This is a genomic window from Anaerotaenia torta, from assembly GCF_050433395.1.
Classification (GTDB): Bacteria; Bacillota; Clostridia; order Lachnospirales; family Lachnospiraceae; genus Mobilitalea; species Mobilitalea torta.
Genome location: NZ_JBNPXH010000007.1, coordinates 1 through 57,671, shown reverse-complemented (window position 1 = coordinate 57,671; position 57,671 = coordinate 1). Strand labels below are relative to the sequence as shown.

Annotated in this window: 49 protein-coding genes and 1 pseudogene (1 of these 50 running past the window's edge); 2 read left to right on the top strand and 48 right to left on the bottom strand. The window is 42.5% G+C overall.

All coding sequences use genetic code 11. The features are described from left to right. Nucleotides 1-866, top strand: partial view of a heavy metal translocating P-type ATPase gene (locus HNQ56_RS12650; protein WP_429147060.1) — the end only. Its footprint begins 1,258 nt before the window's first position; the window shows 866 of its 2,124 coding nt (coding positions 1,259-2,124); its start codon lies off the left edge, out of view; it ends in the stop codon at nucleotides 864-866. 275 nt (nucleotides 867-1,141) lie between these two features. On the opposite strand, the gene HNQ56_RS12645 is transcribed toward HNQ56_RS12650, so the two are convergent. The 22 genes from HNQ56_RS12645 to HNQ56_RS12540 all read right to left on the bottom strand — a co-directional run bounded on the left by HNQ56_RS12645 (nucleotide 1,142) and on the right by HNQ56_RS12540 (nucleotide 30,962). After that, the gene (locus tag HNQ56_RS12645) at nucleotides 1,142-3,976 is read right to left on the bottom strand and encodes a glycoside hydrolase family 2 TIM barrel-domain containing protein (RefSeq protein ID WP_429146583.1); all 2,835 of its coding nucleotides are present in this window, start codon (nucleotides 3,974-3,976) and stop codon (nucleotides 1,142-1,144) included. Between the two features lie 67 nt (nucleotides 3,977-4,043). After that, complete coding sequence (locus tag HNQ56_RS12640) at nucleotides 4,044-4,313, bottom strand: DUF6033 family protein (RefSeq protein ID WP_429146581.1); 270 nt, start codon at nucleotides 4,311-4,313, stop codon at nucleotides 4,044-4,046. Between the two features lie 73 nt (nucleotides 4,314-4,386). Then, complete coding sequence (locus HNQ56_RS12635) at nucleotides 4,387-9,408, bottom strand: diguanylate cyclase domain-containing protein (RefSeq protein WP_429146578.1); 5,022 nt, start codon at nucleotides 9,406-9,408, stop codon at nucleotides 4,387-4,389. A 100-nt stretch (nucleotides 9,409-9,508) separates the two neighbouring features. After that, entirely contained in the window at nucleotides 9,509-10,699 is a 1,191-nt protein-coding gene (locus tag HNQ56_RS12630) for a phosphopentomutase (protein WP_429146575.1), read from the bottom strand. A gap of 21 nt (nucleotides 10,700-10,720) precedes the next feature. Then, nucleotides 10,721-11,503 (bottom strand): uridine phosphorylase, encoded by a 783-nt coding sequence (gene udp, locus HNQ56_RS12625; RefSeq protein WP_429146572.1) that lies wholly within the window; start codon nucleotides 11,501-11,503, stop codon nucleotides 10,721-10,723. A 347-nt stretch (nucleotides 11,504-11,850) separates the two neighbouring features. After that, complete coding sequence (locus HNQ56_RS12620) at nucleotides 11,851-12,882, bottom strand: LacI family DNA-binding transcriptional regulator (protein WP_429146569.1); 1,032 nt, start codon at nucleotides 12,880-12,882, stop codon at nucleotides 11,851-11,853. 29 nt (nucleotides 12,883-12,911) lie between these two features. After that, complete coding sequence (locus tag HNQ56_RS12615; RefSeq protein ID WP_429146566.1) at nucleotides 12,912-13,991, bottom strand: glycoside hydrolase family 130 protein; 1,080 nt, start codon at nucleotides 13,989-13,991, stop codon at nucleotides 12,912-12,914. Continuing rightward, a complete protein-coding gene (locus HNQ56_RS12610) occupies nucleotides 13,988-14,935 on the bottom strand; it encodes a DUF1861 family protein (RefSeq protein WP_429146564.1) in 948 nt (315 codons plus the stop codon). Before HNQ56_RS12610 ends, HNQ56_RS12615 begins: the two co-directional genes overlap by 4 nt. A 99-nt stretch (nucleotides 14,936-15,034) precedes the next feature. Beyond that, nucleotides 15,035-17,005, bottom strand: coding sequence for a hypothetical protein (locus HNQ56_RS12605; RefSeq protein ID WP_429146561.1), 1,971 nt, complete (start codon nucleotides 17,003-17,005; stop codon nucleotides 15,035-15,037). A 23-nt stretch (nucleotides 17,006-17,028) separates the two neighbouring features. Continuing rightward, nucleotides 17,029-17,592, bottom strand: a complete 564-nt coding sequence (locus HNQ56_RS12600) for a hypothetical protein (RefSeq protein ID WP_429146558.1) — start codon at nucleotides 17,590-17,592, stop codon at nucleotides 17,029-17,031. A 39-nt stretch (nucleotides 17,593-17,631) separates the two neighbouring features. Continuing rightward, nucleotides 17,632-18,471 (bottom strand): carbohydrate ABC transporter permease, encoded by an 840-nt coding sequence (locus tag HNQ56_RS12595; RefSeq protein WP_429146555.1) that lies wholly within the window; start codon nucleotides 18,469-18,471, stop codon nucleotides 17,632-17,634. 2 nt (nucleotides 18,472-18,473) lie between these two features. Further along, nucleotides 18,474-19,352, bottom strand: coding sequence for a carbohydrate ABC transporter permease (locus tag HNQ56_RS12590; RefSeq protein ID WP_429146553.1), 879 nt, complete (start codon nucleotides 19,350-19,352; stop codon nucleotides 18,474-18,476). Between the two features lie 18 nt (nucleotides 19,353-19,370). Further along, the gene (locus HNQ56_RS12585; protein WP_429146550.1) at nucleotides 19,371-20,690 is read right to left on the bottom strand and encodes an ABC transporter substrate-binding protein; all 1,320 of its coding nucleotides are present in this window, start codon (nucleotides 20,688-20,690) and stop codon (nucleotides 19,371-19,373) included. Nucleotides 20,691-20,917: 227 nt separating this feature from the next. Beyond that, nucleotides 20,918-22,111 (bottom strand): UDP-N-acetyl glucosamine 2-epimerase, encoded by a 1,194-nt coding sequence (locus HNQ56_RS12580; protein ID WP_429146547.1) that lies wholly within the window; start codon nucleotides 22,109-22,111, stop codon nucleotides 20,918-20,920. Then, a complete protein-coding gene (locus HNQ56_RS12575; protein WP_429146544.1) occupies nucleotides 22,111-23,349 on the bottom strand; it encodes a polysaccharide biosynthesis C-terminal domain-containing protein in 1,239 nt (412 codons plus the stop codon). Before HNQ56_RS12575 ends, HNQ56_RS12580 begins: the two co-directional genes overlap by 1 nt. Before the next feature lie 11 nt (nucleotides 23,350-23,360). Next, nucleotides 23,361-24,419, bottom strand: coding sequence for a polysaccharide biosynthesis protein (locus HNQ56_RS12570; protein WP_429146541.1), 1,059 nt, complete (start codon nucleotides 24,417-24,419; stop codon nucleotides 23,361-23,363). 316 nt (nucleotides 24,420-24,735) lie between these two features. Then, a complete protein-coding gene (locus tag HNQ56_RS12565) occupies nucleotides 24,736-25,374 on the bottom strand; it encodes an RloB family protein (RefSeq protein WP_429146538.1) in 639 nt (212 codons plus the stop codon). Continuing rightward, on the bottom strand, nucleotides 25,367-26,641 hold the full coding sequence (locus tag HNQ56_RS12560) for an AAA family ATPase (protein WP_429146536.1): 1,275 nt from the start codon (nucleotides 26,639-26,641) through the stop codon (nucleotides 25,367-25,369). The genes HNQ56_RS12565 and HNQ56_RS12560 overlap by 8 nt, the downstream gene beginning before the upstream one ends. A gap of 368 nt (nucleotides 26,642-27,009) precedes the next feature. Further along, nucleotides 27,010-27,558 (bottom strand): hypothetical protein, encoded by a 549-nt coding sequence (locus tag HNQ56_RS12555; protein ID WP_429146533.1) that lies wholly within the window; start codon nucleotides 27,556-27,558, stop codon nucleotides 27,010-27,012. A gap of 74 nt (nucleotides 27,559-27,632) precedes the next feature. Then, nucleotides 27,633-28,586, bottom strand: coding sequence for a hypothetical protein (locus HNQ56_RS12550; protein ID WP_429146531.1), 954 nt, complete (start codon nucleotides 28,584-28,586; stop codon nucleotides 27,633-27,635). A gap of 11 nt (nucleotides 28,587-28,597) precedes the next feature. Further along, nucleotides 28,598-29,689: an AAA family ATPase gene (locus HNQ56_RS12545; RefSeq protein WP_429146528.1), complete on the bottom strand. Its 1,092-nt coding sequence runs from the start codon at nucleotides 29,687-29,689 to the stop codon at nucleotides 28,598-28,600. After that, a complete protein-coding gene (locus HNQ56_RS12540; RefSeq protein ID WP_429146525.1) occupies nucleotides 29,682-30,962 on the bottom strand; it encodes a DUF262 domain-containing protein in 1,281 nt (426 codons plus the stop codon). Before HNQ56_RS12540 ends, HNQ56_RS12545 begins: the two co-directional genes overlap by 8 nt. A gap of 78 nt (nucleotides 30,963-31,040) precedes the next feature. Between HNQ56_RS12540 and HNQ56_RS12535 the strand changes: the two genes are divergently transcribed. Then, the gene (locus tag HNQ56_RS12535; protein ID WP_429146522.1) at nucleotides 31,041-31,262 is read left to right on the top strand and encodes a hypothetical protein; all 222 of its coding nucleotides are present in this window, start codon (nucleotides 31,041-31,043) and stop codon (nucleotides 31,260-31,262) included. A 77-nt stretch (nucleotides 31,263-31,339) separates the two neighbouring features. Here HNQ56_RS12535 and HNQ56_RS12530 read toward each other — a convergent pair. From HNQ56_RS12530 to HNQ56_RS23835, 26 genes and pseudogenes are all read right to left on the bottom strand, one after another. Continuing rightward, nucleotides 31,340-31,711: pseudogene (locus HNQ56_RS12530) on the bottom strand (Fur family transcriptional regulator); the annotation flags it as partial. A gap of 41 nt (nucleotides 31,712-31,752) precedes the next feature. Beyond that, nucleotides 31,753-32,958, bottom strand: coding sequence for a hypothetical protein (locus HNQ56_RS12525; protein ID WP_429146519.1), 1,206 nt, complete (start codon nucleotides 32,956-32,958; stop codon nucleotides 31,753-31,755). A gap of 98 nt (nucleotides 32,959-33,056) precedes the next feature. Then, complete coding sequence (gene yfcE / locus HNQ56_RS12520) at nucleotides 33,057-33,656, bottom strand: phosphodiesterase (protein WP_429146516.1); 600 nt, start codon at nucleotides 33,654-33,656, stop codon at nucleotides 33,057-33,059. An 11-nt stretch (nucleotides 33,657-33,667) separates the two neighbouring features. Further along, complete coding sequence (locus HNQ56_RS12515) at nucleotides 33,668-34,642, bottom strand: glycoside hydrolase family 88 protein (RefSeq protein ID WP_429146513.1); 975 nt, start codon at nucleotides 34,640-34,642, stop codon at nucleotides 33,668-33,670. A 683-nt stretch (nucleotides 34,643-35,325) separates the two neighbouring features. After that, nucleotides 35,326-35,577, bottom strand: a complete 252-nt coding sequence (tnpA, locus tag HNQ56_RS12510) for an IS66 family insertion sequence element accessory protein TnpA (protein ID WP_429146511.1) — start codon at nucleotides 35,575-35,577, stop codon at nucleotides 35,326-35,328. Between the two features lie 297 nt (nucleotides 35,578-35,874). After that, nucleotides 35,875-36,897 carry a Wzz/FepE/Etk N-terminal domain-containing protein gene (locus HNQ56_RS12505; RefSeq protein WP_429146508.1) on the bottom strand — a complete coding sequence of 341 codons (1,023 nt, stop codon included), beginning with the start codon at nucleotides 36,895-36,897 and terminating at the stop codon, nucleotides 35,875-35,877. Nucleotides 36,898-37,073: 176 nt separating this feature from the next. Beyond that, nucleotides 37,074-38,018: an ornithine cyclodeaminase gene (locus HNQ56_RS12500; protein WP_429146505.1), complete on the bottom strand. Its 945-nt coding sequence runs from the start codon at nucleotides 38,016-38,018 to the stop codon at nucleotides 37,074-37,076. Nucleotides 38,019-38,044: 26 nt separating this feature from the next. Then, nucleotides 38,045-39,859, bottom strand: a complete 1,815-nt coding sequence (locus HNQ56_RS12495; RefSeq protein WP_429146502.1) for an aminotransferase class I/II-fold pyridoxal phosphate-dependent enzyme — start codon at nucleotides 39,857-39,859, stop codon at nucleotides 38,045-38,047. A gap of 68 nt (nucleotides 39,860-39,927) precedes the next feature. After that, a complete protein-coding gene (locus HNQ56_RS12490) occupies nucleotides 39,928-41,166 on the bottom strand; it encodes a nucleotide sugar dehydrogenase (protein ID WP_429146499.1) in 1,239 nt (412 codons plus the stop codon). A 140-nt stretch (nucleotides 41,167-41,306) separates the two neighbouring features. Then, a complete protein-coding gene (rfbC, locus tag HNQ56_RS12485; RefSeq protein WP_429146497.1) occupies nucleotides 41,307-41,870 on the bottom strand; it encodes a dTDP-4-dehydrorhamnose 3,5-epimerase in 564 nt (187 codons plus the stop codon). Between the two features lie 2 nt (nucleotides 41,871-41,872). Next, on the bottom strand, nucleotides 41,873-42,757 hold the full coding sequence (gene rfbA / locus HNQ56_RS12480; RefSeq protein WP_429146494.1) for a glucose-1-phosphate thymidylyltransferase RfbA: 885 nt from the start codon (nucleotides 42,755-42,757) through the stop codon (nucleotides 41,873-41,875). Beyond that, the gene (locus HNQ56_RS12475; RefSeq protein ID WP_429146491.1) at nucleotides 42,754-43,596 is read right to left on the bottom strand and encodes a LicD family protein; all 843 of its coding nucleotides are present in this window, start codon (nucleotides 43,594-43,596) and stop codon (nucleotides 42,754-42,756) included. The genes rfbA and HNQ56_RS12475 overlap by 4 nt, the downstream gene beginning before the upstream one ends. Continuing rightward, the gene (locus HNQ56_RS12470) at nucleotides 43,596-45,032 is read right to left on the bottom strand and encodes a lipopolysaccharide biosynthesis protein (RefSeq protein WP_429146488.1); all 1,437 of its coding nucleotides are present in this window, start codon (nucleotides 45,030-45,032) and stop codon (nucleotides 43,596-43,598) included. Before HNQ56_RS12470 ends, HNQ56_RS12475 begins: the two co-directional genes overlap by 1 nt. Further along, entirely contained in the window at nucleotides 45,022-46,242 is a 1,221-nt protein-coding gene (locus HNQ56_RS12465; RefSeq protein WP_429146485.1) for a hypothetical protein, read from the bottom strand. The genes HNQ56_RS12470 and HNQ56_RS12465 overlap by 11 nt, the downstream gene beginning before the upstream one ends. Before the next feature lie 22 nt (nucleotides 46,243-46,264). Next, entirely contained in the window at nucleotides 46,265-47,236 is a 972-nt protein-coding gene (locus HNQ56_RS12460) for a glycosyltransferase (protein WP_429146482.1), read from the bottom strand. A gap of 8 nt (nucleotides 47,237-47,244) precedes the next feature. Next, nucleotides 47,245-48,075: a hypothetical protein gene (locus HNQ56_RS12455; RefSeq protein ID WP_429146480.1), complete on the bottom strand. Its 831-nt coding sequence runs from the start codon at nucleotides 48,073-48,075 to the stop codon at nucleotides 47,245-47,247. Nucleotides 48,076-48,084: 9 nt separating this feature from the next. Further along, nucleotides 48,085-48,849 carry a glycosyltransferase family 2 protein gene (locus tag HNQ56_RS12450; protein WP_429146477.1) on the bottom strand — a complete coding sequence of 255 codons (765 nt, stop codon included), beginning with the start codon at nucleotides 48,847-48,849 and terminating at the stop codon, nucleotides 48,085-48,087. A 23-nt stretch (nucleotides 48,850-48,872) separates the two neighbouring features. Further along, complete coding sequence (locus tag HNQ56_RS12445) at nucleotides 48,873-49,703, bottom strand: hypothetical protein (RefSeq protein ID WP_429146475.1); 831 nt, start codon at nucleotides 49,701-49,703, stop codon at nucleotides 48,873-48,875. Then, a complete protein-coding gene (locus HNQ56_RS12440; RefSeq protein ID WP_429146472.1) occupies nucleotides 49,700-50,422 on the bottom strand; it encodes a sugar transferase in 723 nt (240 codons plus the stop codon). Before HNQ56_RS12440 ends, HNQ56_RS12445 begins: the two co-directional genes overlap by 4 nt. Beyond that, nucleotides 50,423-51,553 (bottom strand): DegT/DnrJ/EryC1/StrS family aminotransferase, encoded by a 1,131-nt coding sequence (locus HNQ56_RS12435; RefSeq protein ID WP_429146469.1) that lies wholly within the window; start codon nucleotides 51,551-51,553, stop codon nucleotides 50,423-50,425. Between the two features lie 5 nt (nucleotides 51,554-51,558). Next, nucleotides 51,559-53,433, bottom strand: a complete 1,875-nt coding sequence (locus tag HNQ56_RS12430; protein ID WP_429146468.1) for a polysaccharide biosynthesis protein — start codon at nucleotides 53,431-53,433, stop codon at nucleotides 51,559-51,561. Between the two features lie 89 nt (nucleotides 53,434-53,522). Next, nucleotides 53,523-53,840, bottom strand: a complete 318-nt coding sequence (locus HNQ56_RS12425) for a hypothetical protein (protein ID WP_429146466.1) — start codon at nucleotides 53,838-53,840, stop codon at nucleotides 53,523-53,525. 114 nt (nucleotides 53,841-53,954) lie between these two features. Next, nucleotides 53,955-54,797: an ATP-dependent sacrificial sulfur transferase LarE gene (gene larE, locus HNQ56_RS12420; RefSeq protein WP_429146463.1), complete on the bottom strand. Its 843-nt coding sequence runs from the start codon at nucleotides 54,795-54,797 to the stop codon at nucleotides 53,955-53,957. Between the two features lie 28 nt (nucleotides 54,798-54,825). Next, a complete protein-coding gene (gene larC / locus HNQ56_RS12415; RefSeq protein ID WP_429147057.1) occupies nucleotides 54,826-56,328 on the bottom strand; it encodes a nickel pincer cofactor biosynthesis protein LarC in 1,503 nt (500 codons plus the stop codon). A gap of 160 nt (nucleotides 56,329-56,488) precedes the next feature. After that, nucleotides 56,489-57,244 (bottom strand): nickel pincer cofactor biosynthesis protein LarB, encoded by a 756-nt coding sequence (gene larB, locus HNQ56_RS12410; protein WP_429146460.1) that lies wholly within the window; start codon nucleotides 57,242-57,244, stop codon nucleotides 56,489-56,491. Between the two features lie 257 nt (nucleotides 57,245-57,501). Continuing rightward, nucleotides 57,502-57,582 carry an SHOCT domain-containing protein gene (locus HNQ56_RS23835; RefSeq protein WP_488167875.1) on the bottom strand — a complete coding sequence of 27 codons (81 nt, stop codon included), beginning with the start codon at nucleotides 57,580-57,582 and terminating at the stop codon, nucleotides 57,502-57,504. Between the last annotated feature and the right edge of the window lie 89 nt (nucleotides 57,583-57,671).

Here is a 57,671-nt window from a genome sequence, read left to right as displayed (position 1 = left end):
AGGTAACCTCCGTTGCCGGTGCAAACGGCTGGACACAGGAAGAATTGCTGGCTGTGGCCGCCCATGCGGAAAGCTTCTCCAATCATCCCATTGCCCTGTCCATCCAAAAGGAATACGGTCGGGAAATCAATTCCGGAAGGCTTACTCACCAGGAGGAGTTGCCGGGACTGGGACTGCGGGTCTCTCTGGATGGAAGAACCGTACTGGCCGGAAACGGAAAGCTCCTGGATTCGGAGCATATTGCCTGGACTCCTGCCAATGCCCTGGGCAGCATAGTGTATCTGGCCGTGGACGGGACCTACGCCGGCTGCATTGTAATCTCCGATGAATTGAAACCGGACTCAAAAAAGGCTGCGCAGGAACTGAAGAGACTGGGTGTCAGGCGGCTGGCGATGCTTACCGGTGACAGCAAGGCCGTGGGTGAGGCAATTGCACGCGAGATCGGCCTGGATGCAGCGTATACGGAACTGCTCCCCCACCAGAAGGTAGAACAGCTGGAAGCGCTGGAGAAGAGTAAAACAGGGAAGGGTAAGCTGGTATTTGTAGGTGACGGAATTAATGATGCACCGGTGCTGGCAAGAGCCGATATCGGAATTGCCATGGGTGCCCTGGGTTCCGACGCAGCCATTGAAGCCGCCGATGTAGTCCTGATGACCGACGAGCCCTCCAAAATTGTATCCGCCATTGAAACAGCCCGTAAGACAAAAGCCATCGTCTGGCAGAATATCCTCTTTGCCATTGGAGTAAAGGTTGTCATCCTTCTTCTGGCAGCGGCAGGATATGCAACAATGTGGGAAGCAGTGTTCGGTGATGTGGGCGTTACAGTAATTGCGATTTTAAATTCTATGCGAGCCATGAGAAAATAGGGAGAGATCATAACCAGTATCCGGCTTAGAAATTAATATTATGTTTGATTGCAATATTTTGGAACATATGATAATATTTTGGCATAAGGGATATAAGCAAAGACGGACGAGCAACGGCAGCTTAAGAAGGAAGCACGGGAACAAAAGCTTCGGCAGGATGATCAGGAAGCCAATCCGCTGCTGTCAGAATACGCATCGCAATCAACAACGGATTCCGGTATCATTCCTGCCGGAGACAGTGCCGGCAGTTCCATGGAATAACAGCTCCCGCCGGTTCATCTGTTTAGAATATCCAGCAATTCTTCCTCCCCCAGCTCCGCCTCCGGATTAAAGTCCGCGGAGCTCATATAACGAAGGATGCTGTATTCCAGCCATCTGGCAGGGAGGCTGCCGGGAAGCCCCCGCAAATCCCTGGTACAGATCAACAGCCTGCCGCTGCCCACCCTCAGTTCCAGCAGATTTCCCAACCGATGGTTGCGTTCAAAATTATCAATGGACCAAACCAGCGGCTTAATATTATATTCATCCAGAATCAGAGCTCTGGAACCGGTAACGATGTCATACCACTGCGGGGTAGTATATTCCCGCACGGGAAAATATTCGAATACCGGTTTTTCTTTATGGATGAAAAGACCATGGGTTCCCACCGGAACCGGTTTTTTCATGCCTTCGGAGATGGAGCGAAACATCGGGTAGCACCAGAAATCTGTACAATAGGTTCCCGGAAGGGAGTTTCCATCCCTGAGCTTTTCCGGGTACAGCAGCACTTTCCTGCCCTGCCGGAGCCCCTGACATGCCGCCCCTGTGTTCCCGGTGATCAGAACCTCTTCCTGTTCCCCCGTCCCTACTGCCGGATCAGATGGGCTTTTTGGCAAATCCTTGGGGTAAGTCCATAGTGTATAGCAGTTACAAATCTCTGTACCCTCCAGAGAAAGCTTCAGCTCCAGCCTTTCGGGACGCTTCCTTACAGGTAATTCCAGAAGGAAGTCACTCAACTGAAATACTCCTCCAAAATATTCTCCCTGTTCCTGATTCACCTGGGTCAGAAGCTCTCCCTCCTCATCAGAAAGGGACAGCACCACCTTCGGATTCCTGATTTTCTCCCGCCGAAAAACAGTCAGCTTCATACCGACCCGTATCTTCTCTCCGGCGGCATGCACCATTCCCGGCAATTCCGCCAGGAGAACTCCATCGGAGCAGAACTGCCTCCATTCACGGTCCGGCAGGATTCCCTTGCTCTCCATAAAGGAATTCAAGATGCCGACCAGCGCTGTCCCCTGGCCGGTAAAGTCCTGAAGATCCAGTATCTGAAAACCCGCCAGCTCTTTACTTCTCAAGGCGGTTTCCAGCTCTGCCTTATAGCATTCTGCGGCAAATCTTCCTGATGCCCGGAAGAAATCATCTGCCATAAAGAGCAGCTTCTTCTCCTCCAGTCTCCTTTGGAATACTTCCAGATTCCGTGCCTTCAATACTCCGGTATACTTAGCAATTTCTGAAAAATCAGGATACATGGCATACTGTCCTATTTCATGGGACACCACCGGTATCTCAGGAAGCAGTTCCTCAACCGCCTCTGCCTTTACGGTTTTAATTCCTGTGCCATACTGGATCTCCACCTCTCCTCCTGCCATAGAAGCCTTTACCGGCATATCCGCCGCAGGATTTTCTCCCCGGATGCCCGGCCGGATCATCTGGTCATAATTATAGACCGTATCCGGCGCCTTCGTCTGAATATGTCCCTGGGGAGCATCGCACATCGCATAGGAACCCCGGAACAGCCTGTCTCTGGAAAAACGCACACCGCAGTAAAAATCCTCATTTTCAAGAATACAGGGCATAAATTGAAAATTGTTGGAGCCCTGGGTATACAGATGTCTCGAATCATGGCGGCGGTATCCCAGAAGGATTTCATCCAGCCGTTCCCTGCTTCCCCAAAGTTCATTTCCCAAGGACATCATAACAAAGGAAGGGTGATTTCCAAACTCATCCAGAATACGGAAGCCCTCATCGATGAGATATTGCTGGGCCTGTGCATCATGCCCCTCCTCTCCCTCCCGGGTTACGGTTCCCCAGAAGGGCAGCTCCGGCTCCATATAGATGCCCAGCTGATCTGCCGCGGCAAAGGCCGCTTCCGGCGGGCAGCAGGTATGAAAGCGATAATGATTGATGCCATACTGCTTTGCCATCGTCATAACCTTCAGCCAGCTCTCCGTGTCGGCAGGCGCATATCCGGTCAGCGGGAAGATCATTCCATCGTGCTTGCCCCTCAGGAAGGTACGAACTCCATTGATCTCAAAATATCTGCCGGCCGCTTTAAAATCCCGCAGGCCAAAGGAATGGCTGCTGTTCTCCTCCAGCCCCCTGTCGCTATGCAGGGATAACTGCAGTTGATATAAATGGGGTGTATGTTCGCTCCAGGCTATGGCCGTTTCATCCATATCATAGAAAAAATTGTTCTCTCCCTCCTCCAGAGTATATTCCCTCTGGGGAAAGATCCGCTCCCCATCCGTAACCCAGGCTGTCAGAATGCCATGGGCCGTGCCGCACAGCTTAACCCTCGTATTAATCCGCTTTCCGGCAGCGTCAGGATAGATCTGCACTCCTGTCAGACGAATTCGGCTGCATTCCTCAAGATAGAATTCCCCTGTGATCCCGTTCCAGTTCGTCTGGGTATCAGGAGAGGTCATATGCCCTCCCTTGACCGGATAGGAAGTGTTATCAATCATGATGGTAAGCTTCTTCTTTCCCGCCGCATAGGGAGTGAGACGATAACGGTGAGCCGTACACAAGCTGTTATTGCTTCCCATATACTGATTTCCCAGCCAGACATGTGAGATTCTGGTTCTTTCCAGGACCAGATACACTTCTTCCGCCTGTTCTCCTTCAAACTCGATCTCCCTGGAATACCAGGCATATCCTTCAAACAAATACGGATCGGTCAGACAGCCGATCTGTTCCTCCTGGGAAGGTATCCCCTTCCCCGCCTCAGAAACGGTCCCCGGCAGAAGAATATTATCCGCCAGGCGGATTCCATAATATCCCTTCTCAATCCCTTTCTTCTCCCCATCCAGGCAGAACTCCCATCTGCCGCTTAAATCTGTCTTCTTCATAAAATCTCCCCTCATTTAAAGATAGACTATCCACTTTTCATCAAATGGATAGTCTTCTAAGCTTTCCCTATATCTTATAATCCACCGTCCGCCCTATTGCTTTCTCATCCTCCGTCCGCACCTGGTCAGCCCAAGCCTCCATCTCATAATCCTGTATCTTCTTCAGCAGCTCATCAATGGAACTGGCGATGATTGTGATTTGCCTCTTCTCTTCCAGCCGCTCCTGCGCTTCCTTGCGGGCGGCAGCCTTCGCTTCCGGCCCCGGGACACTATCCGCGGCCCCGGCATTTGGATAGCCAGCTGTCGAAGAATAATCCCAGTAATTGATCTCATTCATATTGTTTTCCTCCTTGAAAAAATATTAGAAAATCCGTTCTCTGGTGATTATTTCGGCATATTGCATTCATAAATTAATAGTAAAAACTATATTGATTCTTACCCCTTTCTTTTGCGACATACATAGCCCGGTCGGAATTGCTGATCAACTCTTCCACCTTACTTCCGTTCTGCTTCGACAGGCAGATGCCTATGCTGGAAGTGACCACTACCTTCGTTCCATCCTCATCAATTTGAATGGGTTCGCCAATGGTATCAATAATTCGCTGGCACAGCTTTTCAATTGCGTTTTTGCTTTTCACATTCTCGATTACCAGAATGAACTCATCTCCCCCCAGCCTGGAGACCATATCACAGCCTCTGATGGTATCCAGCAGCCTTTCGGCAATCGTAACCAGAACAAGATCACCCTTCTCATGCCCATAATAGTCATTCACCGACTTGAAGCCGTCCAGATCGACGAACAAAACCGCAATAATACTTTTATCATAAGACGCCGCCTCCAGGGAGTGCTCCAGAAAATTCTGGAACATCCGCCGGTTAGGCAGATTCGTCAGACTGTCATGGTTTGCCATGTGCTGAAGGCGCTTCTCGGCAAGCTTACGAATTCCGATCTCTTCCCTCAACTCCTTCGTCTTATTGTCTACCAGAAACTTGAGATTGCTGTAGAGATAAGCATTTTCTAGAGAAATTGCCAGCTGGGAGGCAATGGTGGTCAGAGCCTCCAGGCGCTTCTTGTCAAAAGCTCCTTCAATCAGCTTATTTTCCAGATACAGCAAGCCTTTCAAATCTCCCTTATTAATCACCGGCATGCACAGAATCGACTTGGAGCCGCAGGCCAGGACATAATCATTCAGCTTAAACATATTGGAAACCGACGCATCATCCAGTACAACCGTTTCCCTGGTCCTATCCGCGTAATTCAAGATCCGCAGAGAGATACAGTCCGTTTCCACCGCACGTTCCTCTATACTGCATTTCTTCCCGCCTTCCGAATGCCCTTCCGCACGGATGATAAATCTGCCCTCTTCATTTTTCGTTATATAATAAATATCCTGCGCCCCGGAAACCTCCAGCAGAATCTGGATGAGCTTCTCCAGGATAGATTCCTGGTTGATTTCTTCCGAAATCGCCTGGGAGGCAGTGATCAGAGCATTGAAGTCAATATTGGATCTGGTCACGGAAGTGCCGCTCAGGGACATGATGCCGTGATTTCTTTTACTAATGGCACTTACATGAAACAGCCCCTCATTGTTCTCCTTAAGCTGCCGGGCTTTTCCGTCCGCATCCCAGGCAAGGTATGTTGCATATGCCTCTCTTAAAAAATTAGCTGCGGTTTTCGGACTGTTGAGCTTTAGAAAACGCTGGGCGGCCAGCTCACAGATGATCGCATAATGGTAGGGTCTGCTGCTCATTTCCGCTTCCCGAATCGCTTTCTCATAGAGCATGACCGATTCAATTGCGCTGCCGCCAAAGCCCGCTAATTCCGCTTTGACAGCGCTGTATAAGTGCATAAAATTACCGGGAGCATCCGCCGCTCTTTCCTGCAGCCATTTCTGGTTTTGATCCAGCACCTCATGAAGCCTCTTCCTCTCTTCACTGCCGCAATCCTCCTTTTCCATCCGTTTGCAGATGGAGAGGGAATGGAGAAAATTGTGAAGGGCCAAGGGATAAAAGCCGGTAATTGCCGGAAGCACCGGCACCGCCGCTTCCGTCAGTTCATATACCTTGTCGTAATCCAGGTAAATGGCGGCGGACAGGGCCCGCAGAATATAAAAGTAGCACCGGGCCATGAGATTGGTGTGTATATTCTCAAGGTGCTCCTCCTCACGGAAACCATCGTCCTCAAAGCTTCCCCAGGAATTTGTCGTCCCCTTCAGCGCTTTATACAGCTGCGCATAGCTGAGATAGCTTTGGAGCCCATGGAGATTCCCTGTTTTCTTAGCAAAAGCCAGGGCCGCCTCATTCTCTGAGAAAAGCTCTCCGATGCTCTGCCCCGTCTCCAGTACGGCCTGCTGGGTCGTAAAATAACTGTAGCAGGCAAATTCGAAATCACCTGCGGTCACATTCCCCTTAAAGGATTCGCGCGCATAAGGGATGCTGTTCTTCAGATCCTCGAACCAATGACAGGTAAACAAGGAAAATACATGGTATACCCTATACAGCTCATTCTTGTATCCCCCCCGCTCCGCCACTCTCTTAGCCGCACAGGCAGCCTCATAGGCTCTCTTATAATCGTTCCGAAATGGTACCAGAACATGCATCAGACTGGCATACAGCTGCAGCCCGTCCGGAGTATAACCATATACCAGGCTCCTTCTGGCGCTGGTAATAATCGTCCACGAGGAATAAAGGGGATCGCAGAAAAAGCTGGCCGCCACGATCCGGTTAAGAATTCTGGCGATTGCAAACTCCTTTTTATCTTCCGCTAGGGTTCCCTCGTAATTTCTTCCTCTGAATTCCGCGTAGTATTCTTCAATTTCAGCCAGGGTGGTGGGATACAGATCCTCTTCGGGGAAATGTACCCCCAGTGTTTCCAGCAGCCCGATGCCAAGGAAGAAAGCATCCCGGTATCTCCCACGATTTGACAGGCTTACCGCCTGCAGGCAGCAGCTTTCGGTAAGATCAACAGGGGCAGCGGTAAGCCTTTGAAGCTGCCGGTAAATCTCATCCGCCTCTTCATAGCGGGACAGACCGCAAAGCACCAGATGGTATGCCGCATAAACCGAAAAAATAAATTCCTCTTCTGCCTGCAAAGCATCCTCATTATCTGCCGCTTGCTCCAGGAAGCCAATAATCTGCTCCAGATACCGGGCCGCCATATCATAAGAAGCCAGGAGGGTTGCGGCACGGGCAGCCTTCAGGAGAATCCCGGCAACACGTTTCTTTTCCTTTGCCGGAGAGATGCGTTCAAAGGCTTTGGCGTAATTGTCAGCCATGTAGAACTGTATGTCCTCGTTCCCTCCGGTACAGTCCCGGGCCTCCTCATAGCATTTTGCCAGGGCGTAATGAATATCAGATCTTCTGTCCTCCGGCAGTATCGTATAGAACAGCTGCTGGAATCTATCGTGAGCAAATTGAAACCGAATCCATGCGCTATCCCCATCATCATTCTGTATCGGATAAATCACCTCGATAGTCACAGCCGGCTTCAGCAGGCGGGATATCTCCTCCTGCTCCATGCCCGATATACCGGCCAGAAAACCGGTGGAAAAGCTCTGACCGCCGCACGCCCCAATCGAAAGAAGGCTTACCGTTTCCTTGGAAAGCTGATCCGTATTCCTGGTGAGAAAATCAATCACATTCTCTTTGGCGGGACAGACCTTTATAGCATCCAAATCCCAGCTCCAATCCCTGCCCGGTCCTCCAAGACGAATCATCCCGTCCCGGTGACAAAGCATCAAAAACTGTTTTATGTAAAATGGATTTCCATGTGTCTTGCTGTAAACAATTCCGGCCAGCTCCATAACCTTATCCGTACTGCTGTTTAACGTATCGGAGAGCATCCGGGTAACCGCGGAAAGAGTGAGCCCTGACAGGGAAAGATGGCGCACATTGATTTCCCGCTGTTTCATCCGCTTCAGACTGAGATTCACCGGATGACCGCTGTCAACCTCATTATCCCGGTAACAGGCCACCAGCATCAGACCGCTGATGTCTTCATTGCTCATGATTTCTCCCAGAATATCCATGGACTCGGAATTGGCGAGATGAATATCGTCAATAAAGATAACCACCGGCTGCAGAGGGGACGCAACCGCTGCCAGCATTCTTTGCACCGCTGCCTTGAATCTTATGCCCGCCTCAACAGGCGACAGCTCCGGCAAGGGCTGGGGCTGTCCGATAATCAGCGCTAACCGGGGAACCTTATCAACCAGCAGGACAGCGTCCTGACCAAGCGCCTCAGAGATACATTTTCTCCAGATGGCAATGGTATTCTCATTTTCCGAAAGAATGGCATCGCAATAGTTTCCAACCAACTGAAAAAGAGCATAATACGGGATATCCCTATGATATTGGTCAAACTTACCGCTAATCATAATTCCGTTTGATTCCAGAACATGCTTATAAACCTCTCCTACCAGGGAGGTCTTCCCGACTCCGGACTGCCCGCTGATGAAGACAGCACATCTTCCGCCTTTCAAAATACTATGATAGGCTTCCTCCAGAACTACGGTCTCCTCTTCCCGGCCGTAGAGCTTATGGGGTATCTCAATCCGGTCATAATAATCGCCAAGTCCCATCTGAAACTCCGGTATTTCATAAATTTCGTCATAATAAGCCAGGCATTTCTTTAAATCAAAAAGAATGCCTTCCGTACTAAGGTATCGGTTCTCCGGCATCTTAGTCATAAGCTTGAAAATCATCCGGGACAGCATCTCCGGAACCTCGGGGTTGACCATTCTGGCTGCCAGAGGAACTCTTGCCACATGATCGTAAATCAGCTCTGCCGGGCTTGCGGAATCAAACGGACGGCGTCCGCAAAGCATTTCGAAAAGGGTAATACCCAGGGAATAAAAATCCGTGCGAAAATCAACAGGACAATTCATTCTTCCTGTCTGTTCCGGTGAAATATAGAATAAAGTCCCCTCCGAAGCTGACGGATCAACCATCAAAGGCTTCTCGAAGGAAAATTCCGCCGATATGCCAAAATCAACAATTGTAATCTTCCTCGTCCGGGGATTATAAATTATATTGGAGGGGGTCAGATCCTTGTGTATAATGCCCGCCTTATGAATCTCGGAAAGGCCGCCCACAATCTCGATTGCAAGATGCAGAAACTCCTTGACGGACATTCTGCGCTCTTTGATATATTGGGATAGAGAAACCCCTCCACAGTATTCCATCACCAGAAAAAATGTCTGATCCAGCTTCACAAAATCAATCGCCCTGGGAACATAGCCGCTCTTCAGCTTTTGCAGGATATTGTATTCATTTCGAAGCTTTGCCAGCGCCTTGGGGCTCATGGTCTCTGTGTTAATTGTTTTTAAGATTACGGGCTCACCCGTCAGGGAATCTATGGCCTTATAGATCTCACTGCTCTCGGTTCCCTGGATATATTCCTGTATTCTATACTGTTCTGAGGTATTAATCATATCGCGGTCTCTCCTCTGAATTGCAACCCTTGCACCTTCATTTTAGCACAAAAAACCCTGCCCGTCATTAAGAATCGCCTGGCCTATTTTGACCATTTAATTAAGCCAGCTGCTTCAGCACGGAGGTGCCAATGGTTCCTTCCGGCATCCCGATATTAAAATTATCCGCAATCGTAGCCCCCACGGCTGCAAAGGCAGGGGCTTCTTCCATGGCGCCGCTCTTTTTCATGGAGGGGGAATAAGCAATAAAAGGCACCCTCTCTCTGGTATGATCCGTTCCGGTATGGGTGGGATCATTGCCATGATCCGCCGTAATAATGAGCAAATCCGAAGGCTTTAGTTTATCCAGCAGCAGTCCCAGGTTCAAATCGAACTTCTCCAGCTCCTCTGCATAACCCACAGGGTTCCTTCTATGCCCCCAGAGCGCATCGAAATCAACCAAATTCACAAAACACAGCCCGGTAAAATCCTTCTCCGCCACTTCCAGGGTCTGTTCCATTCCATGAACGGAGCTTTTGGATTGATAGGCTTCCGTAATCCCTTCCCCGTCAAAGATATCTTTAATCTTCCCAATGGAAATCACACTGTACCCATTCTCCTTCAAGGCGTCCAGGGCAGTCTTTCCAAAGGGCTTCAGGGCATAATCATGCCGATTGCTGGTTCGTACGAATTCTCCCCGCTTCTTGCCGGTATAGGGTCTTGCTATAACCCGTCCCACCTTCCACTCATCCCTCAGGGTCAATTCCCTGGCGATTTCGCAGCAGCGGTACAGCTCCTCCAAGCCAAGAGTCTCCTCATTTCCGCAGATCTGAAGAACAGAATCTGCCGAGGTATAGACAATCATGGCTCCCGTCCGGATCTCCTCCTCCCCCATCTCCTCCAGAATTTCCGTTCCGCTGGCACTTTTATTGCCGATCACTCTTCTTCCGGTACGCCTCTCCAGCTCTTCAATCAATTCTTTGGGAAATCCGGTGTCAGTAAAGGTCTGAAAGGGTTTTTCGGTTTTCAGGCCCATGAGCTCCCAATGTCCGGTCATGGTATCCTTCCCTGCGCTGGCTTCCGACATGGGCATATAATATCCCATGGGCCGGCTCACAGGCGCAACCTGCTTCAAGGGATGGAGGTTCGCCAGCCCCAGCTTCTGAAGATTGGGGATATGGAATTCCGCCACCGCCTCTGAAATATGGCCCAGGGTATCCGTACCGGCATCGCCGTAGGCCGCGGCATCCTCCGCGGCTCCGATTCCCAGAGAATCAATTACAATTGTAAAAATTCTTTTATATTGATACATCTCTTTCCCTCCTGTTTTACTTTATCTGCACCCGCTGTCTTGTTGAATTAATTTTCTAATTGCATTAACTGCTGTCACAATAGCAAGATCGGTATCATGAACCTGGGGATTGCTCAGTCCCTTCTTGGCACGCTCCTGATTGGCAATCACAAGAAATACAGAGCCCACCCTGACCCTCAGATAGCTTCCTGCTACGAACAGGGCGGCGGATTCCATCTCCGAAGCCAGGCATCCGCAGCGAATCCAGGCTTCCCATTTATTCTGCAGCTCATAGCTGACCGGTTTGGTCTCAGGTTCATGCTGGCCATAGAAGGCATCCTTGCATTGCACAACTCCCACATGATAAGGAACCCCGCTCTCTCTGGCCGCATTCATCAGCGCGTTCAGAACATGCACGTCAGGAACCGCAGGAAACTCAATGGGAGCATATTCCTTGCTGGTTCCTTCCATACGGATGGCCCCGTTGGCAATCACCAGATCGCCTCCCATGATATTCTCCTGCATTCCGCCGCAGGTACCCACACGGATAAAGGTGTCCGCCCCGCACCGCACCAGCTCCTCCAGCGCAATGGAAGCCGACGGCCCCCCAATTCCAGTTGAAGTAACACTGACCTTCACTCCGTCAAGATAACCGGTATAAGTAATATATTCCCTGCTGTCTGCAATGAGCTTCGCATCCTTAAAATGTACTGCTATCTTTTCACACCGCTTGGGGTCTCCCGGCAGTATAACATATTTTCCCACATCTTCGGGTCCCAGCTGAACATGGTATTGCTTGCCGGATCCTTCCGTATAATCAACCATAGCCCATCCTCCTTTAAACACAATCTCTCCTATGCTCCAAATACTTTTTAAAGTTGTATCTATTATTCTACTACTTTTTCATAAAAATCCATACTATTTTTTTGATCTATAACTTACATACCAAAAGAAGACCTGAGAACTTTATGACCGCAGGCCCTTATGCCACTATTATAAAATCTTTCCAGAACAAATACAATCCAAAATCCCAGACAAAAAAACAGCTTCTCCAGAAAAGAAGCTGACCAAAGTATTTATTCTGATTGAAAAATCTCCCCTGATGCCGGGAACCGGTGCGGTACCAGGCATGGAGGATAAACCGGGAACCTTTGACTACAAGAATCCCGGAATTAGATGCTGCCAACAGAATCCCGTTCTATCACTTCCGTACTGATTAACACCTTTTCCGGAGGATCGTTCTTATGCTCCAGCCTCCAGATAAACAACTGGATCGCCCTGCTTCCTATCATTTCTTTATTTACACGGATTGTTGTAAGCTTTGGTATAACCATGTTACTTAAGTCTACATCATCAAAACCCATAACACTTATATCCTCCGGTATACGGTAATTTAAATGCCTTAATGAATTGCAGAGCAGGATTGCCGCATTGTCATTGGAACAGAAAAAAACCTCCGGCATCTTTTTTACGCTTTTGACACGTTCGATAATTTTTGCCGTATCATTATTTAATATATCCTGCTCAATATCCGCTACTACCGAATACTGCTCGGAGTATTCGGAGGCCTCAAAATAATCGTCAATTCCCGGCATATGCTTTATTGCTTCAAGATAACCCCAATAACGTTCCCGGACACTTACCGTATAGCCCAAGTCCCCGAAAAAACCGATTTTACGATAACCTTTCTGAATCAGGTAGCGGATTGCCTGGTAGCCGCCCAACCGGTTATCCGTCATAACACTGTCTGTTTCCTCAATAGAAGAGGTGGTATCCACAAGTATCACAGGTATGCCATATTGCTTGACCTTCATCAGGTATTCGGTCTCGACCTTGCCCACGATGAAAATACCTGCTGTCTTTCTGTTTTCGATGCAATTGGGAATTTCATTGTCATCTAAGACAGATATCAGGATATCATAATTATTTTTCTTCGCTTCCTGTTCCAGTCCGAGAAGTATCCTTGAATAGAAATGCATATCTTTAAAATAAATACGCTTGATTAATACCGCCAGGTTCTTACTGGAGAAGGTTTTCTTATATTTTGAGGTTTGGTCTATATACCCCATCTCATCGGCTGTCTTTAAGACCAGGCTTCTGGTCTTTTCACTGATTCCGGACTTATCGTTTAATACTAAGGAAACCGCATTAATCGATAGATTCAATTTATCCGCGATTTCTTTCATGGTAACTTTATTCTTCATACGCAGTCTCCGAAGCTCTTTGTGTGTACTTAAAATACTTGCAGCGATCCATAAATATCCTCCAGGGAGATGTCGGCACGGCATATTTTATCATCTGCCGCACCATAGTATATACTTACCATACCATTTTCAAAAATGCAACCACATGTGAATACGACATTGGGAAAGAAGCCTTCCTTCTCATACCATTCCTCAGGCTCCAGTATTGGTTCAGCCGATTTTGCCAATATTTTGGACGGCTCCCCGGTGTCCAGCAGAAATGCTCCCAGGCAATACCTGTTTTGCTTATCTGCCGCATGATAGATTTTAATCCAGCCTCTTTCCGTCAGAAAAGGTACCGCTCCGCCGCCAATTCTTCCATTTTCCCAGCCATCTTCCGATATTCCGTAAAAATGCTTTTGCCCGCCCCAATGAATGAGATCCGGGGATTTTGCCATCCACATATCAGGATATCCGATCCCATAAGGTACCGGCCTGTTAAACGCCAGATACATCCCGTCAAACATTTCAGGAAAAATGGTGACATCCTTATTTTCAGGTGCAAATATAATTCCATGGCGTTTAAATGTCTTAAAATCCCTGGTGGATACTAAGGCTGTTTTGGCACCGTTTTCTGAAACTGCAGTATATGATATATAGTAAGTATCCATAAGCTTAGTAATCCTGGGATCTTCCATCCCCCAGCCCTCCTCATCCGCCTGAGGCAGGAGGCAGGGCTGCTCATCCACAGTAAAGTGAATTCCATCCTTTGATCTTGCAATACGCAGGTGTGATAACGAGGTTAAATAAATCGCCTTGCTGATGCCATTCGCATCGATCCGGCTAATTGTCCGGTTATCGCTAAAATCATATTCCGGGTGATTCTCCTTCACAATTGTAACAATATCTATAACATCTTTTCCCTCTCTCTTTTTGATAACAGGGATTCTAACCTCATTCTGAGGGACATCCTTTACGCTCTCTGCTACCCTGCATAAAAGCATTACTTCATCGTTATATTTTGTTACTCCGCAATTAAACACACCCTCCACTTTTAAGTGCTCATTACTTGGCTTAATATCTGCCGGTGTAATCAACGGGTTATCAGTACATCTGTTCATTTTATTCATTGAAATAAAGTCTCCTCATATTCGGAAAAGGGGTCAGGAATCTCAATCACATGCCCCTGTGCATCGCTGACACCACAATACAGCTCTGCGAGTCCGCCCGGTTTTCGGATCATTCCTCCGCTAAAAATTACATCTATTAAATCGGGCCTTTTGGCATCGCCCTTCTCAAAATCCTCTCTTGCAGCAATGATTTTCATCGGGGAATATTCCCCGGTATTTAAATCAAAGCAAAAACAGGAGGAATAATAATGCCGGTTTCCCTGCTCATCAAATTTAGCGATATGGGATAAAACTCCGACCTTGCCATTCCTTAATAAGTGAAGTTCATTGGAACCGCCCCACTCTTCCTCATAAAACTGGTCTTCCAAGACCTCCGCCTTCCGGATGTTTTCCACATTTAACTGACTGAGGTCCGATATATGGGTAAAGGCAATCTTGCCCCTTCCTCCAATCATACCCTGCGGCCTGGTAAAGACCCATATATCATGGTCACTGATGGAAAGTAAACGGATATCCTTCATCCGCTCCGGACCTTGCGCAAAGCGTTCCAGCTCCCGGATTGTTTTCCCTTTGTAAAAGACGGTCCGATAGGCTAAGTGTCCGCTGCATTCCGGGTCATCATAGATTTCGACTCCTCCCACAAGGATTTCACCGCCATGCTTTGTAATAAAAGGGTCCTGCAGCTTTAATACCGGATATCCTTCTTTTTTCACCCACCTGCCATCCTTCTCCTCAAAAAAAACAGTTTCAGACACCTCACTGTCTCTTGCTTCAACCCGTCCGGCAATTAAGGTTTCACCATTCCATTGAAAAGGTGCGCTGATATTGTATACATCCCTGTCATCATTTTCACCTAAGTAAAATTGAATTCTATGAGTGGATATTACTTTTCTGTTGTTTCGATATTCCTTTAAAAGCTCATCACAGCTTCGTTTTGTCTCCATATGTCTCTCCCAGTATCATTTTGCTGTAACAATTCCACCCTGCTGCGGGCTGGACTATTACAGTTTATTTCATTCCTTTATAAGAATAAGCCGGCTTAATTACTCAAAATACAAACGGATCATTGCCGTATCAGTCTGTCCGTTTTTTGTTCTAATCCGTACCTGCAGATTTTTATTGCCGCTGCCGTAATCTTTTGTATTGATTGTTATTTTATCTTGAAAGGAAATTTCTTCACCTGCAATGCTTAGAATCGCTTCCGTTATTTCATCCGCCTGATTACTGTAAAGCTTAATCTCAAAATCAAATTTACCGGATACCGACTGGTTCTGTTTCAAATTCTCAATTGCCACGCTGCATAAGCCCGCTGCTATAAATTCCTTGCCTGCATAGACCGTCCCGTTCTCGTTCCTAAGCTGGGTGCCTGCCGGTATTTCAACGATTACCGCCGCTTCTTTTGCAGGTATGCTGATAGAAGCTTCTTTCGTAACCGCTTTCACCAGATATTCGTTTATAACCGTGTTATACAGATCAACCGGAGCTTCGCTTGTCACCTCATAGGTTACTTTTTTATATTCGGAATAAGGATTATACAGCAAATAAAACTTCAGTTCCTCTTTCATTGGGTGCTCGGAAAGATCTATTTTCAGAATTCCTTCCTGATCCGTCCGGGATATCCGTGATGCCAGAATACCGATATGAGCTCCGCTGTAAAGAGAAAAATCAGTTTCCGCCCACCCGTTGATCGTGGGATCACCGCCAAACCAGGGCGTCTTCCCGTTATAGCTGTGAATGATGCCTTCATACGGTATGGTACTCTTGATAAGCTCAGGAATAGTGCTCTTATTGTCAAGATAGCCGGTGGACTGATTCTCCTGCTTTGTTTCATCTGCAAAGAAATAACGGGCGTTCTGTGTCACACGCAGAATCCAGTCACCGATTGCTCTCGCATATCTGGTATCATATTTGGCTGCGGGTATTACAGCGCTCGTAGCTGCAAAGCTGTTCATGGCAAATGCATAGCCGCCCCGGTCCGTTACGCTTCCAAATAAGCCGGAAATATCATAATCACCCCATGTACCGCGTATCGATCCCCAACCGCCTCTCGGAATGGAGGAACCGTCAAATACCCTTCCAAAGGCTTGGTTCATATCGTAGTTGGTTCCATGGAGAGCGTTCGTTTTCGCACTCAGAAATGGTCCGAAATATTGTAAAACCTCATATAAAGGGCCGCCAAAATACTCTTCGATATAATCCAGACAATTTTTCATTGCTGTAAAATATTTATCCTCGCCGGTCAGATCATAGGCATAGTCCATCAGCCAGGCGATACCGACAGCACAATCCGGTTCACTCCAGATATTATTATGATAAGGCTCCTTTTTCATAAAATCAAATCCGGTGTAGTCAAAATCCGGATCGCTGCCATCCCCATACATGATTTCATAAGCTTCATACCAACTGTTCACCGTATTGGCGGCATTCTCCGCCATCTGTTTTTCATTGGGATACAGGGAAGAGGTCTGCACATACAGAATAGCCGGATATAAAAGATACCACATGGATGTTGCTGCCGAACTGCCGGAAGGATTATTCAGAATAACCTTCTCTTCCTCGTTATAAAATGCATTCAGCATACGTACATAATTATGGCCCTGGCTGTTTGATTTATCTATTCCGTTTAGGGATGCACTCAAAACAGCCGCAATACAAGTAACTGCTTCCTGCGCCCCGTCCTTAAAGCGCCTGTCATCACCGACATACGCGGGCAAGCCAAAGGATTCATAGGTCTTATCCTCCCAGATCAGAGGGAGGTATTCCCCAACCGCATCATAATCAAAAACGAGACGGTCAAAATCCAGGGCCATCCCCTTATAGTCAACAAATCGGTAGCTCTTCAAGTCCATCGGCCCATATTCAGCAATACGGCTTAAATTTTTATTATATCCATTCTCCGCTTGTATTCCTTTCCGGTTAGCCTGGCAGGCTGCCGTCACAAGGACGGAGCAGACTGCCGCCATAAGGACGGCAGTCTTAAGGAAACCCGCAAGAATATACTTATGCTTTAACATAGCAATTCTCCCATATTGGTTGATTATTTTTGATTGAACATCTTGACGGATGAAATTTCTACCGTAGCATCCGGGCTTCCTGCTGCATAAATCCAGAGAACACCCTCTACTTTATCACCATAAGCATCAATAAAATCCTGTCCCAGCTTTGCCTTTAAATCAACCGCGGCATAATTGTTATACTTGAAATTGGTATCTTCAATGAGATAGAAGCCCCACTCATGGTCGCTGATTACCGGATCGGAAGGAACAAATTTGGCACCCCATTTAAAGCCGTCCGCATTCTCCTTTACCTGAATCATGAGAACCGGTTCTTTTGTTAAATCAAGTGTGATTTTTTCTGACTGGATACCGCCCCAACCGTCAAATGCCGCTTGAATCACCGCCGCCTTATCACCCTTTGTAACAGAGCCGGAGCCGCCTCCTTCTTCGGATGGTGTTTCCATCGGTTTCCACGCTGACACATCATCTGCGGTTTTGTCATAGAAGTAAAGGTTTTGATTTCCGTTTCCCTTACTGCATGCTGTCATAGACAGTGCCATTGCTGCCGCCATTGCCGCGCATAAAACTTTCTTCCATTTTTTCATAACTGTTTCCTCCTCATATTGTCGTTGTGATATATTGTTTTATCCCTTGATACCCGTCATCTTAACTCCTTCCACAAAATATTTCTGTGCAAATAAGAAGATCACGAATACGGGAATTAAAACCAAAAGTGATGCAGCCATCAGCGGCCCCCACAGGGTCTCGCCGGTCATATTGCTAAAGGATGCCAGTCCCAATTGTACCGTATACCAGTCCGTATCGTTGATATAGATTAACTGTCCCAGCAGGTCGTTCCAGGTACCCATAAAAGACCAGAGCGTAATTGTAATTAAAGCAGCTTTGCTAAGCGGAATATACATCCGGGTAAATATCTGAAACCTGTTTGCTCCGTCAATCATCATAGCCTCCTCCAGTTCCTTTGGAAAGGTTGAAAAATACATTCTCAGGAAGAAGATAAAGGATGCCGAACCGCAGAAGGCCGGTAAAATAAGAGGTACATAACCATCCGATAAACCTAATTTCGACCACATAATAAAAGTGGGAATCATAGTAACCTCATAAGGCAGCATCATCGTTGCCAGCAAAATCATGAAAATCAGATTTCGTCCCTTAAAATTATACCGTGCAAAGCCATAGGCCACCAATGCGGATACAAAAACCTCGCCCAAAATCTTCAAGACGGCCATTAATGCCGTATTCAGCATATAACGTGTGATTGGCATAATTTCCAAAGCACGTATGATATTACCCATATACAGGGTGGACGGCAGCCATTTAACCGGATTGGTAAAAATCTCATTATCCATCTTAAAGGTGGTACTGGCCATCCAGAAAAACGGCAGGATCAAAACAATGGAGCCAACAAGATAGAACAAATAACGCAAGAGGGTTCCCAAGGCTTTTGAGCTTTTACTATCCATGCTTAATCCTCCTCATTATAGACCCAAAATTTCTTAGTGATATTGATAATTGCCGTCAACGTCAAAATAATGGCAAATAAAATCCAGGCAAGTGCTGTCGCATAACCCATATCATAATAAGAAAAGGCCCTGTTATATAGGTACACCATATAAAAACTACCCTCTTCCCCGGCTCCTCCCATGATATAGGCATCTGAAAATTTACGGAAAGCCGCAATGATTCCCATTACCATGTTGTAGAAGATGATGGGAGAAATCAAAGGCACGGTAATCTTGGCAGTTCTCTTTAGAAAGCTTGCTCCTTCCAGCTTGGCAGATTCATATAATTCCTTTGGAACATCCTTCAGCGCCGCCAGATAGGTAAGGTAACCGGAGCTTGCACCCCATAAAGCCATAATCAGATACGAGGGCAGCACCCAACTGGGATCAAAAAGCCAGTCCGGTCCGTGAATCCCCAGCGCCGCCAGCAGAGAATTAATCAGGCCATATCCCGGATCTAAAATCCATTTGAATACAATGGCAACAGCAACACCGGAAACAATGGAGGGCATATAAAATATCACCCGGAACACTCCGATTGCTTTGCTCTGGAAATTCAAGCATACCGCAACCAGCAAGGCGGTCATAATGGTCAACGGTATTGCAAAGACCGCATACCGAACGGTAACCGCAAGGGCTTTATAAAACTTTTCATCCCGAAAAATAGCAAGATAGTTTTCAAAACCAATGAATTTAGAATTGCCCAATATACTCCAATCCGTCATGGATATATAAACCGCTGCTATCATTGGGATTACCGTAAAAACAATGAAGCCGATTACCCAGGGAAGTACAAAAACAAACCCTATGGAATCTTTGTTTTTCTTTTTATTGCTTATCATCCTGCTACTTCCTTTCGGCTATTCTTTGGCAGTAATTAACTGGCGGCTTTTCTCCGCAATATTCTTTGCTGCCGTTATATAATCAAAATTCTCCGGATCACTGAGCAGCGGATTATACAACTGATACCAAAGCATGTCATTTATCTCATTCCATTTTGAAATATAATTGGCTGATCTGGCATTCTTCAGACACACTTCAATGGTAGGAAGGGCGGGTGCCTTCAGAGGATCAATCACCGCCACCTGATCCACGGTTCCCATAATCGGGGATGCTATCTTCCATTGGAAGAATTCCTCAGTGATTGCTTCCAGCACCTGGTAAGCCTGGGAATCCCCCTGCAGTTTAGAGCTGACCACAGTGGAAGCTGTCCAGTCAAAACCGCTGGCCCTGCCGTCCGCGCAAACAGGCATAGGAGCGTAACCAATCTTAAATTGCTCCTCCTGGGGAAGATTACTTATCTTCTCTTCAAAATTATCCTGAATACCCCCCATAAACATGGCCGCTCTTTGCTTCTCGAACCATACATTATTCGATCCGAGACTGGAGACCTTACTGTACTGCGGTGTCACCTTACTGATAAGAATTTCATGAAGTATATTTAATCCTTCCAGCGATTGCGGTGTATCCATCAATATCTCATTGCCATCGTCTGAAATAATATCACCGCCGCCTGCCCAGAAGAAGGTTTCAATATTCGGCCAGCCATCCACAATATAACCATACTGCTGGTAAGCATTTCCCTGGGAATCGGTTTTTTGCACCGTAAGCTGTTTTGCAATCTGTAAGAAATCATCCCAGGTCCAACCCCCCAAAGGATCCGGGAATGCAATACCGGCCTCTTCGAATAAATCCTGGTTATAATAAACCATCAGCGGGTTGGCAATCCATGGTATCCCATAATACTTGTCCTTATAAGTTGCTGCTGCCAGCACACCCGGATAAAAAGTATCCGGCTTTAATTTCTCACTGGCATTCAATTGATCCGTCAAGTCAGCGATTGCGCCAAGCTCCGCATACTTTGCAATTAACTCCTGGGTAAGCCAGAAGAAATCCGGCACCTTTTTCCCTGCTATTTTAGTAGAAAGCTTTATATAATAATCCGAAGGAAAGCTTAAAACCTCAACCTTATATGCTCCGTCCGCCTGCAGGTTCACACGGTCAATAATTTCCTGGAAATCTTTGAGTTCTTCACCGGCAGCCCATGTAGCAAAGGTATAGGTTCTGGCTTGTCCGCTCTTACCGCCGTTTGAATTATTCTGGCATCCGCTTAATATAGACAGCGTCAGCATAAATATCAGCAGAATTGATATTGCTTTAAAATGAATTTCCTTTCTCATAATCTCTCCTCCATCTATCTCTTATACTCTAACCTTATATTCTTATCATATTGTCAAATTTACTTGAATTCAAGTATAATTAACTTGAATATTATTAACGTTTTATTAGCATTTTATTTATGGTTTATTCAAAATGGGGGTATAGTAAGAATGAACGGTAAGATATAGTATATATTGGATGTTCTTTTGACTGTAACCGATTTATAGCGTTTTCTATTATAGAATTTCTATCCTTTTCTCCACACCATTTTGTCAATTATTCCGGTATAGGACTGAATAATCTTCACGACTTTAGCGCTTACGTTCTCCTCCACATAATCCGGAACAGGGATACCATCGTCACCTTCCAGATTCATAGTAACTGCCATATCCACTGCCTGCAATAACGGCTTCTCGTCAATGCCCGACAGAATAAAGCAAGCTTTGTCCAGTGCTTCCGGGCGTTCTGTGCTGGTACGTATGCACACAGCCGGGAATGAATGTCCAACGGAGGTAAAGAAACTTGACTCCTCCGGCAGTGTTCCAGAATCAGATATAACTGCAAAAGCGTTCATCTGCAGATGATTATAATCATGGAATCCCAGCGGTTCATGCCGGATGACACGCTTATCCAGCGGAAAACCGGATACTTCCAGTCTCTTACGGCTTCTTGGATGGCAGGAATATAAAACTGGCATATCATATTTCTCTGCCATCTTATTAATTGCATGAAATAAAGATAAGAAGTTTCTCTCTATATCAATATTTTCTTCACGGTGTGCAGAAAGCAAAATATATTTATGCGGCTTTAAGCCCAGCGTCTCCAGAATATTAGAGTTCTCTATCTCAGCCAGGTTCTGATGCAGCACTTCCGCCATGGGAGAACCTGTTACATAAACACGTTCCTTCGGCAGCCCGCACTCATGCAGATATTTTCTGGCATGTTCAGAATAAGCAAGGTTTACATCGGAAATGATGTCCACAATACGGCGGTTTGTCTCTTCCGGCAAGCACTCATCCTTACAGCGGTTTCCGGCTTCCATGTGGAAAATCGGGATTTTCAGACGCTTTGCTGCAATTGCTGATAAGCAGGAATTGGTATCACCGAGGATTAAAAGCGCATCCGGCTTAATACCTGCCATTAACTTATAGGAACAGTTTATGATATTTCCAACCGTTGCCCCAAGATCATCCCCAACCGCATCCATATACACTTCCGGACTGTCCAGCTTCAGATCCCGGAAAAACACGCCATTTAGATTATAATCGTAGTTCTGGCCTGTGTGGGCAAGAATGGTATCAAAATAGGTTCGGCACTTTTTGATAACTGCTCCAAGACGGATAATCTCCGGGCGGGTGCCAACGATAATAAGAAGTTTCAGTTTTCCGTTCTCCTTAAAATGTATATCGCTATAGTCTGTTTTGATACGTGTTTCTGACATCACTTCTCCTCCACCACCTCAAAAAATGTATCCGGATGCGCCGGATCAAACTGCTCATTGCTCCACATCACCGTCACCAAATTCTCTGTTTCAGACAGGTTGCTGATACTGTGCGTGTATCCCGGCAGCATATGAATTGCTTCCATCTTATCTCCGGACACCTCAAAGCTCAATACTTCATCCGTGCCAATCCTCCTCTCCTGAATCAGCCCATAACCGGACACCACAATGAAAAGCTCCCATTTGCTATGATGCCAGTGCTGCCCGTTCGTAATACCGGGCCTGCTGATATTTACGGAAAACTGACCGCAATTCGCCGTTTTTAATAATTCCGTGAAGCTGCCTCTGTCATCGCAGTTCATCTTCAACGCAAATTTTATCTTGCTTTCCGGCAGATAGGAAAGGTATGTGGCATACAGCTTCTTGGTAAAGGAGTTCTTCGGAAGCTCCGGCATAAGGAGCGTATCCGGCTGCACCTTAAAGGAATTCAATAACCCTACAATCTCACCCAGTGTTACCTTATGTGTAGCCGGCACATAGCAGTAACGTCCATCTGTCTGTCCTACCGCATCCACTCCATCAAACTCACAGTGATGCTCCTTACCCTCCAGGGCATCCAACATCTCGATCACCAGATCATCAATATAAAGAAGCTCTAGCTCTGTCGATGGGTCATTCACTGTGATCGGCAGATCATTGGCGATATTGTTACAGAAGGTTGCAATCGCAGAGTTATAATTTGGACGGCACCACTTCCCAAATAGATTCGGAAAACGATAAACCATAACCTTCGCTCCTGTGGTTTTACCATAATCAAAGAACAGTTCTTCGCCAGCCAGCTTGGACTTTCCGTAGTCAGATCCTGCATAGCGGCCCAGCAGCGTTGCCTGGATTGATGAACTCAGCATCACCGGTGCGGTGTTATTGTGAGCCTTCAGTGTGTCCAGTAAAGTGGATGCGAAACCGAAGTTGCCCGCCATGAATTCATCGTTGTTCTTGGGACGATTCACACCAGCCAGATGGAACACAAAGTCTGCTTTCCTGCAATACACCTCCAATAACGCCGGATCTGTGTTGATATCGTACTCATATATCTCATTAATCTTAAGATTGGGTCTCGTTTTATCCTTATTCTGCTGTATGTTTTTTAAGGATGCAACCAGATTCTTCCCGACAAAACCTGCTGCACCAGTGACCAATATTGTCTTATTCCATACGCTGGAGTTATGTTTTCTCATCCCGTTACTCCTTAATTTCTATTACTGGCAGCTTCCTGCTCCCAATTATCAAGTTCCTTTCGAATATATTGCAAGGACAGCAGTTTTTCTTTTACCTCATCTACGGTAAGAAGCCTGGTGTTATTACTATTGAATTCTGACAGAATATTTCTTTCGATATCTCCGTCCTTAAAATACTTATCGTAATTCAAATCACGGCTATCGCAAGGCACTCTATAAAAATCACCTAAATCAATTGCGCTGGCGCATTCTTCATTGGTCAGCAAGGTCTCATACATTTTCTCACCATGGCGGATACCAATCACTTTAATTTCATGCTCCGGAGCAAACAATCCAGTTACCGCCTGCGCCAAAGTCTTGATTGTACACGCAGGCGCTTTTTGAACAAGAATATCTCCGCAGACCCCATATTCAAAGGCAAAAAGGACGAGATCAACCGCTTCATCCAAAGACATTATAAACCTGGTCATGGCAGGCTCAGTAATTGTAATGGTACTGCCTGCTTTCATCTGTTCAATCCAAAGCGGAATAACTGAGCCGCGGGAGCACATTACATTTCCATATCTGGTGCAGCAAATTTTTGTGGTTTCCGTTGTCCTCGCTTTCGCAACTGCCACACGTTCCCCTAATGCCTTAGAAATTCCCATGGCATTAACAGGATATGCCGCTTTATCTGTCGATAAGCATATCACGCTCTTCACACCCTCGCCAATTGCAGCAGTCAGTACATTCTCTGTCCCCATTACGTTTGTTTTAACAGCCTCCATAGGGAAGAATTCGCAGGATGGAACTTGTTTTAATGCCGCCGCATGAAATATATAGTCAACGCCATGCACGGCGTTTTTCACCGATTGCATGTCTCTTACATCTCCAATAAAAAACTTAACTTTTCCAGCCATATCAGGCATTTTCGTCTGAAACTCATGACGCATATCATCCTGTTTTTTCTCATCACGGGAAAAAACACGGATTTCACCTATATCTGTATTCAGGAAGCGGTCTAATACCGCATTTCCAAAAGAACCCGTTCCGCCAGTAATCAACAGTGTTTTGTTCTCAAACATTGACATTTTCTAATCTCCCCTGCACGCCCTTTGTTAATGGATGAAGCTATTAACTGCGTGTATACCATAGGCAAGGCTCTTACTTAAGTCTGCTCTCTATCATAATATGAGAGTGCTTCAGATGAGGAGTATGTATTAATTTAATTACCTTAATGAAAAAAAGACCTGCGCTGTATTTCATGAGCGCAGGTCTCCTTTTCATCCGTTATTCAGAAATTCTTTTCCATTTTCAAGCGCCTCCACATAAATTTCTTCCCTTCTACTATTATATAGGAATTGGTGCTATTCTCCATATAATCTGCTGCAAAACAACCTGAATATTTTATGAAATTTCCATCATAAACTGCTCAATCAACTTATAGACACTTGTATACGGGTTCATTTCCTTAATATTAGCAGACAATGTTTTGCCCTGATCTTCATATTGGAATTCCAGAGCTTTAGCATTATCAATTGCCTTTTCTATCTCACCATTTTGGATAATCTCGCGAGTTTTGCCTCTATGGCCTTTTGAATAAGTGCTATTTAAATGCTCTGATAAGCGGCGATAGATTTGGCGCTTGGTAAGCGTTGAATCCACTTCTTCAAAATGCATCAAAAGCCATGTTTCAAACAGATAATTTGAAATCAGCAACTCATAATCCTTAGAAGCTAGCACCACGGACTGAATATTTGGAGGATCATCACAATCAAATGCAAGATACTTGCCATAGATACTGAATTTCCGGCCATTTTCTTCATCTATAAAAAAATCATTAGCAAAATTCAAAACGGTTTGAGCATTACCATTTGCCGTTTCCAATACCACCTCAACATCAGTATATTTATTTTTATTGATAATTTCCGCAAAATAATCAAAGTAGTATTTTTCAGTCTTACCCTCACAAAAAATAATGATGCGGCCGATATTGATTTTTTGAATCTCCGCACGGCGCTGTGGAGATAGTATTGTTCTACCCATCCACTTCACCACCTATAATTTCATCGTAATTAAAGATGGGGATCGCACCATACTTTCCTTGCAGATAGTCCTTGCTAAACGTAGCATCCTCACGTACTTTCAAATCAGAAAGAGCATAAAGTGTAGACTCGCCTCGCTCATTTTTATCTACAAAAATAATTTCGTCACGACGAAACTGATTGTAATTCAGTAAGGAAATATCGTGCGTTGTAAAAATAAGCTGTGCCTTTTTATTCTGGCTGGAGCTGAAAATATCCACAATCAGCTTGGTCAGAAGAGGGTGAAGCCTTGCAGACATTTCATCTACAATAAACACACCGCCATCCTCAATCATCTCAATAATGTTTTGAACATAAGCAAGAAAACGCAGTGTACCAGTAGACTCCTGTTGTAAGTCAAACAACTTCTCTCCGGTTACATTTCCGCTTTCATCATAAATATTGTGAACAGTACGAACAACCTTCTCCTTCTTTTTCTTTCCAGTCCGTTCATTTAATACAATTTCTGTCTGCACATCAAGACGCTTAATACCAACATCAATCATACGCAGATAATTCTCAACTTTCTGGCGGTATGTCTTATTGCTTACCAACTTTTTGTTAAGCATAATAGAACCTGCTAATCGTTTCACTGTGGATTCAAAGAGGATCTCTGAAAAAACATTATATTCTTCATAGAAGAAAGAAATAAAGTCTCCTAATATAATTTCTTTCACTTCATCATCAAGGAAATATTCCAATACGGCAATATATAATCTTTCAGCAGGTAACTTCTTATAAACCCCCAGCATCTTTTGATATTTACTGCCAAAGGAGAGTTCTGTACCGGTCCTCTCAAATACCTTTTTATCATCAATGAAGAGCCACTCATTCAAAACCTCTTTTGATGTACATTCAAAACCATACTGTATCTGCTTATCACCACGAACAAAAATGATATCAAACTCCGAAGCATCATTATTATGCTCCGAGAGCATAAAAGGCTCCAGTTTAATTTTCATCTGATTCTCTGAGGACTCAAAACCTTCGTTTTCTTTTTTGTTAATAAATTGTAAAAAGATATACTGTTCAAAAAAGAACATTGCTGAGATCAAATTGGATTTACCGGAAGCATTTGCTCCATAAACAGCGGTTGTCTTGAGCAAGCCGAGTTTATCATTAATAGGTATAACATGGGAAGGGTGCTGCACATAAGCAGTTGCCCTCATATCCAAGATAGCTTCATTTTTAAACGATGTGTAGTTTTTCACCTTAAACATCAATAACATATATTTACCTCCAAGCTAATCTGCTTCTACCTATAGTATACCCGATATTTCATAAAAATCAACCATATTTTCGGAATTATCGTATTTATTTATCAAGCTTTTTTAATTTTTGTATAAAATATGAATTAAAATTTGATTTTTTCAATTTCATGTAGTGTGTTCAAATCTGCTTCTGGTGCCGACCCCGACACCCTATCTTTGATTTTAAAACATCAACAAAAGCCAAACTGCCAACACAAAAAGTCTCAGCACAGTGAGAATTTTTGTCTTAGCAGTTTAATATCCTAATATCCTAGCAGGAGCCGCCGTTCAGTGGCTGTTCCCTCCAATATTTTCCTGGTCACAGACTTAAGTTTCAATCACTCCTATTACAGAGTTCTATATAACATCCCGCTTTTCTTTGCAACCGTATAGATATCCTTCAATTGTCCCGCCATGTTATGACCTATCACCACATTATACGGCATAACCAGGCCATCTGAGATGATTGTATCCTTGAATGGTATAAACGTTGCCTCCATCATAATCGGCAAGGGTGCATAGGGGAACATCTCTTCCCAACTTGATATAATCCCGCATACCTGATAGACCCGTTGATTATCCATTGAGATAAAAATAGAACCCTTCTTAAGATTCCGTTCCAGTACAAACTGTCCCCGGATTCTACGTTTCCAGCTTCTTATGATATCTACATGCTCGTCCTCCAGCGCACCTGAACACTTCTCCAAATAACCATCTATAACAGACACATCATCCCACATTTTATCAGCAATTTCTTTCACTTCATTCGGATTCAAGCTCTCTTCGTCAGCCATTCTCTTTATTTTGCTATTGATATTATATATTTTGTTTACATAGTCCAATAATGGCAGCCAGAGTTTATAGTACAACTGTCCATCTTCTCTTGAAAGTGTCATTGTCTGCGCCCTCCCTTGTTCCTTGCAGAAATACATGATCTTATCATTTTCATTCCCAATCCTCATTACTCCCATCAAAATAATTTGGTCGGCAGATGACGGCCAATATAACCAATATAGCATTTCCTGGCCGCATCGTCCGGCAGCAGATAGATTCTGCCTCCCGAAAACTTGCCGGAAAACCTGATATGTTCAAAAAAATATTCTGTCCCACCGTCCGGCTTTTGAAATAGTCTCATCCTTCTCAGCTGCTCATTCATTCTGACAGTCTCTGATTCCGAATGAGCATACATTCCCAGATCTTTCCGGTTATACACGCCGTCATAGCATTGAAAGTATTCCTGTACCCTTTGCAGTCTATCCATAATCTGAAGAATATGGAACTTCTCCGGGTCCTTATATAACTGATCCTTCACATTTTCACAAAAGATCAGATTGGGAAACAAGACCTCTCTCTGTTCCCATAGATCCTGCCCGGATGATATATGTTCAAAACATGACCTTCTGATGTCACCTTCCATCTCGCCGACACTCATTCCGGCAGACAGGTTCCTTATGGACATCTGTGTTTCTGTTATCTCCGAAGCATCCTCTATTTTGAGATATCGTCCCCAAAGATCCTTTTGCTGAAAATACGGATTGGTTAGGATACTTACCGTTATCCTCTCCGTTTCAGCCGCATAGGTATTACCTGCGCCCCCATAGTCTTTTCCGTCAATTTCCGTACGGAACTCCCCCTCAAAATCCGCGGCATCAATATAGGAGCAATTCTTACTGTAAAGGGTTCTGAAAAACTGCTGATACGTTCTGTCCACCTGGGGGTCCTTAAGCCATTCTGCCACACCATATCCCGCACAAAAGCGGAAGGCATGAATGTCGTGAGTACAAACCAGCCCGTCACAGACCTTTCCGGTTTTAAGCCGATGCAGAAGTTGAATAAATTCATTCATCCTCTGTCTTGCCCCGGGAATATCCCCCGTCCTCCTAATCTCCTCATGAATGCAAAGCTCGTTGAATGCCAGATACATGATTACCTCCGTTAAAACAGTGCATCAATTGTCTTATCCCATTCGTCAAAAAAGCCTTCCGGCCAATCAGAAAGACTTCCATCCTCCAGAATCGCAGGAGAAGATTTTCTATGCCGCGGCATCATCGCCTCCTCTGTCTGATAGAAATAATTCAGGCGTACCAGATTCCTGTCAATTACACGGTTCTTCACGGACAGCCGGATTCCGTTGAGCAGATGATCACTATGTGTTTCTACAATCACCTGAACACCGCCGGAACAGGCTTTTGCTATCAATTCACCCATGATACGCTGTCCCTTCGGATGCAGATGCGCTTCCGGATTCTCCAAAATAACCAGATCGCCGGATTTTGCTTTCAACAGGCTGATAATAACCGGAGCTGCATAACTGATTCCAAAGCCCACATTAAGGGGGGTGAATTCGTATTCCGAAACATTATACCCAATGCCTACGATACCGGCATCCATGTATTTCTTAGGGTTAATATGCACCCCCGGACTAATCTCCGACATCCACGCCTCCAGCTGGTAGATCAAAAAGGAGCTGTCGGTTCCCGGATGCAGAACCCGGCGATTCTCAATCCGATCGGTAAATCCTCTCTCCGCTATGTAATCCGCAAATAATTCCCCTCTATAGCCAACCTGGTTTTTCTCATATATTTGATGATAGGATTTTTCATAAAATGACTTCGGACCAATCCGCTCTGCTGAAACATAAGAAAACGTTGAGAAAAAGAGGTTGATGCTTTGAAAGGTCTTCCAAGTCGTATAATCAGAGTGGATTTTCTGAAAATCAGATTCCTTCTCATACTGATAATCACAATGATAGGAGGCATCATCGCTGTCAATCTCGATCCCAACCCTGTCCTGGCTGCTATTTCTGTATAACAGGTCAAAGCCGGTTCCTATCCTGACCGCTTCCCCATTCAAATGTATTCCCTTGGTAATGGCGCCCATGTCATAGGACTGCCTCAGCAAAAGCAATGCCTGAACCACACTGGATTTCCCCATACTGTTAATGCCGGCTAATACATTCAGATTCGAAAGCTCCAGATCCAATTCTTCGAAACACTTGAAATTAGATAACTTCAGCCTTCTAAGCATGCCCCTTCACCTCCTTATGTAACACCCTTTCTGCCATGGTTTTCAGTATTCTAATCCGGTCATTCACCGATTTCTTATCGGACGCTCGCAGCGCATTCTGAAAATAATAGTCATCACACCGCTTTATAAACAGATCCACCACTTCCTCCCGCCTCTCGATCAGCAGGTTGATATCCCCGCGTTCCATGTGATAAATCACATGGGACCAGCCTTCAAATAACGCCTTATTAATTGGTCTTCGTCTTCCGTCATCATAAATTTTACGAAATGCATTTTTTCCAAATATATTATAAGAAGCGTCCATCACTTCCGCAAACCGATTCTGAATCTGTTCCAAATCATTGGCGGATGCCTTGGATAGATAATCCATCCCCTGATTCAAAAATTCATCCAAAAAACCATTATAGGTATCCAACGGAAGCTGGGTAAAAGACACATAGCGCAGGCAAAACTCCCGGTCCAGCATCCGGTCCGTTTTAATACTACCGTCCGTCGCCCGAATGAACTTCTCGTTTCGGGCAAGCGTACAGATAAACTCAGTAGCCTGTCCCTGATACAGCGCATTCCTTATCTCCTGAGGCTCCAAAATCAACCCGCCCGTGTTGATCCGCTTAAAAATATTGAACTTAACATTCTTAGGGGTCGCCGGATTCACCAAATATGCATTAATATTAGTCTCTTCAATTCTCCGCTGCAAAGCACGGGGCAGCTTCGAGAATTTCAACCCATTCAAATCGTACAAAAACTCCAGTCCGGTCAAAGCAAAGGACTCATCAACCACATATTCCTTAATCGTACTAATGCGCTGAAGTCCATCAATAATCAGCCATTTATCATCATCCGAAGCATCAAAGTAAAATGCCGGAAGCGGTATTCTTAACAGGATGGATTCAATCAACTGGCTTTTCTGGGTTTTCGTCCAGAGACCGGCTTTTCGCTGAAAAGAAGAATCAAATTCCAGCTCATTATTTTTAATCCTCTTGATGATTGACTCTACCACCATCTTATCCATCTTAATGTCAATCTTGGAGGGATCAAAGGGATTCACTCTGCTATCGATGGTTATCTGTCCGGCATCCTCATCGCTGTCCGGTTCCACATCCTCATTGATGATCTCAATCTCTCTTTTCAGAAAATAATCAATAATCTCCTGCTTCTCCTCTTCCGTACACTTAATTGTGATAAAAAGAATGGATAGATTAATCTTATTCCCCTGATGTCTTGCAATCTCTTCTAATGATAATAAATCACTTTGATATCTTTCAACAATCATATTGTTTATTACCTCCGCATAACGTTAATAATAGTATAAGGATGCTTGGTACCGTGAAGCGGCAGTCTGGAGGAAAGAATGAATCAAAATAACAAATCCTACAAAATCGAAATACTCATTACCGCAGCCCACCCAACACAGCTAAAGAAGCCCTGCTATTGGATATTATGGGGTTCCTGCGGACAAGACTGGCTTAACGAATGCTGCGGTTGGGCGCAAACACCCGAATTGGCATGGAGCGAAGCCTATGACTTTTATCAATCATATAAAGCCATTCCTGCTTCATTGTATGATGTATGATTGAGCACACTTTCGACACGAAACACTTCTGATATACCTTATACAACTATTATAGAATCATTTTAAGATAAATACAATCAAAAATGACTATGCCCATCATAGTCGTGAGCGGGGCAAAGCCCCTCGAATACCGTACGGTGCTGCTCAATATAAATCCCCGTCTCCTTGGAAAGCATCTCATCCAGCCTGCTCTGATACGGCACCGGTGCATCCAGCAGCCTGCCGCAGCTTGTGCATAGCAGATAATAATGCAGATCCTGACGGTAGTCAAGCCGTTCCCCGTTCACCATCTTAACCGGCTGTATCTCACCATTATCCGCCAACCGCTTCAGGTTCCGGTAGACAGTCCCCCTGCTGATCCGCGGATCCGGTTCCCGTACCTCCGCATAGATCTGATCCGCAGCAGGATGTTCATGATGTGCCGGTTCCACATCCAGAATCATCTTTCGCGGTACTTGATATTGATATCTTAAGCCTCTGTTATTTCATGCTATTTAACCATTTTATCATAATCAAAGTTAAAATCAACACGCTGTCCGTCTCCTGTTATACGAATGATACTTGCACCCAGGGCACTGACCGTAATGTTCTCATATATATTATCATACTTTTTCATGCATACACCATTTTCATCACAAAATTCAACTGTTGCCTGCCCTTCCAGGTATAACGTTCCATAGATGCCGGTTGGTTTCTTTTTAATATAGCTTTGTAAATACTCGAAACCTTTACGAAGATCAAATACAATAGAATCTTTATAAATACAATTAATATAATAGTAGAAGGAGGAGTATGGTCCCAGTATCGGATAATTTTCTATGGTTTTATATTTGGTATAGTCTGATACATAATAACTGGGAATGATATTATCCTTCTCTTTTTCATACCAGGCTCCAAACTTTGTAAAGACATCCTTTCCATATAAGCCTTTCACAAACTTTATTGTGTCATTGACGCTCAGCTGGGTTCCTTTGCTATAACCGGCACCCGCCTTCTTCATAATATTTTTATATTCAGTTTTGGATACCTGTGTATGAAGGTAGTAATAAAACCGGTATCCTAATAGATAGTTCTCCCATTCATCTACTTTTTTCAATAAATCTTCCACATTCTTTTTGTTAGGCTCTATTGCCATAGTCTGCATATTAAAACCCACGCTGCTATAACAAAAGACTGATTTTTTCTCATCTAATATTTTCATGGAAAGATAGGTCGTGAAGCCTTCCGTCATAAAGGTGGACAACCTTACCGAGTTGCTATTCCGGAATTGAATGCAGTGAAGCAGTTCGTGGACTAATGCATAGGTTTCTCCCGCACGCAACAGGAGATCGCCGGGTGAACTTGTTGCTCCATCATAGCCCCCTTGCGCCGAGGTTAACTCAACACCTACCTTGTAACCGTTTCTTTTAACATTAACAATTACCTTTGCCTCATTCCCCTTTGGATAAAAGGATAATTTGGTTTCTTTTTCGATGATACTCATGATATTTTCTACGTCTTCTAATGCTGTATCAGGAACATAAACATCCTTTTCAACACAAAGCTTAACACGCTTTGATTCATAAACCGTGTCCTTCGTTGTAATCGTATAGCCTCCCAGTTTAAACTTAGGGATCTTTGCTGCTTTGGCTGTATCAGCCGGAATTAATGAAACCAATACACTGAATAGCAGCACAAAGCTAATAACCTTCTTCATAATCATTTCCCCCAACCTAATATACTTGTTTTCCTGACTTCCCTCTATAACTGCCTTCATGCGGCTCAGCAACTCAGCGGCATTTGAAAACGGAGGTCTCATCTGCCATAATGCAGAAACTCTTTTCCATTTTCAAGCTCTTTCCAGATAAATTCCCTCCCCTCCATTATCATATAGGAATTGGCACTGTTCTCTTTCGGTATGGAAACAGAACCTGGGTTCATGGATAGATACCCCTTATCCGCTGACTGCAGCAGATAGGCTGCCGGCAATGGCTGCTCTGCCGGCAACGGATGTTTTGCACATCTCGGCACGTGGGTGTGCCCATACAGCAGGATATCCCCCTCCTGCAGGGGCGGCAGGTTGTCATCATTATATTTATGCCCATGGGTGGCATAGATTCTGTGGCCGTCAATCCAGAGCAGTGCATAGTCTGACATAATTGGAAATTCCAGAACCATTTGATCCACCTCTGTGTCGCAATTCCCTCTTACACATAATATCTTATCCTTCATTCCGTTCAACATTGCAATTACCTCCTTGGGAGCGTAATCCCTGGGAAGATCATTGCGGGGGCCGTGATACAGAAGGTCTCCAAGAAGAAGCAGCCTGTCTGCCCTCTCCCTGTGAAAGGCTTCCGTCATAAGCCTGCAATAGTAAGAAGAACCGTGTACATCCGATGCGATCATTAATTTCATTCCAATCATCCTCACTCTCCGTAAAAATCTCTGGCTGCCGCCTCCATCAACAGGAAGAAGGCCTGCCCCTCCGCCGCCACACCCGGAGCGTTAAAATGAGGCATGCCACAGACTTCCCGCACGAAACCGTATTCGTCCACCATAGAATAGGCTGCGGCTCTGGCCTTATCTGCATATATAAGATAGCTTTCCTCTAAATACCCGGCTTTGACGCCCCGGTAGATGGCATAGGCCAGCATCTGGCCTGTATTGGTCTCCTTAAATGAGGACGGTTCGTCAAGAACATCATTAAAAAAGCCGTCCTCATGCTGATACTGCAGGCATCCCCTCAAGACCTGTTTTACATAAGCTATCAGGTATTCCTTATCCTCCTGATGCTCGTCCTTCAACATGGCAATCAACCGGGTCATTCCCGCCACGGCCCAGCCATTGCCCACGCCCCAGAAGGCCTCACGGCCAAAGCATTTCTTCTTACCGTCCCATATATGGGACAGCAGCCGCTTGTCTTCGTGATAGAGGTAACGCCGGAACCCTTTGATCTGCTTCATTGCCTCTGCCACATCCCCATATCTGCATAAAAAGGGTGGAACCATATAATATGCATCCACCCAAAGCTGCTTCTCTGCCCAACCGCTGTCAAAATGATATAATACTCCGTCCTCTGTTCTGGGCGCCCGAAGCTTTAGATATTCGTAAAGCCGGTCCGCCGCCTGCTGCAGATGGGGATTCCCGGTAAATACCGCTGCTTCCATTAAGGTCTCACCAATAGCCGCCGTGTCGCTCACTGCTTCATTCTTCTCCATAGCACCAAGGCGGCCGTCCTCGGCACTGCGAAGCACGGCTGCCTCACAAAGCCGGATAACCTCCTCCGTCAGGCCTTCGTATTCATAAATCGCCTGGGCCGCACAGCCCTGCTCCCATTGAAACCTCTGAATGCATAGCATGGCTGATTTTACCTTGTGTATTATTTCAGGATTTGATTTCATTGTTGTTAGCCCTGTCCTTTCTGGGGATTCCCTTGTATTAGGTGTTGTTAATATTATTTTACACAGGATTTACCCGCATTGTTAATGCTGACTAACACATTTAGATATATCACTTTATTGAGTATTATGAGATTCCTGCAGACAGGAATAGCCCGGCGAATGCTGTATATGGATGCACTTTCCATTCTTCGGATGATTTACAAGCAAGCTTCTGGCAGTGAACACCACTACATACAACTATTATAGAATTTTTTCAGGATAAATACAATCTATAATCCCGATGCTTATCATGCATACCATAATGTCGCTGTCAATTTTTCGGAATATTCAGTATAATTCTTCTTGATTAACGCATTTCTAAAAACCTTCGATGACTGCTGATTATTGTGCTTGCTAAGTGCAATGTTTCGTTCGCTGAAGTTCAGACTTTTTAGTCTGATGATTTCGCGATATTTGGTCATGATTATGACCTCCTTCATCTGTATTTACACCAAAGGGTGCATATCTACAGTATAAAGGAATCTATGTAACAGTTTCTATGAATCCGATATCGTGATTTCCACAACCGGAATGATGGTTTCCTAATTACCGGAATAGTGGCTCCATACCCGGAACAATGGCTCTGCCATACCGGAAGGGTGGCTCAAAGTAAGCCGGAATACTCATCCTTCAGTTTCCGACTATCATGCCCACAGAAAAGATAAAGAGCATTGGCATATGGATCCATCTGGTAGGTATCCCGAATGCGAAGCTTCTGATATTGGACAGGCGCTATTTCGAAATCGTCGGATATGATAGTAAAAGCTACTACGCCCGATTTGATGCAAATCACACCAATCCTTGTCACTCATTCCACTGGTGCGGCAATCCTGTATGAGATCCAGCCATTCCTCCCTATCAGTACGTCTCGGCTGTCTCTGTTCTTTTTGAACCATTCTAGTCCAACTCCTTTAAGTGTATTAGAGTGAATTAGGACAGTGGTTAAAATAGAATTGAACCAAACGAGTCCGAAGTCCAAAATCCCAGAACAGGATGAATTTTCACTCTTGTAAAGGGATTATCGCATAGATTTGGAGAGCTGAAAAACCGGTGGGTTATTCATCGCATACGAATTATTTATATCTAATTCTCACCAAGAAGGTGGTATTTATTACCAAAGACACAAACTATTTTACACTACCATATAAAAGGCAGAGGCATGTTCTTTTGCCTCTGCTCTATGTGTATCTACATTACAATTCATTTTTCCAGTATGCACGGAATAAGACTACAAACACACCCATCATCCCTCCAAGCACTACACCTATTACAACATTCCTTGCATTGCTTGGACTGGTCTTTTGTGTCGGAGCTACTAATTCAGAAGGCATATAGATATTTGAATCTACTATGCTAACTAAATTAACAGTGATATTTTCTGTCTTGCCATTCTTATAATAGTTCACAATAGACTCTTTCTCTTCTTCTAATTGAGACAAATACTGCTTCATAATATTAATTGAACTTATTAGATCATTAATCTTCTGCTGATTACTAATAATATCAGATTCGACTCTAATATAGTTTGGATTAATAGTATCTTCAGGAAGAATATAATTTCCATCCTTGCCCAGGTAATCAATTACATCCAGATTTGCTGTCTTATATTCTCTTTTAATCTGAGAGAGGAGTTTTTGATTCTCTTGTAATAATAATTGTTCTTTTGTCAAAGTGGTCTCTAGAGTTATCAGCTCCACAGAAAAATTATTATAAAAATAATTAACTGTCCGTTCTTTTAACATGGCATCTATAAACTTAATATAATTATCATATAAAGCATTGGCCAAATAAAGAGATTCCTCCGGTGTATCAGCAGATACTACAAATGTGAAACTAGTCGAATCCTTATCGGCCGCTTTTATTGATATCCTCTTACTCAACTCATTTACAGTTACTTCCTGGCTAAACTGCATATCTTCAATCGTATTTAACAACACTTCATTGCTTTTCAAAAGCTGGAGATATTGATCATTAGCAGAAAGAGGGAGTATGTAATCTCCATATCTGGTATGATAGTTCTCCGGCATATTGATGATAATATTAGCACTTGTATCATAAACCGGCGAGATAAAAAAAACACTAATTATCCCGGCCAATACGGTAAATACCATTGTTATACTAATAATGCTGTATTTCCTCTTCCAACAGACCATTAGGAGGTCCTTGAAAACAATTTCATTCTCCATATGATCATCCTGATGCTGATTACTATTCATTAATAAACTCCTCTTCCATAATAAATTATTTGTATTTGTCAATCAAAAATCAAAGTAATAGTATTCCACACTCTATCAATTATAACAATATATATTATAAAGTTCAATGGTTAAATTGAATATACGAGAGTACTTATGAATGTACTTTTATATACTCCCAATCCGAAAATAGTAAATTACACCCAAAACTTTTCTATCGGTGCATTAAGCGATACATCAGGACAAGTATTACCAATCATCTCATATATCTTACCTGCAAAATATATGTCATGTAAGGCAATTCCAATATTGTAAGCTAATATCCTTTCTTTGTAGTTTTCTCTGCCTGGCTTGTTCCCACATACGACATCCGAAACCTCTGAAAAAAACTTAAACCTATCAAAATATTTGAAACTCTTGACATGATTTGTATCATCTGCAAAAACCTTATCAAAGAAAAGATCACAATTTGTAAAGCCTCTTGTGTGTATTGGCACCACCAATACACCTTCTTTGTAGAATTTGCCCTGACAAATATCCTCTTCAAATACAGTCGCTGCCGAAATGATAACATCGCTATTTTCAATGACATCTTCAAAAGAATCATAATAGAGAAACTTTACATTCGAGTATGCTTCAAATTCTTTTGCGAACAGGTCGTGCTGGTCCTTGTACTTTTTCAGTTTTATTGTTAATTGACGTTCTGGATAAATCGCAAGAAGCACCTTAAGTGTAGCTCTTGCTGTATTACCCAATCCAATTAATCCCATAAGCGAAAAATCATCACGTGCAAGTAACTTTACTGCATGCGCTGCGACTGCACCTGTACGCATGGCTGTTATCCAGTTACCATCCATCAACGCCACATTCTCACCAGTATCTATATCATACAACAAAATTTCACTATCCAGACTAGGCTTTCTATCCGGATATCTTGTTACGAGTTTTACTCCTCCCCACTTTTCAGAAGGAATAATGGCAGGCATTGTATTGTAAAATACCCCATGTATACAAGGTTTTAAACTTATCTTTGCAGGAAGAAGAGCCTCTCTCTTTCCGACAATAGCATCAGACACCCAATTATAACACTGCAACGGTGTGATGCCTAAATCCATAATTTGATCGAATGATATAATTTTCATGTTTTCATCTCCATCTAATGTATCATTTACTTCAAAACCTCTTTTAATGCTGCCACTAATCTTGCGTTATCCTCATTATTGCGCACTGCAATGCGAATATAATGTCTGCCATCCTTTTTTATCTTGTTAGATAAATCTTTAATAAATAGATTGTATTTCAATAGAAGAACCTTCGTAAGTTCCTTAGAAGTCATGCCTTTTGTAATCTCAACCATCACATAATTTGCTTGAGAAGGTATCACTCGTAAAGCTGAAATTTCGTTCAAATCCTCCACAAAGCGTTTACGCACTTCTTTAATTTTTACAAGAGCAGCAACATAATCCTTCTTGTATTTCTCTTCAATCTGCATATAGAATTCACCAAAGGAGTTAATATTCCAGATTGCAACATTCCTTTTCATGGCGACAATAATCGTCTCATCAGCAGATACCAAAATACCCAGGCGAATTCCTGGAACACCATAAGATTTTGAAATCGACTTTATGATTACAAGCCCAGGGTGCTGACTAACAATCTCTTCTGTAATCAATGTATTATCTGTTTCCTCCGCAAAATCCGCGAAGGATTCATCTACAATGATTCTGATCTTCTTTTGCTCACACCAAGATGCCAATCGAAGTACGTCTGATCTCAAGATATAATTTCCGCTAGGATTATCCGGATTAACTAGAATTAACGTGCTAATTTCCTTGTCACTGAAAAATCGCATCAAATCATCTGCCGTATATGAAAGATTATCATTATCCGGAGTGAACACAATACTATTCTCTTTGTCATAACGATTCAGGTATTCATCAAATGTTGGACAGACAAACCCAACCTTCCCTTTAATTTCTTCCATTAAGCATTTGATCAGTTCTGCGGCACCATTACCTACCACTATATGTTCCTGGTGAATACCAAAATTTTTGGCTGCAAGAAGGCTGTTTACTTTCATTCCAGACGGATACTGTGTCAGTAATGTTTCAAAACTGGCTTTTATCTCGTTCATCAACTTCTTTGGAGGAAAGTATGGATTTACAAGATAACAGAAATCCAAAAGGTTCGGATATCTCCAATATCCACCGTATCTTGCCTGTATGCTGGCAACTTTCTCATCACCATCTGGGGCAAACATAGATGACGCAATATCCAAATCCTGAACATCGTCAATCTCATACCAAAGTTGCCCTTCCAATTTCTTCGCCTTGATTTCCGGATCATCCAACATAGTAATTACACGTAATACTTGCTCATAATATTCGTTATTACCAAGTGCCTTTGAATATGCATCTAGAAATGGCACGTAATGTGTCTCTGAAAAGTGCTTGCTGAACTTATAGATATTAACCGTCTTATAGTAATATGGAATATCTTCAAACATAAACTTATTCCCTGGAACAAAGGCCTCAATTGTATCATCTTCGCCTATTTTGATACAAGTACCATCCATCCAGCTTTCATATTTATCAACTAGTGCTAATGTTTTCCTTGGGTCGTCCAATAATGTTCGCAAAACACTATCCTCAAAAATCAAATCCGATTCAAGGAGAAGTGTATCCTCTTTTAATAAATACTCCTTTGCCAGCGCAAGCGAATATATATTATTTGTTCTGTCATAAATAGGATTGTCCACAAAATATATGGGAGTTCGTATAGCAAGCGTTGATATATAATCTATCAATTTTCTCCCCTCATAACCTACAACAATAACTATACGAGAAAGATATAGTTCATCCAATTGATGAAGTACACGTTCAATTAATGTAACCCCGTTCACCTTTACCATGCATTTTGTATTGTCCTGCGTAAGATCCCTTAATCGTTTTCCCATTCCTGCCGCTAAAATCAATCCCTGCATATTCTATACCTCCGTATTACATTTGTTTATTTTCATCTAAAACTTAATTTTGGGAGATTATGTTTTTTTCAGTCTCTTCTGAAAATATCCCTCGTATAAACTTTCTCCGCTACATCATCAAGGCAAATGTCATAGCGATTGGCTATAATACTGTCACTCAATCTCTTAAATTCATCAAGATCATTAACAACCTTGCTTCCGAAAAAAGTAACACCATCTTCAAGAGCAGGCTCATATATAATTACAGATGCCCCTTTAGCTTTAATTCTCTTCATAACACCTTGAATAGAACTTTGACGGAAGTTATCAGAATTACTCTTCATTGTAAGCCGATAAACGCCAACAGTAACAGAATGTTCTTTATTTTCATCCCATTTTCCACCATCTGAATATCCATAATATCCTGCTTTCTGGAGTACACGGTCTGCGATAAAATCTTTTCTAGTACGGTTAGATTCTACAATTGCTTCAATCAAATTTTCGGGAACATCAGTATAGTTTGCAAGAAGCTGCTTTGTATCCTTAGGCAAGCAATAACCGCCATAACCAAACGATGGGTTATTATAATGTGTTCCAATACGAGGGTCAAGGCCGACACCGTCAATAATTGCTTTTGTATCTAGTCCCTTCATCTCAGCATATGTATCAAGTTCGTTAAAGAACGAAACACGTAATGCGAGATATGTATTTGAAAACAGTTTCACCGCTTCTGCTTCTGTAAATCCCATAAAGAGCGTATCGATATCCTCTTTTATTGCACCCTCTTGCAACAACATGGCAAATGTATGCGCAGCTTCAACCAGTCGCTCATCCTTCATATCCGTTCCGACAATAATACGAGACGGATATAAATTATCATATAGGGCTGTTGATTCTCTCAAAAATTCAGGACTGAAAATAATATTCTTGCTACCTGTCTTCTTCCGGATACTTTCTGTATAACCAACTGGAATCGTCGACTTAATAACTATAATAGCATTGGGATTACAAGCCATCACTAAATCAATAACTGTTTCAACCGCACTCGTATCAAAAAAGTTTTTCTCAGGATCGTAATTCGTAGGAGATGCAATAATAATGATATCAGCATTGGAATAAGCTTTCTCCGAATCTAATGTCGCTGTTAAATCCAGTTCTTTTATGGCTAAATACTCTTCAATCTCCGCATCTTGAAGCGGAGACCTTCTTTTATTGATCTTTTCAACTTTTTCAGGAATAATATCAACTGCTGTTACTTTATTATGCTGTGCCAACAGAACAGCCAAAGATAACCCCACATATCCTGTACCTGCTATTGCTATGTTCAATTAATTAACCTCCCGTTCATTTAGCATTTATATATCCATTATGGATTATCAAATCTATAACCTTGCAGTGGTCTTCAACATAGAACCAATCCCTTACATTTTTACGTAAATCTGGTGCTGCCTGTAACAATTACTCATCCTTAGCTTTTGCCATAGACGAAATTACAATCGCTGTCATCCAATAGCGGAGACGTTGTATCTTTTATGCTGAGTAGCTCTTCGATTACCTCCCCCCACTCAACACCAATGGTCGGATCGTTAAATCGGATACCTCTGTCACACTCCTTGTTATAAAGGTTGTCACACTTGTAACAAAATTCTACATCATCTGTCAGAGTCTTGAAGCCATGACCAAAACCTCTTGGAATCATGAACATTCTTTTATTCTCTGCAGACAACTCTACCGCAACCCATTGCTTATATGTTGGGCTTCCTTTACGAAGGTCAACAGCAACATCAAGCACGGCGCCCTTCGTTACACGGACAAGCTTCGCCTGTACCTTCGGTGCATTTTGAAAGTGAATGCCACGAAGCGTTCCCTTCTGTGCAGAAAAGCTTTGATTGTCCTGTACAAAATCGTAGTTCAATCCCATTTCTTCAAAGTTTCTGGTAGACCATGTTTCCATAAAATAACCGCGGTGATCATCGAAAACTTGAGGTTCTATGATATAAACTCCTGGTAGCTTTGTTTCAATCTTTGTCATAATCAATACCTTATCTTTCCATCAGCGACTGCTTTGAGATGTGCACCATACGGAGATTTCCCATACCTGGCGGCAGACTCAAGTAATTTCTGTTTATCAATCCAGCCGTTCTTATAAGCAATTTCTTCTAGTGCGGAAATCTGGATACCCTGTCTTTTTTCAATCATCTGCACAAAATCTGCTGCCTCAAACAAACTGTCCATTGTTCCTGTATCAAGCCAAGCAAAGCCACGGCCTAATAGCTGAACATCAAGAAGCCCTTCCTGTAGATACATATCGTTTAGCATTGTAATCTCCAGCTCACCTCTTGCAGATGGCTTCACCACCTTTGCTTTCTCACTCACACCTGCCGGATAGAAGTAGAGTCCGGTGATACAGTAGTTACTCTTCGGTTTCTGTGGCTTTTCTTCAACTGAGAGTACTTTGCCGTTTGTATCAAACTCTACAATACCAAAACGTTCTGGATCAGTGACATAGTATCCGAAGATAGTTGCACGACCATTCAAAGCATTTTCTACAGATGCTTTCAAGATTCCACTGAATCCGTTCCCATAAAAAATGTTATCACCCAGTACCATCGCGCCGGCTTCACCATTCAAAAACTCTTCACCCAGGATAAATGCTTGAGCAAGTCCATCTGGTGAAGATTGCACCTTATAAGTAAGGTTAATGCCGAATTGATTGCCATCACCTAAGAGACTCTCAAATCTAGGGGTATCAGTTGGTGTGGAAATGATAAGGAGATCCTTTATCCCCGCAAGCATCATTGTGGACAATGGGTAGTAAATCATTGGTTTGTCATAAACCGGCAGGAGCTGCTTTGACGTTACCATTGTCAACGGATAGAGACGGGTTCCTGCGCCGCCTGCAAGAATAATACCTTTCATTTTTCCCCTCCAAACTTCTGTAATTCTTTTATATATGCTTTATAGTAGTGATGACCTATTCTTTTCTCTTCTGGTGGTAATTTCATATAGTCACCATATATAATTCTCAACACCTCATCATAATTTTTGAATATTCTAAATTCTGCATCTTCAAACTTCGCATATATGTAGCTTTCAAAATCCGATCTGTTCTGAGACCATTGAGACGATGTGCCCCAAATTGTGCAATATGATAAGTTATCCTTCTCAAATATATGCTTCCGGGATTCTGTATCAAGATGCTTTATTATCTGCTTTAACCCAAATACGTTAGTGTAGCAGTATAACAAAAACTTGACAATATTTCTTTTCAATCCTCCCGGACTTTTCTCAAAATAGTTTCTTCCCCCTGAGGAAATGATGGAAATGTCGTTACTGTTTCTTTTACATATTTCCTTTGCTTCTTCTTTCGTATTTCCGCAACCATCAAACGGATATATGTCTACAAAGACACCAAGGCCATAATCTTTTTTTCCTTCATAATTCACATAAAATCTTGAGTCACTCACCCTTGCAATTGGGAAAATATAACTCTTGTTTGTTGTGTAATGCATTAGCTCTAAAGGCTGTATTTCATTAGCATGATTCCTACAGTAACTCAGAAAACGTTCATAATCAGGACGTGGCATAACCACATCTAGATCATCATCCCACGGGATAAATCCCTCATGCCTGATTGCGCCAATAAGTGTCCCATAATGCAAAAAGTATCTTATATTTTCCTTTTCACAAATATTGGCAACGACTTTAAGAATATCAAGTTCAACTTTTTGGATTTCTTGTAGACTCAATTCACGCATCACGTTTCCCTTTCTTCTGCCTTCTTCCCTTTAGGCTTAATGCTTAGCATCTGTACCGCCTCCATTATCGTTGTTCTATTCATAAAGTATAGGAGTGCCGATACCAATAGCAATATGGCTATTCTAATCAGTATATTCTTAATAAAGATTATATCTAAAGCTGTAACTCCACATGTTATTAAAATCACAGATGACATCTTAGCAATATCAAAAGGAAACTTTGAAAGTCTGCCAGCGATGAAAACGTGAAGCAAAAAGTAAACTACATATGTAGCTAAAGTAACATATGATGCAGCTTCATAACCAAACTTTCGAACACAAACATAGTTCAAAGCAATGTTCAATAGTGCTGCCAACATTGAGCCTAAAGCAATAAATTTTGTTTTCTTTTCGTAATATTCAATAGATGAAGGAAAATAATATAAAAACAAGAAATACATGCTCAATACTGCTGACGGAACAATATATATTGCATCCCAATATGCTTTTGACCCAAGAATATACACTGCTTCAGCCGAAAAAGTGTTAATTCCAATTATCAAGATAGAAAAGAGCAGTAAATACTGCAGAGCTCTTTTCTTAACTACCTCATTGTCTCTTTTAAAATTTTCATAAAACCACGGTCCCCAAGCAGTATCTAATGAAGTTCCTAACACTTGCGGAATAAGTGCAATTGTATACGCAAATCCGAATATTCCAGCTTCAGAATTACCAACAACCCTTTGTACGATGATCTTCCCAAATTGAGCCAATATGACTTGCGAAAGTCCATGCGGAATTATTGGAAGACTATATGAAATGCCGAACTTTATATAATCTTTTGTGAGTCTAGGTCGTCTTTTAGAAAAGAGCATCTTCAAAACGATGAAGCCAACAAGAGCGGCAGCAACAGCCGTTCCAGCTATACGTCCGACGTATCTTTGGTTTTTAAATATTGTAAAAATAAGCAGAAGCGAAAATATAATATTTCCAAAGGACGAAATAAACGATAAGGTTAAATATTTTTTGTATTCATATGAAATACTAAGATAGCTGTTGTAAACAAGAATTATAGAACTTGCAAAGCCGTTAATAATCATCAAGAGTGCTGGGACTTTACCAATTTCAAGGGGATCAAATCCGACCGCACCAGAAATACCCCATATTGCAATAGATACAACAAGCAGGACTACCTGAAAGCTACACACTGCTGAGGCATAATCGTCTAGTTTTCCTGGGTATTCTATATTAGCGGATTTTATGCTTGAATGAAGGCACAAACCTATTACCATCGCTAAAATAGATTCATATGAAACAAAAGTTGAATATAATCCATAATCATTTGTAGTTAGAACCCTTGTAAAAATTGGTGTGGATATAAAGGCAATTCCTCTTATCAACATGTTGCCTATGGAATATCCCATACCAGCCTTAAGTACTTTACTTCTACTTGCCATCGTCTAAATCACCTTTGCTTATACTTAATAACACACTTCGCTTCAACAATGATTCTCTTTTTTTACTCATTCCACAACTATAAACAATTATATATGCCATGAAGGAAGTAGATGTAACCAGCAGGGGATTTGTAAAAGCAACCGCCAAATAACCAACATATACTATCAATAGCCATCTTTCATTCTTGATAAGCCATTTTATGGGTCTTATTAGAAAATAAGCCAAGAAGGAAAAGCCGATAATACCCACCTGTCTAAAGTAATCAAAATAACTCACTTCTACAACATCAACATATGCATTTCTTCCAGATGAGTAAAAATAGCTTCCAACACCGGATCCAAATATATACCTATAAGGCGCCTTATTGAGATGATCAAAAATTGATGTTATAGCAGCAATTTTTATTGATTCTGATCTGTCATACTTCAGTGTATTTAAAGCCGTCAAACGATCAATTATATTCGGAAGAATAATGAGTGAAGCCCCAAAAACTAGCATTATTACAATCATCTTCTTCATCGGAGTCCTAGAACATATTAACGGAATCGCAGCCGTAACGAATAGGGCAACTAAAAGGTTAGCTCGAGTACCACAGGCAAAAAACGCTAATAGCAAAATCGCAGCGTGAAAATATTTTTTATGGTAAAGCGTATACCCATACGTAAAGAATATTAATGGAGAGGATTTATAAAAAATCGAATATCCAAATGTTGCAAGTGAACCTTTCCCCCACTGCAATTCATTCATATTGCTCAAGAAAAGAACAAGTGGATTTCTATAAATTGAAACAAGGCCAAAGACATCAGCCAAAAATATAAAATCTGTTATTAACGCCACTATTGTTGTTGCAAATATAAATGGTTTTTTTAGATCAATATTATATTTTTCCACTACAGGTATAAGCAGTACGAAAACCCAAACATAACTGTATGATAGTGCACCGTAAATCGTACTATTACCAATCGTTATGGATACTAAGGTTGTAACTAGTGGATACATTATTCCGTAAACAGCGAGGATAATACTATCTTTCTGCTTCAATGCACTAATAATCGCCGGAGAGCAAACCACCAACGTAAAAAAAAGTATTATCTCTTTTATATTAATTTTGTCAGCAGGAAAAAGGACGCAATATATTACTGTCAATCCAACCATAATACTATGCAGACTAAATGGTATATCTCCCTTTCTGCGTTGAATTTGTTCCATATTCTAACCCTTGCCTCCCTTATCATCCTTGATTGGTAATTCTGGTTATATAGTCTTTTATTATAATCTGTTTATGATTATATTCATACTTCTGATACCACTTTATGCTTTTAATTGGAAAGAAAAAACCATTGTTACAATCAATAAATCGGTTTCTTTCCTTGAGAAAACTCACATAATCATTTAGTATGGAAAGGCTCTCCTCATCCGTTTCATCGAAAACTCTTTTAATTACCTCTCTTATCATAAGTTCTCTTTTTTTAACTTTGATAGCATATAACTTTCTATTTTTCAAAGCAGCGCAAATGTTTGTAGTAGTGCCCACGACATTATTTCCATGTTGCCTGTACAAAACGCACTTTTCTTTTATAGCCACAATACTTCCCACGTTAGCAGCAATAATAGCTATCCAGCTATCATGGATCGCATTTTGAGAGAGTGGCATGACCTTATTTCTAAAGTCTCTTGAAATACACATACACATTCCTGTAACTATGTTATGCCTTATGAGTATAGAAATCAGCTCAATGTTTCCTTTTCCGTATACTTTGACGTCTTCTAACTGTTCATATCCAACAGACTCCCAAAGCAACGGCCGCCCTTCATCATTAAGTTTTGCATCCACAATTTGAGCATTCGAAAATGCCATGCATGTCTGATGTTTTTCCATTTGTTGTATGACTATTTCTATTTTATTGGGAAGCCACACATCATCCTGATCCGAAAAAAAAATATAATCACAATCGCACGCAGCTAGTCCTTTTTGAAAATTTTCTGCTACTGACAACTGTACTTCACTTGTAAGGACTTCGAATGGTATATCTCCCCCTGAAAGAATCTCATTACATATTTCAACAGTTAAATCCAAAGACTTTCCGTCTGAAACTATAATCAGATCTGGTTTTTTAGATTGATTAATTATACTCACAAGCTGTTCTGCTACATATTTTTGACCATTATATGTAGCAACAACAACGCCAATTGTTTTACCCATTCGTCAGTTCAACCTTTCAGCATGTTGGAATAAAAGTTCTTATACAGAAAGTAGAAAGAATCTTTAAACCATTTATGCTTTTTCGCATTATTGATTGTCCCAGTTACTTGGTTTTCATTGTGTACCACAGATAAGTTATTATCAAAAAACACCTTCTTTCCGTTCGCTTTTGTCACTTCTGCAACAAGGAGTTCTTCCTCATACATAAAGATTTCGTCTTTTACCTCTATAATCTTCTCGATGCACTCTTTCCGTAGTAAGAAACAACTTCCGTGAACTGCATATACAAATTTCGAATCTAGGATCTCATTATTGGCCTTTTTCAATCTGCTTTTAACGCCTGCTAGCCAGAAGTAGAGATTAAAGGTTACTGGATTAGAGTAGGCAAATCGCCATGTATTAATCATCCTATTAGAGGGGGGCAGTATCAAAAATGGGTTTTGATGAGCACCAGTTGTCTTAAGCGTGATGTCTGGTCCTACACACCATATATCTTCATCGTTAATTCCTTTGGAAAACTTTTCAAAGAAGCTATCTTTTTCAAAGATAAGATCAGTATTGCTTATCATCGCCCAATCATATTCGTTCTCTCTTGAATATTCCGACAAGCCATATAGGCAACCATGTAAATATCCTAAGTTTACCTTAGGATTGTACACTGCGGTCTGTACCGAAACATCATTAAGCTTCTTTTCCAAATCTGAGGAACTGCTGCAGCTATTGCAACTAACTAACAGACATAAATTTTCACTTATCCTCTGGTGACTTAATTGTTCTGCGAAGGCAATTATCTCATCTTCATTGTTGTAACAAGCTACAGAAATTACTATATCCACCATTATTATTTTTCATCCTTTAACCACATACTTCAACTTCTTATAAAAGCCAAATCCCATATTCCGGCAAGTATTAAATACCGCCATTACAGTGTTCTGTCCTTCTGCATTTTTAAATAACTTGTAGTGCCATTTGATAAGCTCTTTATAACTGTGAGTGCTTATTGACCCATTTCTTCCTCTCCGGTATTTTGCCAAAGTTTCATTCAACAAAAAACAGTCGGCCTTCTGACATACCTTCAGCCACATGGCATAATCATTGTTTTTCCTAATATCAACTACTTGTATTAACCCAATAATCTCTGCATCATACATAACCGTCAGACATCCAGGCCAACAATAGTTAAACATGTCTGTTTTTGTAATTTTATTTGGTCCAGTTACTATTACGCCAAGTTCATTGCCATCAGCATCTATCTCAACATAACCCGTGTAGGAGAAGTGATAATCATTCCTCTCCATGAACTCTATCTGCTTTTCTAACTTCTCCGGTAGCCATAAGTCATCGCTGTCTAGAAATGCAATCCATTTTCCTTTTGCCTCTCTTAAGGCATGATTTCTGGTTACAGCAGCCCCACTATTATACTCATTTTTCAGGTAGCGAATTCTTTTATCCGAAAACTGTCTAACTACTTCGTCTGTATTATCCGTGGAACAATCATCTACAATGATAAGCTCCCAATTATGATATGTCTGATTGATAACACTATTTATAGTTTCTTCAATATAATTGCCTGTGTTATATGATGGCATTATGATTGATACCAATATTTTCATCTTGTATTCCTCTTGTATAATAATTAAAAACCTCGTACAGCCTCTTCAATCTTTAAAACACCAATAATATTATGGATAATATTGCATTTATCATATCTTTCAATAATCCTTCTAAAAGGAAATAACAACATAATAATAGGCTTTATCCACCATCTGTATTTTACGTTTAACTTACAATAGGCCTTTCTAAATCCAAAATACTTGTATAGATAATCTTGAAAGTGAGTTTCATGAGAAATGCTTTTTTCTCCATCAACAAGATAATATCCTTGAGAAAATCTATCATTCAAATCTGTAATAACTTTATACACCAGTGCTGAATTAACACCGTTCTTCTCATATTCTGGTATTGTTTTTAAAACATTGAAATTTGCATAATCAGAATAAGTCGTTAAAATCGCATATCCACATAATTTGTTTTCTTCAACACTGAACGCTCCATATACATGTGCCTCATCCCACCGCCTTATCGATTCAATAAAACTATCATGATTGATATTAGGCCTATATTTCTCTGGATACGCTAAAAACGCCTCGGATTGCACAGCAAATAATTGTTCTGCGTATTCATTGGGATCAATGATCCTACATTCAAAGTTTTTTAGGCCTTTATTAATTTCATATCGTCTTTTTGCTTTTAAATCTGATATATTAAACGGTGTATCTTTTATACACCACCACCAATTTGTTTCATATCCACAATCAAAGTCTGATGTCCACCGGGCAAGTAATGGTGTTCCTCCTATATTCTTCCATTTCTTTTCATGATTAATTGACCCTAAGTCAACTTCTGCATGAGGGGCAGTATTGGGTATTATTGCATGGTTATAATACTTCCATTTTTCTTGATTCATTTGTCTCCCTCTGCTAATAATTCTAATGCCTGTTGCTGTTTTAAATCATATGTTGTTTTTGATATAAATCCTCTATGAAGGAGATAATCCCCAAAATCCTCTGTTGTTGCCATGTCGCCAGTATTTATATCTTCCTTACTAATTACCTTTTTGGCCGTCAAAAACATAATTTTCCAATCTAATGCACACGAAATTTCCCTGGTATACTCCAGATCAAGAGCCAACTTTCCTTCCCACTCGACATTATTTCTCCCATTTATCTGTGCCCATCCTGTGAGTCCAGGAAGAATATCATGTCTCTTTCTCTGATCAGGTGTCATAAACACCATATCTCTTACAAGCTGAGGACGCGGACCAACAATGCTCATATTTCCTTTTAATATATTAAATAACTCCGGTAACTCATCCAATGATGTAGCTCTTAACGTTTTCCCAAATTTAGTAAGTCGAATTGAATCCGGCAACAACTCTCCATTCTCATCTTTTTCATCTGTCATTGTCCTAAACTTATACATGATAAAAATTTTTTCATTCAGCCCAGGTCTCTTTTGCTTAAATAACACCGGGCTCCCCAACTTCACTCTTACCAGAATTCCAACAATGACCAACACTGGACTCAAAACCACAATTGCTATTAGAGACAATATAATGTCCGTCAGTCTCTTTATATACTTTCGATAAATACCGCCTTTTCGGGCTTTTACTCTTACTAAGCTCATTTACCACAGTCCTCTAATAATGCTACATACCCTCTCAAGATCCTTGTCTGTCATCTTTGTATCACTCGGTAAACATACTCCATTCTCAAACAATTCTTTTCCAACGTTCCCACCGATGTAATCATATTCCGCAAAGAATGGTTGCATATGCATCGGCTTCCAAACAGGCCTTGATTCAATGTTGTCTACTTCTAATGCCTCCATCACATTGATCGGTCTAATCTTTCCCTTCAGAAGCATCACACTTAGCCAATAATTCGGCTCATTCCAATCATTAATTGGCATGAAGTCCACTCCTTCCAGATCACCCAGCTCTCTTTTATAATATTCAAATATGTATCTCTTCTTCTCTACCCTCTGATCTAATATCCTAAGCTGTCCTCTACCAATGCCCGCCACGACATTGCTCATGCGATAATTAAAACCTAATTCACTATGCTGATAGTGTCTAGCCGGGTCTCTGGATTGAGTAGACCAGAAACGAATTTTCTTAATTCTCTCTTCATCACCAGAAACAACCACTCCTCCGCCCGAAGTTGTAATTATTTTATTTCCATTAAAACTGAATATACCAAATTTGCCGAAAGTACCCGTGGCTTTTCCTTTATAGTAAGTGCCTAATGATTCTGCAGCATCTTCAATAACGGCTACATTATGCCTATTACATATTGCCATGATTTTATCCATATCAGCAGATAGACCATACAAATGCACGACTAAAACAGCTTTCACCCGATCACCGTATTTATCCAAAGCCTCTTCAAGAGCATTCGGATCCATATTCCAAGTTGTATAATCACTATCAATAAAGACAGGTGTTGCATTCTGGTAGATAATAGGATTGGCTGTGGCAGAAAACGTAAGAGTCGGACAGAATACAATATCACCTTTTCCAACACCTGCCGCTTTAAGCGCAAGATGTATCGCCCCAGTACCGGAAGCCAGGGCAACTGCATGCTTTGACCCCACTCTGTTTGCCAGTTCCTTTTCAAATTCAACAACATTCGTCCCAAGCGGCGCAATCCAGTTGGAATCAAATGCCTCCTGTATATACTGCATCTCATAGCCTTCCTCACTCATGTGGGGGGAAGCAAGCCATATCTTTTCTTTATCATCTATGCTTTCTGGCATTGTAGTTATCCTTCCTTCGTCTGTACTTTCTTATATATGTAAGTAGGAACAATCTTTCGAATCTTTTTTCTAATCTCCAGTGGCTCCAGCGGACATATTTCCTTCAACTCTTCCAGCTGCTGCAGGAACTTGTCCTCATCAAATTCAATGGGCTTTCCAATATGTATCATATTATTCTGTGTATCCTCCAAGCCTTCTTCATCCATGAGCAGCTCTTCATACAGCTTCTCACCTGGCCGAAGTCCAGTGAATTCTATCATGATATCCTCATAAGGCTTATATCCAGATAATCGAATCAGATTTTCTGCCAGGTCAAGGATCTTAACAGGCTCTCCCATATCCAGGACAAATATCTCTCCGCCTTTCGCATAGGCTCCAGCTTGTAACACCAAGGACACCGCCTCCGGAATAGTCATGAAGTATCGAATAATATTTGGATCTGTTACAGTCACCGGGCCTCCGGCAGCAATCTGTTTTTTAAATAATGGAATGACACTTCCGTTAGATCCCAATACATTTCCAAAACGAACTGCAACAAATTCCGTATTTGACCGGTTGTTATAGGTCTGTACAATCATTTCACAAATACGCTTTGAGGCTCCCATGATATTCGTAGGATTAACCGCCTTATCCGTTGATATAAGAACAAATTTCTCCGTCCCATACAAATCCGCCGCTTGAACTGTCTTCCATGTCCCTAGGACATTATTCTTAACCGCCTCATTAGGGCTGTCCTCCATCAAAGGAACATGTTTATGCGCTGCCGCATGGTATACAATCTGAGGCCGATAGGTTTTAAAGATATAATTCATTCTTGCAGAATTCCTTACGGATGCAATTAACACTACCAGATCAAGCTCCGGGTATTTCTTATGTAACTCCTGCTGAATATCATAAGCATTGTTCTCATAAATGTCAACAATGATAAGCTGCTTCGGATTCTTAGAGGCCAACTGGCGGCACAATTCACTGCCAATGGAACCACCTCCGCCCGTAACCAGTATCACCTTCTCTTCCACATATTCCATAATAGAATCCAGATCAATTTTAATCGAATCCCTCCCCAGTAAGTCTTCTACTTCTACATTACGCAGGTTGCTTACAGAGACTTCATTATTCATGAATTGATAGATTCCCGGAAGTATCTTCAGCTCACACTCCGTCTGATTGCATATCGCAACAATCTCTCTAATAATCCTCTTGGATACGGAAGGCATTGCAATTATAATCTCATCAATATGATAAATATTCACACAATCAAGGATATTATTCCGGGTACCCGTCACCTTTATACCATGTATGTAGCTTCCTTGCTTCACCGGTGAATCATCTATAACACATTTTACAACAGTATTGCTAATATGCTCGCTAGTATTGATTTCTTTAATAATGGCATTTGCCGCATCCCCCGCCCCGATAATCATAACATTATGAGCAGCACCATTCCCTCGGATACTTTGGATGGCAGAGCGAATAAACCGATAGGAAAACCGTACACCCAAGGTAAGCAAAAGCAATACGCCGGCATAAAGAAAATAATAGCTCCTTGGAACACGCAGATCCAACAGCCGAAGACCTGCAAATTGGAAAATTGCCGATAACATACATGCTGAGAACACATTCTGCATCTCTGTAATACTGGCATATCTCCACAAGCTATGATATAGTTTAAGCAGATAAAATGTCAAAAGTGTGACAAGTAAATTAATCGGAAGGTAAGTCCAAACCGATTCAAGAAATACCTTATCCACTTTTGAAGGATCCAAATCAAAACGGAGCAAAAGCCCCATGCCGCTGGATACTATTATAACAACAATATCGCACAGGAACAAGAACAGTCTCCTGACCACCAATTTCTTATCTATTATTTTCTTAACCATCTGTCATCCTCGCCTTGCCGTCTTCTTAATATCCACGCATAAAGAGAACCCTACATCTATGGCAGTGTTCCCATGGACAAAGGTTCCCTCTATCTATCATATGCTTCTATTTCTATGTACTGAGCCCCTTGCTCCATTTCTTCCGCTGTCAATATCTCTTCTGTCAATGCTGCTTCCATTTCTGCTTCTGGGATATTCCGATGTAATATGTCATTATAAGCCCCCATCCGCTGTTTATACCGTTCCTTCAGAGCTTCCCGTTCTACCAGCTCCATATTGATATAGGAATCATAATCCACATCGAATGGTTCAATATCCGGGTTCCCGCAATGAAAACAATATGCACTGGGTCTTCTGGAGACCATCCTTACATTATAGCACTTAGGGCATATGAACATGCGCAGCATACGATCACTCCTCTTTGCAATTACTAAGTCACATTATACTATGTCTGGCGAGGAATGTAAACCTTTTACGAAAAATTTTGTATATTAGCGGTTTTTAGGATTTTTATTTTATTCTTAATTTTGAGGAATGTTAATGTCCATACTGCCGGAACGGAAGCCTTCCATATCCATGGTAATATAATGAAATCCCATGTCCTTCAGCATGCTGACACAGGCTTCCCGATGCTCAACCATACGGATAAAGTCCTCTTGATCAACTTCAACTCTCACTATATCTCCATGCAAACGCAGGCGTACATTATAGAAACCGACTTCCCTGAGAAAGCTCTCTCCCCTATCAAGCTTTGCTAATATCTCTGTATCCAGCTTTGTACCATAGGGCAGGCGGGTTGCCAGACAAGGTGCGGAGGGACGGTTCGAAGAAAGTATGCCCAGATCAGCGGCCAGTGACCGGATCTGTGCCTTTGTAATCTCCAACTCCAGAAGGGGACTGTGTATTCCCAGCTCTTCCAGCGCTTTCATTCCAGGCCGGTAAGAGTTCTTATCATCATAATTGGTTCCGTCTACCAGATAATGATACCCTTCCCTTTCGGCACAATTGGTCAGCGTTCGAAACAGCAGGCTTTTACATCGGTAACACCGGTCAATTGGGTTGTTCACTATCTCGGGATCCGAGAATTCATCCACTAATATAATCTTATGCAATGCACCGTATTTGGAGGCTATCGCTTTGGCTGTCTGCAGCTCCCCCTGGGGATGGAGCTTCGTCTTAAATGTGACTGCTAGTACAGGTTGTTCTAAGGAACTGCCGATATCACAGGCCACTTTCAGCAGTAAACTGCTGTCCACACCTCCGGAAAAGGCAATGGCAATTCCTTCATCGGCATGTTCCCTCATGTGAAGCGCCAGCTTCAGGTAAATATCCTTGTTTTCGTTCTTCTTTTGTTTATCGCTCATATTCTAATCCCTCATATTCCTAATCAACTTAAGAGTGGCTTGTCTCCAAATTACTTATCGCATTCTGAACCGCTTGATTTACAGTATTATAATCCTGCCCGCTCTTCCTGCACAACTCCTTTACACTTTCGTATTCCGGATAATAGAAGCTCTTGTCCTTATAGTCACAAACCTTTATCTGAACCTCTCCGTATCTGGTTGTCAGAGTCATAAGCCTCCGTGGAAGGGTGGAACGGACAGCCGGAGTTTTACGTATCCCTATGGTTGTGGTATGGAGGAATATCATCTCTTCCATCTGTCCTATCTTCTCTTCATCGCATATCACCGACAGCATATAGGCCGGACGGTTTTTCTTCATATAGATCGGGGTATAAAAGACATCCCTGGCTCCCTGCTGAAATAAGAGCTCCATGGCATGGGATAGCGCTTCTCCGGTGCAGTCATCCAGATTTGCCTCTAAGATCCATACTCTGTCAGATAATGTGGCAGAGGAGGATGCAGTCTCTTCCACCAGCATGGCACGGAGCAATCCGCTGGCTCCGGTGTAATGCCTTTTACCGGCACCCAGTCCGATCTTCTGCACCCTGATACTCCGGGGCAGTTCTTCCCTGGTCCGGATTGCCGCTGCAATCGCAACGCCCGTCGGTGTGATCAGCTCACCCGCTACTTTGGTAATGTGAATGGGAAGCTGATATTCTGAGGCTATATTGATTACAGCAGGTACCGGTATCGGCAGTATTCCATGCTGGCAGCCGATGCTGCCAGTCCCCTCATAGAGCTCTGATACCACAACTTCCGTAATATTCAGATTGTCCAGACAGATTGCCGCGGCGACAATATCTACGATAGAGTCAACCGCTCCTACTTCATGAAAATGAACCTCTTCGACGGGTTTTCCATGGGCTTTCGATTCAGCTTTGGCAACAATGGTAAATATCCGTTTTGCTATCGCTTTAGCATTCTCTGTGATGGAGGAGAGATCAATAATATCACAAATCATACGAAGATTACGGTGGTCATGATGCCCATACTGTATCGGCATAACCTCCATATTCTGATCATCCCCTTGGTCCTTCCCGTGAAAATGACTGTGGTTATGATCATGCTTATGTTCATGATCGCAGTTATGGTCGTGATCATGGCTATGCCCATGATCGTGGCCAACTTCGCCGTTGTAACTACACTTATGATCGTGGCTATGTTTATGGTCGTGACTATATTCATAATCATGATTATGTTCGTGGCCATGGCTATGTCCATCATCGGGGTTATGTTCATGATCGTGATTATGTCCATGACCATGGTTATGTCCATCATCGTGATTATATCCGTCACCATGGTTGTGCTCATCATCATGGCTATGTCCATGTGCCTGATCTTCATCCAGAATCACATCAAAATCACAGGCATCAATACTATTCTTTGTCCTTCTTCCGATAACAATCCGATACCCTTCCACATTCAGACTCTTCAGCCCCTCCAGCAATACTTTCTGATCAGCTCCAAGATCCAGTAATGCTGCTACCGTCATATCTCCGCTAATACCGGAATAACATTCCAAGTATAAGATTTTATTTGCCATACTATTACCTGCTTTCTTTCTCCAGCCCATAATTATGATTTATATAATTTTATCTATAATACTTAATCCGGGATATCTAATACCATTTTATAATCCGCATGCTGCCGGATCAATCCACCGAACTTCCCACTGCCAGCCGGTTTATCTGAGTGGCAAGATAACCTGCTCCAAATCCATTATCTATATTCACTACAGCGATTCCCTCCGCGCATGAGTTGATCATCGTCAGTAAAGCGGACAATCCTCCAAAGTTGGCTCCATAACCAACGGACGTCGGTACCGCAATGACCGGCTTGTCCACCAGCCCTGCCACTACTCCGGCCAATGCCCCCTCCATCCCTGCAACCGCAATGATGGAATTAGCCTGACGGATATCCTCCACCTTGGAGAGCAGCCGGTGAATCCCTGCAACACCGACATCATAGACCCGAAGCACATTGCTTCCGAAAAATTCCGCTGTCTGGGCCGCTTCTTCTGCCACCGGAATATCGGAGGTGCCTCCGGTACATATAGCAACACAGCCCGTCCTTTCCCTGGTTTGCCTCTGTATAGACAGTATCCTTGAGATCGGATCGTATTCTGCCATTGGCAGCACCTGCCTCACCGCCTCATATTGCTCCGCCGATGCCCTTGTCCCAAGGACATCCGTATCATGCTCATAAAACCGTTTAAATATGTTAACCAGATGCTCTGTGGCCTTCCCCTGGCAAAATACTACCTCTCCAAAACCGGACCGCAGCGCTCTGTGATGATCCAGCTTGGCATATCCCATATCCTCATAGGGCAGCTTTTTTAATATTTCTTCCGCCTGATCCATTGATATCTCATCACTTTTTACCCTCGCCAAAAAGTCGCGAATATCCATTCTTATCCTCCTTGTATCCTGCACGGCAAGCTGTATTTTATTTCATGCAGGCACCTTTCCTCTAATCACAGCCTTTCTGTAATCTGATATTTATCATAGCATAGTCCGTGATTATCCGTCCATTGCTTTTCTGAAATATTTTTTGTGTTTTCTAAACAAAGACCTCTAAGATAATAAATATATAAATCTTTTAATTTAGGGGAAAACGTTTCAAGATTCAAAATATTTATTTTGTCATATTCTTCCTTTATAATAAGTCATTGTTCTAACAATTTATTTAGCACTCTCAATGAAATTTTATACTTCACTTCATTTTGTATCTGTTCCTTAGTTGTTATTCGGCATTTTACCTGATCTAGATTTCTTCTATTTCATGCAAATAAAAAGAAGGTACTGAATAAAAGATTCTGTTGCATTTTGCGTCAGA

Bases quoted from the DNA above. Each gene is read 5' to 3' on its own strand.
- HNQ56_RS12550 (WP_429146531.1), bottom strand. From the start codon at position 28,586: ATGTATCTGGCATTCAACGAGCTTTGCATTCATGAGGAGATTAGGAGG.
- udp (WP_429146572.1), bottom strand. From the start codon at position 11,503: ATGGTTGATTATACGGAAGGATCCGGCAAGCAATACCATGTTCAGCTG.
- rfbA (WP_429146494.1), bottom strand. From the start codon at position 42,757: ATGAAAGGTATTATTCTTGCAGGCGGCGCAGGAACCCGTCTCTATCCG.
- HNQ56_RS12540 (WP_429146525.1), bottom strand. From the start codon at position 30,962: ATGATTGTTGAAAGATATCAAAGTGATTTATTATCATTAGAAGAGATT.
- HNQ56_RS12635 (WP_429146578.1), bottom strand. From the start codon at position 9,408: ATGATTAATACCTCAGAACAGTATAGAATACAGGAATATATCCAGGGA.
- HNQ56_RS12610 (WP_429146564.1), bottom strand. From the start codon at position 14,935: ATGGAGACAAAACGAAGCTGTGATGAGCTTTTAAAGGAATATCGAAAC.
- HNQ56_RS12455 (WP_429146480.1), bottom strand. From the start codon at position 48,075: ATGGTGGATATAGTAATTTCTGTAGCTTGTTACAACAATGAAGATGAG.
- yfcE (WP_429146516.1), bottom strand. From the start codon at position 33,656: ATGAAATTAATGATCGCATCGGATGTACACGGTTCTTCTTACTATTGC.
- larE (WP_429146463.1), bottom strand. From the start codon at position 54,797: ATGAGCGATAAACAAAAGAAGAACGAAAACAAGGATATTTACCTGAAG.
- larB (WP_429146460.1), bottom strand. From the start codon at position 57,244: ATGGATATTCGCGACTTTTTGGCGAGGGTAAAAAGTGATGAGATATCA.
- HNQ56_RS12565 (WP_429146538.1), bottom strand. From the start codon at position 25,374: ATGGGTAGAACAATACTATCTCCACAGCGCCGTGCGGAGATTCAAAAA.
- HNQ56_RS12600 (WP_429146558.1), bottom strand. From the start codon at position 17,592: ATGAAAAAATGGAAGAAAGTTTTATGCGCGGCAATGGCGGCAGCAATG.
- rfbC (WP_429146497.1), bottom strand. From the start codon at position 41,870: ATGACAAAGATTGAAACAAAGCTACCAGGAGTTTATATCATAGAACCT.
- HNQ56_RS12515 (WP_429146513.1), bottom strand. From the start codon at position 34,642: ATGAAATCAAATCCTGAAATAATACACAAGGTAAAATCAGCCATGCTA.
- HNQ56_RS12615 (WP_429146566.1), bottom strand. From the start codon at position 13,991: ATGAATAAAATGAACAGATGTACTGATAACCCGTTGATTACACCGGCA.
- HNQ56_RS12475 (WP_429146491.1), bottom strand. From the start codon at position 43,596: ATGCGTGAATTGAGTCTACAAGAAATCCAAAAAGTTGAACTTGATATT.
- HNQ56_RS12605 (WP_429146561.1), bottom strand. From the start codon at position 17,005: ATGTTAAAGCATAAGTATATTCTTGCGGGTTTCCTTAAGACTGCCGTC.
- HNQ56_RS12505 (WP_429146508.1), bottom strand. From the start codon at position 36,897: ATGAATAGTAATCAGCATCAGGATGATCATATGGAGAATGAAATTGTT.
- HNQ56_RS12450 (WP_429146477.1), bottom strand. From the start codon at position 48,849: ATGAAAATATTGGTATCAATCATAATGCCATCATATAACACAGGCAAT.
- HNQ56_RS12630 (WP_429146575.1), bottom strand. From the start codon at position 10,699: ATGTATCAATATAAAAGAATTTTTACAATTGTAATTGATTCTCTGGGA.
- HNQ56_RS12525 (WP_429146519.1), bottom strand. From the start codon at position 32,958: ATGAAGAAGGTTATTAGCTTTGTGCTGCTATTCAGTGTATTGGTTTCA.
- HNQ56_RS12470 (WP_429146488.1), bottom strand. From the start codon at position 45,032: ATGGCAAGTAGAAGTAAAGTACTTAAGGCTGGTATGGGATATTCCATA.
- HNQ56_RS12580 (WP_429146547.1), bottom strand. From the start codon at position 22,111: ATGTCAGAAACACGTATCAAAACAGACTATAGCGATATACATTTTAAG.
- HNQ56_RS12575 (WP_429146544.1), bottom strand. From the start codon at position 23,349: ATGAGAAAACATAACTCCAGCGTATGGAATAAGACAATATTGGTCACT.
- HNQ56_RS12545 (WP_429146528.1), bottom strand. From the start codon at position 29,689: ATGCTTAGAAGGCTGAAGTTATCTAATTTCAAGTGTTTCGAAGAATTG.
- HNQ56_RS12620 (WP_429146569.1), bottom strand. From the start codon at position 12,882: ATGAAGAATAAAGTTACCATGAAAGAAATCGCGGATAAATTGAATCTA.
- HNQ56_RS12430 (WP_429146468.1), bottom strand. From the start codon at position 53,433: ATGGTTAAGAAAATAATAGATAAGAAATTGGTGGTCAGGAGACTGTTC.
- HNQ56_RS12645 (WP_429146583.1), bottom strand. From the start codon at position 3,976: ATGAAGAAGACAGATTTAAGCGGCAGATGGGAGTTCTGCCTGGATGGG.
- HNQ56_RS12500 (WP_429146505.1), bottom strand. From the start codon at position 38,018: ATGAAAATTATATCATTCGATCAAATTATGGATTTAGGCATCACACCG.
- HNQ56_RS12560 (WP_429146536.1), bottom strand. From the start codon at position 26,641: ATGTTATTGATGTTTAAGGTGAAAAACTACACATCGTTTAAAAATGAA.
- HNQ56_RS12595 (WP_429146555.1), bottom strand. From the start codon at position 18,471: ATGGATAGTAAAAGCTCAAAAGCCTTGGGAACCCTCTTGCGTTATTTG.
- HNQ56_RS12585 (WP_429146550.1), bottom strand. From the start codon at position 20,690: ATGAGAAAGGAAATTCATTTTAAAGCAATATCAATTCTGCTGATATTT.
- HNQ56_RS12590 (WP_429146553.1), bottom strand. From the start codon at position 19,352: ATGATAAGCAATAAAAAGAAAAACAAAGATTCCATAGGGTTTGTTTTT.
- HNQ56_RS12460 (WP_429146482.1), bottom strand. From the start codon at position 47,236: ATGGGTAAAACAATTGGCGTTGTTGTTGCTACATATAATGGTCAAAAA.
- HNQ56_RS12535 (WP_429146522.1), top strand. From the start codon at position 31,041: ATGAATCAAAATAACAAATCCTACAAAATCGAAATACTCATTACCGCA.
- HNQ56_RS12495 (WP_429146502.1), bottom strand. From the start codon at position 39,859: ATGCAGGGATTGATTTTAGCGGCAGGAATGGGAAAACGATTAAGGGAT.
- HNQ56_RS12570 (WP_429146541.1), bottom strand. From the start codon at position 24,419: ATGTCAATGTTTGAGAACAAAACACTGTTGATTACTGGCGGAACGGGT.
- tnpA (WP_429146511.1), bottom strand. From the start codon at position 35,577: ATGGTTCAAAAAGAACAGAGACAGCCGAGACGTACTGATAGGGAGGAA.
- HNQ56_RS12555 (WP_429146533.1), bottom strand. From the start codon at position 27,558: ATGACACTTTCAAGAGAAGATGGACAGTTGTACTATAAACTCTGGCTG.
- larC (WP_429147057.1), bottom strand. From the start codon at position 56,328: ATGACGGTAGCAGCATTACTGGATCTTGGAGCTGATCAGAAAGTATTG.
- HNQ56_RS12435 (WP_429146469.1), bottom strand. From the start codon at position 51,553: ATGCCAGAAAGCATAGATGATAAAGAAAAGATATGGCTTGCTTCCCCC.
- HNQ56_RS12640 (WP_429146581.1), bottom strand. From the start codon at position 4,313: ATGAATGAGATCAATTACTGGGATTATTCTTCGACAGCTGGCTATCCA.
- HNQ56_RS12440 (WP_429146472.1), bottom strand. From the start codon at position 50,422: ATGAGCTTAGTAAGAGTAAAAGCCCGAAAAGGCGGTATTTATCGAAAG.
- HNQ56_RS12425 (WP_429146466.1), bottom strand. From the start codon at position 53,840: ATGCTGCGCATGTTCATATGCCCTAAGTGCTATAATGTAAGGATGGTC.
- HNQ56_RS12445 (WP_429146475.1), bottom strand. From the start codon at position 49,703: ATGAATCAAGAAAAATGGAAGTATTATAACCATGCAATAATACCCAAT.
- HNQ56_RS12465 (WP_429146485.1), bottom strand. From the start codon at position 46,242: ATGGAACAAATTCAACGCAGAAAGGGAGATATACCATTTAGTCTGCAT.